At 58.5% G+C, this 56392-nt stretch carries 49 protein-coding genes (1 of these 49 running past the window's edge); 25 read left to right on the top strand and 24 right to left on the bottom strand.

The annotated features are described in order from the left end of the window. Nucleotides 1-121 precede the first annotated feature (121 nt). The 5 genes from WCS52_11435 to WCS52_11415 all read right to left on the bottom strand — a co-directional run bounded on the left by WCS52_11435 (nt 122) and on the right by WCS52_11415 (nt 2566). Nucleotides 122-334, bottom strand: a complete 213-nt coding sequence (locus WCS52_11435; GenBank protein MEI6167798.1) for a CopG family antitoxin — start codon at nt 332-334, stop codon at nt 122-124. After that, nucleotides 318-620, bottom strand: a complete 303-nt coding sequence (locus WCS52_11430; GenBank protein ID MEI6167797.1) for a BrnT family toxin — start codon at nt 618-620, stop codon at nt 318-320. The genes WCS52_11435 and WCS52_11430 overlap by 17 nt, the downstream gene beginning before the upstream one ends. A 118-nt stretch (nt 621-738) precedes the next feature. After that, entirely contained in the window at nt 739-1029 is a 291-nt protein-coding gene (locus tag WCS52_11425; GenBank protein MEI6167796.1) for a hypothetical protein, read from the bottom strand. A 550-nt stretch (nt 1030-1579) separates the two neighbouring features. Beyond that, nucleotides 1580-1960, bottom strand: coding sequence for a hypothetical protein (locus WCS52_11420; protein ID MEI6167795.1), 381 nt, complete (start codon nt 1958-1960; stop codon nt 1580-1582). A 99-nt stretch (nt 1961-2059) separates the two neighbouring features. Then, nucleotides 2060-2566 (bottom strand): hypothetical protein, encoded by a 507-nt coding sequence (locus WCS52_11415; GenBank protein ID MEI6167794.1) that lies wholly within the window; start codon nt 2564-2566, stop codon nt 2060-2062. A gap of 416 nt (nt 2567-2982) precedes the next feature. Between WCS52_11415 and WCS52_11410 the strand changes: the two genes are divergently transcribed. The 5 genes from WCS52_11410 to panB all read left to right on the top strand — a co-directional run bounded on the left by WCS52_11410 (nt 2983) and on the right by panB (nt 9311). Beyond that, entirely contained in the window at nt 2983-4242 is a 1260-nt protein-coding gene (locus WCS52_11410) for an integron integrase (protein MEI6167793.1), read from the top strand. A 396-nt stretch (nt 4243-4638) separates the two neighbouring features. Beyond that, nucleotides 4639-6036, top strand: a complete 1398-nt coding sequence (locus tag WCS52_11405; protein ID MEI6167792.1) for an MBL fold metallo-hydrolase — start codon at nt 4639-4641, stop codon at nt 6034-6036. Nucleotides 6037-6183: 147 nt separating this feature from the next. Then, nucleotides 6184-7503, top strand: coding sequence for an extracellular solute-binding protein (locus WCS52_11400; GenBank protein ID MEI6167791.1), 1320 nt, complete (start codon nt 6184-6186; stop codon nt 7501-7503). Next, complete coding sequence (locus WCS52_11395; protein ID MEI6167790.1) at nt 7500-8492, top strand: DUF481 domain-containing protein; 993 nt, start codon at nt 7500-7502, stop codon at nt 8490-8492. The genes WCS52_11400 and WCS52_11395 overlap by 4 nt, the downstream gene beginning before the upstream one ends. 24 nt (nt 8493-8516) lie before the next feature. Next, nucleotides 8517-9311 carry a 3-methyl-2-oxobutanoate hydroxymethyltransferase gene (gene panB / locus WCS52_11390; GenBank protein ID MEI6167789.1) on the top strand — a complete coding sequence of 265 codons (795 nt, stop codon included), beginning with the start codon at nt 8517-8519 and terminating at the stop codon, nt 9309-9311. Here the strand turns inward: panB and WCS52_11385 are convergent. Both WCS52_11385 and WCS52_11380 read right to left on the bottom strand, forming a co-directional pair. After that, on the bottom strand, nt 9305-10321 hold the full coding sequence (locus WCS52_11385) for a M23 family metallopeptidase (GenBank protein ID MEI6167788.1): 1017 nt from the start codon (nt 10319-10321) through the stop codon (nt 9305-9307). The two genes, panB and WCS52_11385, sit on opposite strands and share 7 nt — an antisense overlap. A 93-nt stretch (nt 10322-10414) precedes the next feature. Beyond that, the gene (locus WCS52_11380; protein MEI6167787.1) at nt 10415-10600 is read right to left on the bottom strand and encodes a hypothetical protein; all 186 of its coding nucleotides are present in this window, start codon (nt 10598-10600) and stop codon (nt 10415-10417) included. A gap of 376 nt (nt 10601-10976) precedes the next feature. On the opposite strand from WCS52_11380, the gene WCS52_11375 reads away from it, so the two are divergent. After that, nucleotides 10977-16097 carry a S8 family serine peptidase gene (locus WCS52_11375; GenBank protein MEI6167786.1) on the top strand — a complete coding sequence of 1707 codons (5121 nt, stop codon included), beginning with the start codon at nt 10977-10979 and terminating at the stop codon, nt 16095-16097. Here the strand turns inward: WCS52_11375 and WCS52_11370 are convergent. From WCS52_11370 to WCS52_11355, 4 genes are all read right to left on the bottom strand, one after another. Next, on the bottom strand, nt 16080-16541 hold the full coding sequence (locus tag WCS52_11370; GenBank protein MEI6167785.1) for an NUDIX domain-containing protein: 462 nt from the start codon (nt 16539-16541) through the stop codon (nt 16080-16082). The genes WCS52_11375 and WCS52_11370 overlap by 18 nt on opposite strands. An 80-nt stretch (nt 16542-16621) precedes the next feature. Continuing rightward, on the bottom strand, nt 16622-17917 hold the full coding sequence (locus tag WCS52_11365; GenBank protein ID MEI6167784.1) for a folylpolyglutamate synthase/dihydrofolate synthase family protein: 1296 nt from the start codon (nt 17915-17917) through the stop codon (nt 16622-16624). A 123-nt stretch (nt 17918-18040) separates the two neighbouring features. Beyond that, entirely contained in the window at nt 18041-18526 is a 486-nt protein-coding gene (locus WCS52_11360; protein ID MEI6167783.1) for a hypothetical protein, read from the bottom strand. Continuing rightward, the gene (locus WCS52_11355) at nt 18510-18890 is read right to left on the bottom strand and encodes a hypothetical protein (GenBank protein ID MEI6167782.1); all 381 of its coding nucleotides are present in this window, start codon (nt 18888-18890) and stop codon (nt 18510-18512) included. Before WCS52_11355 ends, WCS52_11360 begins: the two co-directional genes overlap by 17 nt. Before the next feature lie 116 nt (nt 18891-19006). Here WCS52_11355 and WCS52_11350 point away from each other — a divergent pair, with 116 nt between their 5' ends. Next, nucleotides 19007-19849, top strand: coding sequence for a histidinol-phosphatase HisJ family protein (locus WCS52_11350; protein ID MEI6167781.1), 843 nt, complete (start codon nt 19007-19009; stop codon nt 19847-19849). A gap of 5 nt (nt 19850-19854) precedes the next feature. Next, nucleotides 19855-20670 carry a hypothetical protein gene (locus tag WCS52_11345; GenBank protein MEI6167780.1) on the top strand — a complete coding sequence of 272 codons (816 nt, stop codon included), beginning with the start codon at nt 19855-19857 and terminating at the stop codon, nt 20668-20670. Here the strand turns inward: WCS52_11345 and WCS52_11340 are convergent. Genes WCS52_11340 through hydG form a run of 5 tightly spaced genes read right to left on the bottom strand, consistent with a single transcriptional unit; the run spans nt 20663 to nt 27783 of the window. Beyond that, on the bottom strand, nt 20663-22597 hold the full coding sequence (locus WCS52_11340; GenBank protein MEI6167779.1) for a PAS domain S-box protein: 1935 nt from the start codon (nt 22595-22597) through the stop codon (nt 20663-20665). The two genes, WCS52_11345 and WCS52_11340, sit on opposite strands and share 8 nt — an antisense overlap. A 14-nt stretch (nt 22598-22611) precedes the next feature. Then, on the bottom strand, nt 22612-23754 hold the full coding sequence (hydE, locus tag WCS52_11335; protein MEI6167778.1) for a [FeFe] hydrogenase H-cluster radical SAM maturase HydE: 1143 nt from the start codon (nt 23752-23754) through the stop codon (nt 22612-22614). Beyond that, complete coding sequence (gene hydF / locus WCS52_11330) at nt 23751-24986, bottom strand: [FeFe] hydrogenase H-cluster maturation GTPase HydF (protein MEI6167777.1); 1236 nt, start codon at nt 24984-24986, stop codon at nt 23751-23753. The genes hydE and hydF overlap by 4 nt, the downstream gene beginning before the upstream one ends. Further along, nucleotides 24983-26380: an aspartate ammonia-lyase gene (locus WCS52_11325; protein MEI6167776.1), complete on the bottom strand. Its 1398-nt coding sequence runs from the start codon at nt 26378-26380 to the stop codon at nt 24983-24985. Before WCS52_11325 ends, hydF begins: the two co-directional genes overlap by 4 nt. After that, a complete protein-coding gene (gene hydG / locus WCS52_11320) occupies nt 26380-27783 on the bottom strand; it encodes a [FeFe] hydrogenase H-cluster radical SAM maturase HydG (protein MEI6167775.1) in 1404 nt (467 codons plus the stop codon). Before hydG ends, WCS52_11325 begins: the two co-directional genes overlap by 1 nt. A gap of 291 nt (nt 27784-28074) precedes the next feature. Here hydG and WCS52_11315 point away from each other — a divergent pair, with 291 nt between their 5' ends. The 10 genes from WCS52_11315 (at nt 28075) to WCS52_11270 (ending at nt 40596) form a co-directional block, all read left to right on the top strand. Beyond that, a complete protein-coding gene (locus WCS52_11315; GenBank protein ID MEI6167774.1) occupies nt 28075-28743 on the top strand; it encodes a redox-sensing transcriptional repressor Rex in 669 nt (222 codons plus the stop codon). Further along, entirely contained in the window at nt 28740-29228 is a 489-nt protein-coding gene (nuoE, locus tag WCS52_11310; GenBank protein ID MEI6167773.1) for an NADH-quinone oxidoreductase subunit NuoE, read from the top strand. Before WCS52_11315 ends, nuoE begins: the two co-directional genes overlap by 4 nt. Then, the gene (locus tag WCS52_11305; protein MEI6167772.1) at nt 29228-31123 is read left to right on the top strand and encodes an NADH-ubiquinone oxidoreductase-F iron-sulfur binding region domain-containing protein; all 1896 of its coding nucleotides are present in this window, start codon (nt 29228-29230) and stop codon (nt 31121-31123) included. The genes nuoE and WCS52_11305 overlap by 1 nt, the downstream gene beginning before the upstream one ends. Then, nucleotides 31053-33146, top strand: coding sequence for a [FeFe] hydrogenase, group A (locus WCS52_11300; GenBank protein ID MEI6167771.1), 2094 nt, complete (start codon nt 31053-31055; stop codon nt 33144-33146). The genes WCS52_11305 and WCS52_11300 overlap by 71 nt, the downstream gene beginning before the upstream one ends. A gap of 23 nt (nt 33147-33169) precedes the next feature. Further along, nucleotides 33170-34912 (top strand): [Fe-Fe] hydrogenase large subunit C-terminal domain-containing protein, encoded by a 1743-nt coding sequence (locus WCS52_11295; GenBank protein MEI6167770.1) that lies wholly within the window; start codon nt 33170-33172, stop codon nt 34910-34912. A gap of 12 nt (nt 34913-34924) precedes the next feature. Next, nucleotides 34925-36079, top strand: a complete 1155-nt coding sequence (locus WCS52_11290; protein MEI6167769.1) for a PP2C family protein-serine/threonine phosphatase — start codon at nt 34925-34927, stop codon at nt 36077-36079. 103 nt (nt 36080-36182) lie between these two features. After that, nucleotides 36183-36686 carry a ferritin-like domain-containing protein gene (locus tag WCS52_11285; protein ID MEI6167768.1) on the top strand — a complete coding sequence of 168 codons (504 nt, stop codon included), beginning with the start codon at nt 36183-36185 and terminating at the stop codon, nt 36684-36686. 6 nt (nt 36687-36692) lie between these two features. Beyond that, on the top strand, nt 36693-38270 hold the full coding sequence (locus WCS52_11280; GenBank protein MEI6167767.1) for a glycosyltransferase family 39 protein: 1578 nt from the start codon (nt 36693-36695) through the stop codon (nt 38268-38270). Nucleotides 38271-38342: 72 nt separating this feature from the next. Then, complete coding sequence (locus tag WCS52_11275; protein ID MEI6167766.1) at nt 38343-39455, top strand: LptF/LptG family permease; 1113 nt, start codon at nt 38343-38345, stop codon at nt 39453-39455. Further along, nucleotides 39448-40596, top strand: coding sequence for a phosphatase PAP2 family protein (locus WCS52_11270; GenBank protein ID MEI6167765.1), 1149 nt, complete (start codon nt 39448-39450; stop codon nt 40594-40596). The genes WCS52_11275 and WCS52_11270 overlap by 8 nt, the downstream gene beginning before the upstream one ends. On the opposite strand, the gene bioD is transcribed toward WCS52_11270, so the two are convergent. The 5 genes from bioD to WCS52_11245 form a co-directional block, all read right to left on the bottom strand. Beyond that, nucleotides 40593-41240, bottom strand: coding sequence for a dethiobiotin synthase (bioD, locus tag WCS52_11265; GenBank protein MEI6167764.1), 648 nt, complete (start codon nt 41238-41240; stop codon nt 40593-40595). The two genes, WCS52_11270 and bioD, sit on opposite strands and share 4 nt — an antisense overlap. A 53-nt stretch (nt 41241-41293) precedes the next feature. After that, a complete protein-coding gene (locus WCS52_11260; protein MEI6167763.1) occupies nt 41294-42076 on the bottom strand; it encodes an MBL fold metallo-hydrolase in 783 nt (260 codons plus the stop codon). 91 nt (nt 42077-42167) lie between these two features. Further along, on the bottom strand, nt 42168-44726 hold the full coding sequence (locus WCS52_11255) for a sodium-translocating pyrophosphatase (GenBank protein MEI6167762.1): 2559 nt from the start codon (nt 44724-44726) through the stop codon (nt 42168-42170). 229 nt (nt 44727-44955) lie between these two features. Then, nucleotides 44956-45735, bottom strand: coding sequence for an MBL fold metallo-hydrolase (locus WCS52_11250; protein MEI6167761.1), 780 nt, complete (start codon nt 45733-45735; stop codon nt 44956-44958). 237 nt (nt 45736-45972) lie between these two features. After that, a complete protein-coding gene (locus tag WCS52_11245) occupies nt 45973-47124 on the bottom strand; it encodes an FAD-dependent oxidoreductase (protein MEI6167760.1) in 1152 nt (383 codons plus the stop codon). A 121-nt stretch (nt 47125-47245) separates the two neighbouring features. Here WCS52_11245 and WCS52_11240 point away from each other — a divergent pair, with 121 nt between their 5' ends. Beyond that, entirely contained in the window at nt 47246-47869 is a 624-nt protein-coding gene (locus WCS52_11240) for a hypothetical protein (protein ID MEI6167759.1), read from the top strand. Here the strand turns inward: WCS52_11240 and WCS52_11235 are convergent. Next, nucleotides 47833-48594, bottom strand: a complete 762-nt coding sequence (locus WCS52_11235; GenBank protein ID MEI6167758.1) for a biotin--[acetyl-CoA-carboxylase] ligase — start codon at nt 48592-48594, stop codon at nt 47833-47835. The genes WCS52_11240 and WCS52_11235 overlap by 37 nt on opposite strands. Nucleotides 48595-48782: 188 nt before the next feature. Here WCS52_11235 and WCS52_11230 point away from each other — a divergent pair, with 188 nt between their 5' ends. The 6 genes from WCS52_11230 to WCS52_11205 all read left to right on the top strand — a co-directional run bounded on the left by WCS52_11230 (nt 48783) and on the right by WCS52_11205 (nt 54931). After that, nucleotides 48783-49904, top strand: coding sequence for a tetratricopeptide repeat protein (locus WCS52_11230; GenBank protein ID MEI6167757.1), 1122 nt, complete (start codon nt 48783-48785; stop codon nt 49902-49904). A gap of 15 nt (nt 49905-49919) precedes the next feature. Next, entirely contained in the window at nt 49920-50483 is a 564-nt protein-coding gene (locus WCS52_11225) for a CvpA family protein (protein ID MEI6167756.1), read from the top strand. Then, nucleotides 50471-52312, top strand: a complete 1842-nt coding sequence (gene dnaG, locus WCS52_11220; GenBank protein ID MEI6167755.1) for a DNA primase — start codon at nt 50471-50473, stop codon at nt 52310-52312. Before WCS52_11225 ends, dnaG begins: the two co-directional genes overlap by 13 nt. A gap of 96 nt (nt 52313-52408) precedes the next feature. Continuing rightward, nucleotides 52409-53350 (top strand): D-alanine--D-alanine ligase, encoded by a 942-nt coding sequence (locus tag WCS52_11215; protein MEI6167754.1) that lies wholly within the window; start codon nt 52409-52411, stop codon nt 53348-53350. After that, a complete protein-coding gene (locus WCS52_11210; GenBank protein ID MEI6167753.1) occupies nt 53340-54212 on the top strand; it encodes an FtsQ-type POTRA domain-containing protein in 873 nt (290 codons plus the stop codon). Before WCS52_11215 ends, WCS52_11210 begins: the two co-directional genes overlap by 11 nt. Nucleotides 54213-54217: 5 nt before the next feature. After that, nucleotides 54218-54931, top strand: coding sequence for a glycosyltransferase family 2 protein (locus WCS52_11205; protein MEI6167752.1), 714 nt, complete (start codon nt 54218-54220; stop codon nt 54929-54931). Nucleotides 54932-55024: 93 nt separating this feature from the next. Here WCS52_11205 and WCS52_11200 read toward each other — a convergent pair whose 3' ends face one another. Beyond that, nucleotides 55025-55189, bottom strand: a complete 165-nt coding sequence (locus tag WCS52_11200; GenBank protein MEI6167751.1) for a DUF5989 family protein — start codon at nt 55187-55189, stop codon at nt 55025-55027. A gap of 9 nt (nt 55190-55198) precedes the next feature. Next, nucleotides 55199-56392 carry the 3' portion of a carbamoyltransferase gene (locus WCS52_11195; GenBank protein MEI6167750.1) on the bottom strand. The gene runs 636 nt beyond the window's last position, so 1194 of the gene's 1830 nt are visible here — the last part of the coding sequence; its start codon lies off the right edge, out of view; its stop codon occupies nt 55199-55201.

Here is a 56392-nt window from a genome sequence, read left to right as displayed (position 1 = left end):
ATCATTAGGCACAGGCAGAACTGTATTAGTCTTGCATTTGTTACAATGGAATATCCGCCGAATCGAGTAGCCTGCTTCTCGGGCGGCGAAGCCGTACCGAGAAGCGGGTGGTTCTGCAATTTTATGATGCCCATTTCAGTGCGAGCTTCTTGCCGGAATGAGCACATTCGCGCAGATACAAGTTAATCAGGTTTTGGTACGGCACCCCGGTTTCTTTTGCCAAAGCCTTGAAATATTCAATGACATCAGTCCCCAAACGCATGGTAACCTGTTTCCTGAAAAACTTGGCATACGGATTGCGAACCGAATCCGAAAAATCATATTCCTTTTTCATATTCCCTCCCATATTGTTTGCGTTCATTACGGGTCGCTTTGCGAGCCGAAATTATCCTAATCACCTGATCGCCCTGCCGACACACATGACACACGACCAAAATGCGAAGCGTTGAGCTGAATCCAAGGATGATGAACCGGTCTTCTTCATCCGAATGTTCAGGATCATGCTTCAGTCGGGCATTTTCATCAGCAAACACCGATGTTGCCTCTTCAAATGAGACATGGTGTTTGAGAACATTGGCCTTTGCCTTCTCCTTATCCCAGGCGAATTTAATCTCATCCATATTGATAGCGTATTTCTTATAGCATTATGATTCAAGAAGTTCTTTTCATGCAGAACGTTCACAATCTGGCTGAGGAGCGGAGCGACGATAGCCAGAATTGTGTGGTTCGAGAATCATTTCAAAGAGAGTGAATAAGCTTCGCCACTCCGTATATGACCATAAAAGGTCCCGCAATCTTAAGGGCTGTTCCGTATTTCAGCCGCATTTCATCAAGCCCACCTTTGCCTGAGATGACGCCTGCACCAATTAAATAACACAATACTCCCGCAAGGCAGGTAATCACAGTTTTCACTACCATGTAAACTTCATGGGCAGACATCCCGCATCCCTTCGCAATGGCAGCTACAGCAACTAACACAAGGATTGTAACGGCTATGCTGATCATAGTGGCGTTAAGTTTTGTTTTCATAATATCTTTCTCGAACGTCAGCCTTGATGCGATGAGGAAGCCGCGCCTGGCGCGGGTTCAGAAGTCGAGGCTTTGTTGGCGCCCTTCGCCCGTAAATCCGTTGGAGGCAACCAACAAACGCAGAGGAGGCAAACAGCGATCCCCACGCAACTTACAAGGAGGCCGTTACAGTCGTGACAAATCGCCATCGAGAGCATAGCTGCCTGAGCCGTCCCGAGCGGAGTTGTGGCAAGTACATAGAAAGCTGAACTGAGTTCATTAAACACGTATACGCTGGCCGTCATGAAGATCAACAAAGCGCAGGTGAGTATGGTTCGGGTGGTCCAAGGACTTGTCCGCCCTTGCCTCTTTCTTCGCCACGCACATATGCAAAGGTATATGCTTAGCAGAGGGCCGACAATAACGAGGACGGCCCACGCCGCAAAGACGAGTTGCGGCCACATTGGACCGCCATCGAGAACTATTTCAGTAAGCGCTTGGTCATTCCCCGAAGCGGCCTTTTCAAAAGCAGAAGCTATAATCTCGTTCGTCATGTTTCTTTACGCCAACGTTAGCGTTCAACATCCGAGTGCCCCTCCTGCGGGGCACGAGGTATTGTTGGAACGCCTTGTTCGGCTTTGATCCTATTTTCTTCTGAATTTTCGAACAATGGTTTTCTTTTCGGCGTTCGGGTTTTTCTAACTGCTACTATCGACGTCACGATCGCGACCAAAATGCCGAGAATGAAAATGTTTCGTCCCCAAACTGCTGCTGGTTGGTCGTAGGTGGCAATCTTCCAATTTCTCATGAACAAAACACACCCACCAAACGAACTCAATAAAATGACCAGAATCAGGCAAAGCAAGCCATAGGCGCGCGCACGGATTGCAGAATATATTCCCCAGTAAATTGGGAATATAATGAGGGCCATAATGAGTGCACCTGAATCCATTTATCTTTTCCTTTGGCCGAACGGCGTTTTTGAACCGCGGCGAGCGTGCGAGCCGTCGCGTTCGAAAAACTTGTTGGCGACTTGTTTCCGTGCGTCCTGCTACTTCTTCTCAGAGGAGGGGGCCTTGCTTTTCGCAACCGTCAGTTCTAGCTTCCTCTGATTCATCGTCACGATTGCCACAGGCTTGCCATCCTCGACAAGAGCAGACCCTTTTACTTCGGACCTCCGGAACTCAACGCTAGCAACTTCTTGTTCCTGCTGGTGGGGTCCAGCGAGACCGACACGCATAACTCCATTCGTCGCTAGCACATCGAATGAGAGTCTGTAACTGATCTCAACCGACCCCGCGCTGGATTTCAATGTGGCCGAGAAGGTAACCCTAGGTTCCGGGAGGCTAATACTGAACTCAGGGCCTGAACCCGTGAGGATCAAGGCCAAGGGAGCGCAGTCTAAGTAGTTCCCTTGGAGTTGTATGGTGTAGTTCTCATTCATCCCCTGGACAGCGGGAATCTTGTCGGCACCCTGCACCTTGTCCAGAGCCATGCACTGCACTGCCACACAAACACCTACTGCCACAAACACCATCATCAATCGTACCTTCGTCATACCATCTCCTTTCATTTTCTGCCGCCAACATATAGTCTGCGTCATAACAGGATTTCCGATTTCTTTTTCGGAATGGCTTCTGACGCTTCCTTTGTTGTCAGGCACCTGCCCAACTGACTAAGGATGGTAGGTGGCACCCCCATCAAGGTCAAGCCATTCTCCTAACTGCCAGTCTCTCAACCCATAACGAAAACACACCTCGCCAGCCTCCTCTTCTTAAACGGACTAAGTCGGGGCTGGATTCGTGATTTTGCGATGACGCAATTGCTCTTCTGACAGACATTATACGTCGCCATCGAAATTCCGGCGTTTAAAATGCAATAAACGACTAGTTTTGACGTTATACTAGGATATGGAGGCATTATACGTTGTGATGCCTAATGAAAGAAATCAGCATTATACGTCAAGGAGGTTGCATGCAAGCATTTGATCTCGAACCGTTTGCAAGATATATTAAAGAACGTAATTTAGCAAACGAACGCAACATCCCATTCTATGTGCAATGGGTTCAGAGGTTTCTCACGGCGAACTTGCCCGACATTGCTACCTCCGCTCGAGACCGGATTCAGGCGTTCGAAAATCTTTTATCAAAAAACCAGTCCATTCAAGATTGGCAAATCCGGCAGGCGCTCAAGGCCGTCGAGCTGTATGTGAAGGTGTTTGTGCCCTCGGCCAATAAGGAACCAATTAATACGGATGATCAAGAAAAGGCGATTTCCGAAGCTGATCGCATCTATGATCAGATGCGGGAGTTAATTCGAGTCCGCCACTATTCCTACCGAACTGAGCAAACTTACCTCGACTGGGTTCGCCGGTATATGGGTTATGCCTTGAATCGTGATTTGGATTGGCAAAAAGCTGATGCCGCCCGTGCTTTTCTCTCATCCCTGGCCACCCAACAGAACGTGGCGGCATCTACCCAGAACCAGGCTTTCTCGGCATTATTGTTTCTTCTCCGTGAAGTTTTGAAACAGGAAAACCTGGACATGAAGAGTGTCCGGGCAAAGGAAGGATCCCGGCTCCCGCTAGTATTGAGCATCGATGAAGTGCGGGAAGTCATCAAGACGGCTCATCCAGATGATCGCCTTTTACTGCAACTCGCTTATGGCGCCGGATTAAGGGTATCAGAGCTGACCCGCTTAAGGGTCAAGGATTTTGATTTCGCCAACCATTTAATCATTGTCAGGGCCGCCAAAGGGAACAAGGATCGAGGTACCTTGCTGCCCCGCAAACTGGATGAACCCCTTCATGAACAGATCAAGGAGGTGAAGCGGATACACGATCAGGACCTGGCGGCAGGACACGGCGCCGTGTACCTCCCTTTTGCCCTGGACCGGAAATATCCAATGGCCCCGAAAGAATTCGGTTGGCAGTATCTGTTTCCCGCAGGCGATCTTGCGGTCGACCCACGGAGCGGAGTGGTCCGACGCCATCATATCAGTGACCAGGTGCCACAACGGATCATGAGGGATGCCGTCAGGAAGGCCGGAATCGATAAGCCCGCCTCCATTCACTGCCTGCGCCATTCCTTTGCCACCCATATGCTTCTTAAAGGAGTCAATATCCGGGAGGTCCAGAAATACCTAGGCCATGAAAGTGTGGAAACCACCATGATCTACACCCACGTCATCCGGGGCATGGATTCGACGGCGGAGAGCCCGTTGGATGAATTGTAAAAAAAGCCGGTTCGATGAAAAAGACCCGCATATACATGCGCGCGGGCGGGGCTTCCAATAGGCGATGCCGGGGCTAAGCCAGGTATCGCAAACAGCTCCCTGAATCGTTTGCGGCTGAATCCGATCCCCAGTCCAGCTGGCTGGACTTTTCTTAAACCACTCCACACAAGCAACTTACGCTATATATTTTTCTCGCCATATTTGATTTACCAGGTTCAGAGAGTCAAAACCGGCCACTTTCAAGGCGCTTTCATTGGCCCGTATACATGTATGCGTGCGCGGGCCTTCCTGATTTGGCCGGACTGATTGTTCTGAGGAGCGTGAATATCGAATTATCCTGTAAATCCTGTCCATCCATGTTAAATATCCAACTCAGCCAAAGGAGACATCAATACTATGTTTGCAAAACTCACATTTCTCGGAGCGGCGGAAAATGTCACCGGCTCGCGCTATCTGCTGGACATCAACGGAAAGCGGCTGCTCATTGATTGCGGCATGTACCAGGAACGCGCACTGGCTGATCGCAACTGGGGCCCCTTCCCGGTCCCTCCGTCCAGCATTGACACGGTGCTCCTGACCCACGCCCATATTGACCACTGCGGACTTCTTCCCCGATTGGTCCGTGATGGGTTCAAGGGGTCCATTTTCGCGACCGGCCCGACGGCGGAGATCGCTAAAACCGTTCTGATGGATTCCGCGAAAATACAGGCTGAAGATGTGGCCTTCAAAAAGAAGCGCCATGCCAAGGAGCAGCGCCCGAACCCACGGCCCCTGGAGCCGTTGTATACCCTCGCCGATGTGGAGCAGTGTTGCTCGCATTTCTCGCCCGTCCGCTACCGGCAAGTGGTCCCCATTGCGGAGGGGATTGACGCCACCTTCACGGATGCCGGCCATATCCTGGGCTCCGCCTCCATCCAGATCAAAGCCAACGGCCGGTCGATTGTGTTCTCCGGCGATATCGGACGCTGGAACCGGCCCATCCTGGAGGACCCGGATTTCTGTCCCGCCGCCGATTATGTCGTGATGGAATCGACCTACGGTGACCGGCTCCACGAGAACACCGAACTGATCGGCGAGCGACTCTGCCAGATCCTGAAGGATACCGTCCAGCGGGGCGGGAACCTGATCATTCCCACCTTTGCCATCGAACGGGCGCAGGAAGTGCTCTATTACTTGAGCGCATTGCTCAAAGCCAAATGCATTCCCAACATCATCGCGTTTCTGGACAGCCCCATGGCCGTGACGGTGTCTAAAATCTTCGAGAAGAATATGGATATCCTGGACACCGATATGAACCGGCTGGTCCGTGACAAGGAATCCCCCTTTCACTTCCCCGGCCTGGAAATGGTGCAAACGGTTGACGCCTCCAAAGCGATCAACTCCATCAAGGGGACGGTGGTGGTCATGGCCGGCGCCGGAATGTGTACCGGGGGCCGCATCAAGCATCACCTGGCCAACAACCTCAGCCGCTCGGAAAGCACCATTTTATTTGTGGGCTACCAGGCGAACGGCACACTGGGCCGGCTGTTGCTTAACGGCGTCTCGCCCGTCCGGCTTTTTGGTCAGCCACACATCGTGAAGGCCAAACTCGAGCAAATTTCAGGATTTTCCGCACACGGGGATCGCAATGAACTCCTGCAATGGCTGTCCCGGGTAGGCGCTCCAGTACCTCGCAACATTTTCGTCACTCACGGGGAACCTGAAACGGCGCACCATTTTGCGGAAACCCTCCGCCAGGAAAAACGCCTCTCCGCCTCCGTGCCGAAATATGGCGACGTCGCTGAACTGGAGTAATCTTTTACATGTACAGAAGATGATTTTGACATAATGAACAGAATAACCAGAATGGTTGGCGACCCAAGGAACTATTTTGTATATTTTGTTTATTCTGTCTAAGAATTCGGCTTCGTTGAGGCCTAGTGAGGAAGATATAGCACCCGCATGCGCCGTTTCGCCATTATTCTATTTGTCCTGATTGCCGCCTTGCCCTTCCTGTTCATGACGGGCCGACGCAGTTCCTCCCAACCAGTCGCGGTGGCTGGCGAAACCCTTACGATCATTTCGCCCCATCGCCGGGAGGTCCGGCTGGAATATTCACGCGGGTTTACAGAATGGATGCGCACCCGGTATCAGCGGGACGTGGCGATTCAATGGTTGGATGTGGGGGGCGCCTCGAAGATCATGAAGGAACTCGAATCCCGCTTTGCCGCCTCTCCTGACCAACCCGGGGTGGACCTCCTGTTCGGCGGCGGGGTGGCCCCCTACCTCACTGCCATTCAAAAGAACTGGCTGGCCAAAACGGAATTGGATCCTGCCCTCCTGTCCGACATCCCTGCGACCTGTGCCGGCTCCCCGGTCCTGGACCCCGGCCAACGCTGGTATGGCGTCACCCTGAGCAGTTTCGGGATTCTATATAACCGCCCCCTGGTCCAACGCCTTGGGCTGCCGGTCCCCGCTTCCTGGAATGATCTCGCACGCCCGGAGTACTTTTCATGGGTAGGCTCGGGTGACCCCCGCTCCAGCGGATCGGTTCACATGTGTTATGAAATCATCCTCCAATCCTACGGCTTCGAAAAAGGCTGGCCGATCATCGCCCGGATCTGCGCCAACGTGCGGAACTTCGGCGAGGCCGGTGGAACCGTGCCCCGTGAAGTGGCAGCCGGCGATATTGCGGCCGGCATGGTGATCGACCAATATGCCCAGACGGTGATCAAGTCGGTGGGCAATGATGCGCTCGCCCTGGTCTTACCTCAAAAGGAGACCATCATCGGGCCGGATCCCATTGCCATGCTCCGGGGGGCTAAACAGCCCGGACTGGCCAAACTGTTTATGGAATTCACGCTTTCGCCGGCAGGTCAGCGGCTCCTGTATCAACCGGTCGGGGTGAACGGGCAGCAACACAACCTGTATCGCATGCCGGTGCTCAAGGCCCTTTACGCCGACGCGGATGCGCCTAAACCCAATCCCTATGATTTCCCGGCGGGCCTGGCCTATGACAATGAACTGGCGACCCGCCGCTGGAACCTCCTGAATGATCTGATGGGGGTATGGCTGATTGACGCCCATTCCGACCTGAAGGCCGCCTGGCAGCAGTGCCGGACAGGAAATCCGGTCGTCGCCGATGAACTCTGCCGCCCCCCCTTGACTGAGAAAGAGCTGGAAGCTTTGACTCCGGTCTGGAAAGATTCCCGACGTAAACAGGACGTGATGCACCAATGGTCAAACGCCGCCCAAAAGCGCTACAAAATGATACTCAAATGAGCTTTAGCCATCAGAAATTACTCGCCACCGTATTAACGGTCCTATGTCTCCACTGGTCAGGGGCAGCCCAAACGCCGCTCACCCCGGAGTCACAGTCCCCCAACGTCACCCCGGTCATCACTCCGGACACCCCCCCGGTGATCCCGCCGGTTGAAATCGCGCCCGTCATCACCAACGAAGTCCCGGTGGTGACCAATCAGGTTCCGGTCATCAAACCCAAGACGGGCGTCAAGTCAGGCACCTCCAATGTATTGAGTGCCTTCGCGTCAAGTTTTGGCAGCAGCTACAGTGTCTCCGGACGAACCCTCAAGTTCCCCGTCTCGCCCTCCATGGTGCGCAGTACCACCGACTGGCAGCGGAATCTTGATTTCGGCATGAACATGACACGCGGCAACAGCGACACCCTGCGCTATTCGCTGGGAGTCGACACCGTGAAGGAGAAGGACGCCAATACGATCCGACTCCGGGCCCACGGGGCCTATGGTGAAAGCGACGGGACCAAGGACACGGAAAATGCCGCGGCGACCTTGCGCTATGAGCGGCAATTGACCACCACCATGTATGCGCTCGGAACCCTTGACTGGGCGACCGATCCCATGGCCGAGCTGTCTTACCGCTTCACGGGCATTCTCTCACCCGGCGTTCACTTGATCCGCACCAAATCCTCCCTTCTGAATCTTGAAATCGGGGCAGGTTATGTTGAAGAAAAAAAAGACAAGAATGAAGACGGTTACGCGGCAGGACGGACGGCGATTACGGCGGAAAAACTGATGAATGACCATGTGCTGGGTTGGGTCACCGTCGAATATATCCCAAAATTGGCCGATCCCAGTGTGTCTTTCATCAACTCGGAGATCGGTCTTGCCTCCTATATCACCCGCAACCTCAGCCTGAATGTCTGCTATCAGAACCGGTACGACAGCACCCCGAGTGAGGACGTCAAGCCAAGTGACACCATTCTCTCCACCGCGTTAAGTTTGAGTTTTTGAAGCGATTCGGGTATTGAAGTAACCATGCAAACCAAATGGACCGCCGACCGGATCAAGCAGCTCAAGGGGCAAGGCAAAATCTCCTGCCTGACCGCCTATGATTTTACCACCGCAAAATATGTCGATGCGGCCGGCATTCATATGGCCCTGGTCGGCGACTCCCTGGCCAATACCATGCTCGGTCACACGACGACCCTGTCCGTTACCATGGAACAGATGCTGCATCATACAGCGGCCGTGGCGCAAGGCGTCAAAAACGCCCTGATCATTGCCGACATGCCCTTCATGTCCTATCAGATCTCGATTGAGCAAGCGCTTCAAAACGCCGGTCGTTTCCTCAAGGAAGCCGGAGCGGATGCGGTAAAGATTGAGGGCGGAGCCTTCCGCGCACAGACCGCTGCCGCGCTCGTCTCGAATGGCATCCCGGTTCTTGGCCATATCGGATTGACCCCGCAAAGTATCCGGCAGAGCGGCTACAAGGTTCAGGGCCGGCACACCTCCGAGGCGGAACGGCTGATCAACGACGCCAAAGTATTAGAGGAGTCGGGCGTATTCGGCATCGTCATTGAATGTGTGCCCGCCACCCTGGGCGCAACCATCACCAAGTCGGTGCAAGTCCCCACCATCGGCATCGGGGCCGGCCCGGATTGCGATGGGCAGGTGCTGGTTAGCCATGATCTACTGGGCCTGTCGGGAAACACCACCCCAAAGTTCGTGAAACGGTACGCCAATCTGGGCGACCAAATGATCGAGGCCTTCAAAGCGTACAAAGCCGACGTGGAATCAGGCACGTTTCCTTCAAAAGAACACTGCTACTGATATTGAAGGATCTCTAGCCAACGGGTGCCCTTTTCGCCCAATCGCCAGCGCCCGCGATCCTCCACGACCAGCCGGCACCCGTTCCGCCCCAGCACTTTGGCATCCACATTGAGGAGGGCCACTTTACCTGAACCGGCCGACTGCATCTCGTCGGACGTTGCGCTGCGTCCGGATAAAATGGCGCCATTTTCGGAACACATGATCACCAGCCCGCCCCCCTGAAACGGCGCGCCCTCCCACAGGCCGGGGTAACGCCGGAAAAAGTCCAGCGGGCGAGCCACAGGGATCAGGAGCGTGAACGCCCGCGGAACGCCGGATACAAACCCTTTAAACCCTGTTGAGGCTAACCGGTCCACACTTTTAAAAAACTCAAGGGGATTTAAAGCAAAGAGATTTTGCCCATTAAACAGGCCATGGTCCGGCGTCAATTTCTGTGCCCGGAACCACGCCCCAAACCGTTCATTCCCAATCAGCCCGACCTCAAAATGCAAATGGGCGCGAGTCAGCGGAATGGGGTTCGAAGAGGTGTTGCCGAGGGTGCCCAGAAGGCCGCCCGGCTCCACCTTCTGGCCCACCCTCAACTCAGGGGAGATCACGGCCAGGTGGGCATACAGGGTGTAAACCGTACCCAGGGAGTCCTGATGCAGCAGGACCACATAGTTCCCATAGTTCGAATTGCCGGATCTGGAATTAATGTAGCCAACCGTCCCCGCCGCCACGGCATGAACGCTGTCGAGAGGAACCCCGCGGCCCGTGCGCGCCAAAGGGGCAATATCAATCCCCTCATGAAAAGAGGGATACATGTGCGAGCCGATTTTGACGGTCCGGACTGACCCGTAGAGTGCCGACTCAACAGTTCCCGCCGCAGTGGGTTGAAACGTACCGGGAATGGCAGGATCCAGAACGGTCCGGTCCGTCGGCGTGACAATATGGCTGAACGGAGGGGCCGCATGAACCGAACCTGACAGAATAAACAGAATGCACAAAATGAGTTTGTAAATTCTGTTCATTCTGTCAGTTCCTACCTCATGCAAAATCAGGTGCATAAAAAAAACCGACAAAGCCCTTGTGAGGCGATGCCGGTTAAATGGGTAATCAACGTCTTACTTTTTGATCTTCTTCGGTGCCTTAAGCATGATCCGGACCGCGGATGCGTCCATCTTCTTGACTTTATCAGCATCCACGCCAAGACCGATCAAACGCTTGCGCTGAACTTTCTCACGACGCTTCTTGTCAGACGGCCCTTTAACAGGACGCCCCGCACGGGTATCTCCACCTTTTCCAGCCATAGTTACATCCTCTCTCTAAATACGTTGCTAATTCACCAATGAATAGGCATCAAGGGCGCACAAGATGCCGTGAAACCCCCTGCAAGTCAATATCATTCCTGCGCCGTCTCCTGTACCAAATGAACAAGCGGTACTGGCGAACTCCCTTTCGCTCAGTACCGCTCTTTCCTCAGGGGGAGAGGAATTTAAGCAGACTCTGCAAGATGAGCAATTTGCTACCAACATTTCCTGGCCGGAAGCCGGCCTTGGCTTTGCTACACCCTTCTCTCCCCACAGCGCCATTATACAAAAAACCAAACGCCGCGACAAGTCACAGCGTAACAATAATCAACATTTCTTAAAGCAATGCCGCTGCAAGTTTAGTATTATAAACAGGATGCAATATCAGTCACAGATCAAGCTGACGCGGGCCATCCTGATGACCGGTTTGCTGATGGTTGCGGGGTGGTGGTTTTTCCGTGCCATCGGGCCATCCGAAAAAACCATTCCCCTTAACACCGTTCAGTCTGCGCCGGGACTAGATCAAGCCCTTACCCCTCGGCCCGCGTCACCCCCGCTCCCGTCCGGCACTGTCACCCATTCGCCGCTACCTGGCCGCTCTATGCCGACCATTCCTTCTGCCTCCGCGCCACCTCCGGGCACGCCGGACGACCCCACTAAAGGCATGCCCGTCCTGCAACTCTCCGAAACGCCCGAGCCAGCCCACCCTGATCTGACAAAACGGGTTCGAATTGTCCGTGCCCATTTCAAATATCCACTCTGGCGAGTCGAGGAGTTGGTTGTGAAGGCCCAACCTGGAACCCCGGAAACCATCCAGTCACGCACGATCATGATCGCGGATCATGTGATGATCCGGTTGCATCCCGATGTTGACCGGATGAAACTGGAGTCCCTGGTGCAGGAGGAAGGACTGTTCATCCGCAAGGCCATGAAAATGCCCGGGTGCTACCTCATCAGTAGCCCTGACGAATCCCTCGCGGCGCTCCCCCATCTGATGACCCTCCTGGGCCGGGAAAAAGAGCTCATCCGGTATGTGGAACCGGATTATGTGGTGCGTTCCCAGCTGACCACTCCGAATGACCCCTATTACGGCCTGTTATGGGGCCTCAATAACAACTCAACCCCTGCGGCCGATATCTCCGCGCCCCAGATCTGGGATCTGACCACCGGTGACAAGCAGGTGATCATCGGCGGCATTGATACCGGCATCGATTACACGCATCCCGACCTGGTCTCCAATATCTGGCACAATGTGGCCGATCCCGTCAACGGAGTGGATGATGACGGGAACGGTTATATCGATGATACCACCGGCTGGAATTTTTCCGCTGATAACAATGACCCCATGGACGGCCAGGGTCACGGCACCCATACCGCCGGCACCATCGGCGCCACGGGCAATAACGGGATCGGAGTGGTGGGTGTCAACTGGCACTGCCAACTCATGCCCCTGAAATTCCTGGACAATACGGGGAGCGGGGTGACCTCCGACGCCACCGATGCACTGCACTATGTCGCCGATTTACGGCGGCGTGGCGTCAACATCCGGATCACCAACAACAGCTGGGGCGGCGGCGGCTACAGCACCGCGTTTCAGGAGGCTTTGCAAGAAAATGAATCGCTGGGCATTTTGTTCATGGCCGCCGCAGGTAATGCATTGCCGGGCTATCCCCCCAATAATAACGACCTGACTCCCTTCTACCCGTCCAGCTACGGAAACGCGAATGTCATCGCCATCGCCGCAACGGACTCCCAGGATGCGCTGGCCTATTTCTCATTCTATGGGGCCAGAACCGTCCACCTCGCCGCGCCCGGAAATTATATATACAGCACCCTCAACGGGGCACGGTATGGCACCATGAGTGGAACCTCCATGGCAACCCCTCATGTTTCCGGCGTGGCCGCCCTGCTATGGAGCCTCTGGCCCACGGCCCGTGCAGAAGACATCAAGGATGCCATCCTGAAGGGGGTGGACGTGATTCCCGCCCTGGCCGGAAAGACCATCACGGGGGGACGGCTGAATGCCCGGAAAGCCGCTGATGCGCTGTTCCGCATCGTCCACATCCCTGCCGGAAATGCCTTCAATACCGGAAGCGGCTACCCCATTGACTTCGAAATCGGACCTACGGTCTTGACGGATACCAACCGGATTTTCGTATTCTGGGCAGCCAATGGCTCCACCAATTTCAACACCATGACCGGAAGCCACATGAGCAACTCCTCGTACCGCGTCCTCATTCCCGAACAGGCGGAAGGCACAACGCTCAATTATTGGATTCAGGCGGCCGCCACCAACGGGATGGTCGTCCAGCTCCCCACCAATGCCCCAACCCACACCTATGGATTCGTCATTGTCCCTCCCATGAGCCTCACCGTCACCGGCCTCCCCTCACTCATTTCCCACCCCTCCCCGGATTATGGGGCACACCTGTATCCCTCAGGAAGAGTGATACAGGCCAGTGTGCCGGTTTCAACTCCTCCAACCAACGGAGTGCGTTGGGCCTGCTATGGCTGGATTGGAACAGGAAGCCTGCCTTCGAGCGGGACCAGTAATGCCGTCACGTTTACCCTGACCGCCCCCTCTACCTTGACCTGGACATGGCAGACGGAATGCGCCCTGACCCACACGTCCCTCTACACCCGCATGAACACCACCGTCTGGTGGGCTGAAGGGAGTTTGGCCACGTCACTCCCCGCCCCTGCCTCCGTCTACATCGGGGGCGTGATTCACCGGTTTTCCGGTTGGAATCTGGATGGACTCCGTCAGCCTGATGCCACCCAGCCCACGATCAATCCCCTGACGGGCATTCTGATGAATACCCCGCACCTGGTCACCTCGCTGTATATCCCGGAAGCGCTGGATAGCGATACCAATGGCCTCAGCGACTGGTGGGAGTGGCTCTACTTCGGCCGGCTCTCTTCCTCGCCCCAGGCTGATCCCGATGGCGATGGGTTCGATAATCTGAGTGAACTGATCGATCAAACCAATCCCGCTGACCCCGACTCGTTCCCCCGGCCTCCCCTTATCATGCATGTCCCGCTGGACAGCGCGCAACCGTTCCCCGCACCGTATACTGTTTCGGCCACGATCACGGATAATTGTCAGGTGGTGTCCGCCTCCCTGCTCTGGAGTCGCAATGGCGGGCTGGTCGCCAACACTTCCATGCAGGCGGGCACCAGCAATCTTTATACCGCCACCCTCCCCGCGCCCGGCACCAATGGGGACCGCTTTGTCTATTCGATCATTGCCCGGGACCGGCAGGCCGCCTCCACCAACGGACCCCACACCCTGTTCCCAAGTTATCCGGAAATCTCATCAACCCCGTCCGGCTACGAGTGCCGGTTGCTCCCCGAGACCGTGTCCAATCTGACGCTGACCGTCACCAACTCAGGCGTGGGGGCCTGGCAGGGAACCGCCTCCCTTTTATGGGGCGGGTTCAGCAATGATGTTGAAAGCGGAGCCGTAAACTGGACTCACTCGGGAGCCAATGATTTATGGTGCCTCTCGACCAATCTCTCAAAGTCCGGATCCCACGCGTGGTATTGTGGCGATCCCGTCACCCTGAGTTATACGTGGAGTATGCATGCCAAACTCGACACCACCCGCTTCTTCGTCCAACCGGGCGCCCAGTTGACCTTCTGGCAATGGCTGGATTGCGAAATTGATATGGATGCCCCCGACGAGCGCTGCTGGGATGGAGGCCTGGTAGAGATTTCAACCAATAACGGGGTTTCATTTTTTCAGATTTTCCCCCTCGGCGGGTATCCCTACCGGATTTCCGGGTGGTCGGCATCGCCCTGGCTGGACGGGACCCCTTGTTTTTCAGGGGATGGCTCCGCCTGGAGTCAACCGACGTTCGACCTTTCGCCCTTTGCCGGATGCACCGCCATGATCCGCTTCCATTTCGGTTCGGATGATAATACCCAGGCAACCGGGTGGGTCATCGATGACATTATCGTCACCCCCACAGTCCCACCCCAGTCCTGGTTGTCCCTGATCAGTAACAACCAAACCGCTGCCCCGCATCAGATTTCCGCCCTGCCCCTTGCGACCTTGAACAGCGCCGGCCTTTCAACCGGTGATCGCACCGCCGTTATTCAAGTCACCGGCAACACCATCACCAACACGATGATGTTGCTACCGGTCACACTGAAGGTCCGCTCCCCGGCCACCTTGACGTGGGCTGACGCAGCGCAAACCTCGACGAACGGGACCGGCCTGGTCACCTTGAACACCCGCCTGCGTGATGCCGATGGCGACCCCTGTTTGGCCACCTTCGAGTGGAGCACCACTCCCGGGGTATGGAGCAATACCACGCTCACCTCCGTTCAGGCCGAAGTGGGCCCGGCGTTCCTGACAGGCATCGAAGGGCTACCGCTCTCCAACCTGCTGACCCGCAGCCAGGCCGGCCTGGTCACTAATGTCATCCTCTCCACCTGGAACTCACAAGCTGCGGGGACGGCCCTGCTCTTCTCCAGTAACACCTGGGTTCGCGCCCGTACCTGGGATGGACTGTTCTGGAGCCTGTGGGTGACCAGCCAGCCGTTCATGGTCGATAATGAGGTGCCCCCCACCCCGGCGCATCTCATGTCCCTTGTCCATCAGACCAATGCCTGGTCGAAAAATCCGGTCATGAGTTTACGCTGGGATGCCACCCAGGAGCCCCGTGGCAGCGGCGTCACTCATTACGAGTATGGCACCACCACGAATCCCCCGACCCTCAGCGCTGCCAGTACCACCACCGGTCGGACCGGGTATCCGCCTCCTCTTGGTGATGGCACCCATCACTGGGCCTGGGTGCGCGCCGGGGATCAGATGGGGAATCTCAGCAGCCCGGCCTTTTATGGCCCCTGCTGGATTGACGTCACCCCTCCCTCTGCCGCCCAGGCGTCCGTCGTCCTCAGCCTGAGCCCGTTTGGCAACTATGTGATCGGGTCCAACTCAGTGACCGGAACCTGGTCCGGCTTTAACGACGGAGCCGGCTCGGGCATCCTGGGCTACTATTACGCACCGACTAACGCGGGGGGCACCACCCGAGGGACCTGGACGACCACCCCTCAGGGCTGGCTCACCAACCTGCAACTGGACCGGACGAACACCCTCTACGTCTGGGCCAAGGATCAAACCGGCTGGCTGGGGCCGGCGGCCTGCGCCGCGTTCATGGCGCTTTCGGCAAATGGCGACTGGGACCATGATGAGGTCTTGAATTGGCAGGAGGATATTTCAGGAACCGACGCCCTGCGTGCGGGAAGCGTCTTGCAACTCGGCGTGGCCGGTACCGACCCCCAGGCACCCGGCAGCTTCACCTTACGCTGGCCCGGCCTCACGAACCGGCACTACACGATTGCGTATAAAGACACACTGGCCCCCGGCGGGAGTTGGATCAACCTGCCCGGTGCCACCGCGCTTCCGGGTACGACGGGCATCATGAGCTTTACGGACACCACGATGACCCACCCGACCCGGTTCTACCGGATCTCAGTGACCGCGCCGTAAGGTACTGCCCCAGCGTGGAACGCCCGTGCCGGCTTTAATCCAACCCGAAATCAGTTTCCGCAGAGGCCAGGGCTCAAGATGATGTCGCCCCAGTCCGGACAGGGGAATCCATTTGAAGCGAATCCAATCTTCGCAGGCTTCAGGAATATGATCGGGTGATAAGGCGGGAATGGTCATGGCGAAGACGAGATTGATTTCACAATGGCGCTCCCCTTTTTGAATAAAGGTATGCTCCACCGCCCCGAGGAACTCCTTCACCCCGGCTTTAACCCCCAACTCCTCCTTGATTTCACGCGTCAAGGCCACCGCCGCCTCCTCATGCCACTCCACATGTCCGCCGGGAAGATACGTGTTGGCCGCCCCCTTGCTCTGACACACCAGCAATTTCCCCTGCTGCACACACACGCCCCGTACTAGAATTTCAATATGTTTAAAATGTTTCATAATCAATTTTTCCATATGGAGGGTTTTGCTCCGTCAAAACCACTGTAGCAGGCGGCGCCGACAGAGCGGCGCCCTCCATTTCAGATACTTTCAGTTAGAATAACCTCCCCCGCCAGAAACAACGATCCGGCGATACACACCGCCCCCTCGTTTTCCGTAGCCCAAGCCCTCGCCTGGCGCAACGCTTCTGGCAAGGAACTGGTCCCCGCTTCCCAACCCTCGGTACGGGCAATCTGCAATAATTTCACCGGGCTCGCATTACGTTCAGAGTTGATGGGAACGATCCAGCAGCGCTTGATCGACGCCCCCATGGCCTTGGCAAACCCGAGCGCATCCTTGTCATCACACATCCCCCAGATGAGCGCCACCTTCTTTTTCTTGAACAACTCCTTCAGCGTGAGCGCCAGGGCATGGGCGCCATCCGGATTGTGCGCGCCATCCAGAATGGTCGGGGGCTCCTGCGCCAGAACCTGCAGCCGGCCCGGCCAGCTGGCGGCAGCCAGACCTGAACGGATCACCTCCAGCGGCAGCTTGAGCGGACTACAGGTGGCCAGTGTCTCCAGGGTGGCAATGACCGTGGCGATATTTTCAAGCTGATGCTTACCCAAAAACTTGATTAAAACCGTCCCGTAATCCACATCCCCGCTGGTAATCGACACCTTCTGACCTGAGAGCGCCTGGGCCACCCGCCTCACGGAAACGGACTCTGTGACATCAATAAAGGGCGAACGCTTAGCCACCGCCATGGCGTGAATGACCGCCTTGGCGTCATCCGGGGTGGCCCCGCAAATGACCGGCCGGGCTGGTTTGATAATCCCGGCCTTTTCAGCGGCAATGGCCGCCAGGGTCGTCCCCAGATAGGCCGTGTGATCCAGTCCGATCCGGGTAATGACCGAGACCAGTGGCATGACGACATTGGTAGAATCCAGACGCCCGCCCATGCCGGTCTCAACGACGGCCACCTGGACAGCGGTTCGCTTGAAATGCTCAAAGGCCAGGGCGGTCGTGAATTCAAAGAAGGTCACCTCGCGGCCCGGCGTCGACACTGCCGCGGCATGCGCCTCCATCTCCTCAAACAACGCGGCCAGTTCCGGATCACTGATCTCGACGCCATTCACCTTTATCCGCTCATTGAACCGGATCAGGTGAGGCGAGGTATAAAGCCCGACGCGCAACCCTGCCTGACGCAAGACCGATTCCAGCATGGCGCAAACCGACCCCTTGCCATTGGTCCCCGCCACATGGATGGTGACAAACGCCTGATGCGGATTCCCCAGCCGGTTCAGCAAGTCAATCGTCACCTCAAGCCCCGGCTTGATGCCAAAGGTGCGCAAGGCATACAACCGTTCAAGAGATGTCGTTAAATTTCGACTCATCCATTCCTCATTCCTGATGGCGTCATTCTGGCTAAAAAGCCCGTACGCATCCAGACGCGCGGGCCTTCAGAAACGTGCTAAAGCTGTATTCATAAGCTTTAGCACCGTTTCGATCAAATTGAATTACTTGCCCGGGGTAACGGCCTTGAAGGAGTCGCCGAAGCGGATTTCATCAAAGGCTGAACTGCCGGGAGCGCCGCCCCAGATGACCAGACCCCGAAAGTTCAACTTGCGGCCCTTCTCGCTGGTGTACTCGGCGGACGGTATGACCGGCGCCTGGTTGCCCAACGGCGGATTCACAAAGAGCGATACCCCGTCTTTTTGGCCGAAGGTGAGGCGGGCCACCATGAGGACTGTCTTGCCGGGCTCGACCGGGACCTCCGTCGGAATGGCGACCCACTCCTTGTTTTCAGGGTTGCGTACCTGCAAAGACCAGAAACGGGGAGCGTCCCTCTTATCCAGACCGTTGAAGCCGAAGCGGACCGTCGCAAACTCCTGTTGATAGAACTCGCCGGTCCCGAGCGTGACCACGGCTTCATTGGTGTCATTTGTCTCCTTGCGGACGAGAAAGCTCAGCCAGACCGTCGTCCCGCTAAGCCCCACCAACACCGGCGGGAATCTCGACCCCGACGTCGCCCGACCGCTCCAGATCCGAGACTGTGATCAGGAAGCCCGTGCCGCCCAGTTCAATGGATCGCTCGACTTGCACCGTGCCGCCCACCAGCCCGGTGACCTTGATCTTGTCCGGCGTAAGGCCACTCAGGGGGCGATCAAAAAGTGCCAGGAAGCGCACCACCGGGTAGCGGGTAATCCGGGGCTGGTCAAGCGCCGGACCTATGGTACCGCTCGGACTCTTCGGCAGTCCCAGGGTGGAGGTGCCTTGGGCCATCCCACCCGTTAGTCCGGGGCAGAGGAGTCCGCAGAGAAAAGCAGGGATAAGGCGCAACGCGCAGGTATAGAGGTCGTTTTTCACAGGGAATACACCTTAGCAATAATCCTGACGCAGTTCAGCAAAGTTAATGAATTGACCCGGATCTCTTTATCCGTGACATCAGGAGAATCCATGGCTAGATTATTTCACCGAATTTTATGAGTAACACACCGCCATCATCACCTGTCATTTTATTGCCGCCGGATTACCACACGCATACCGTCCTGTGCAAGCATGCCACAGGTACGCCGCAGGAGTTCCGGCAGAAAGCTCAGGAGCTCGGACTCGCTGAATTGTGTTTTACCGATCACTGCCCGGAACCCTCCGGCTATGATCCCAAATACCGGATGGTGCTGGAAGAGATCCCGGACTATTATGACCTGGTCCGTCCCCTTCAAGATGGAGGCTCCCCAGCCGTCCTGCTGGGCTTGGAAGCTGATTTCTTCCCCGGCTGTGAATCCTTTCTCACGGGATTTCTGCCCGCCCAGCCACTGGACCTCGTGATGGGCTCCGTGCACTACATCAAGGAGTGGGGGTTCGATAATCCGGACTACCTGAAAACCTGGGCCTCGTCGGATCTCAAGGGGGTGTGGGTGGAGTATTTCAAACTCATCCGGCAACTGGTCGACACCCGCCTGTTTGATGTCATCAGCCACTTTGACCTTCCGAAAAAGTTCGGCCACCGGCTCAGGGATCGCGACATGAAAGAGCTGGTTCAACCGCTGCTGGACCACATCGCCAAAGCCGGTATGGCCTTCGAGATCAACACCTCCGGCTGGCGCCGTCAAGCCGCCGAGTGCTACCCCTCACCGCTCATTCTCAGTCTGGCCGCAGAGCGGGAGATCCCGATCACCTTCGGGTCGGATGCGCACGCTCCCGAAGAGATCGGATTCCGCTTTCCCGAAGCCCTGGCACTGGCCTTGGAAACCGGCTGCAAAACGTCCCTCTGTTTCAAGAACCGGATTCCCACCCGTGTCCCCCTATCAGGATGGAGACAATAATCCCCATGCCCCACAGTCCTGTACACTCCACGCTCGTTGTCGATGGCCACGTCCATATCTATCCGCCCTACGACTGGGCGGCTGCGATCAAGGCGCTGATTGAAAACCTAACCTCCGCCGTTTCACCGCGTGAGCGTCCAAACATCATTCCCATCGGGCTGTTGGCCGAAAGCAAGACCTGCCGCTTTTTCAACGATGTCGTTGAACGCGGGGCACCCTTGACAAAAGGTCCCCTCCAGATCGAGGCGGGCCCGGATGCCGGCAGTCTGATCATTCGTGATGCCGGGGTGGTCAAGGGCTACCTGATTGCCGGACGGCAACTGGTGACCCTTGAAAATCTGGAGGTTCTGGCACTGGGCAAAAATACGGCGATCGCGAATGGGCAACCGCTCGCCGCCACCTTACAGGCCATCTCCGGAGAGGGTGCCGTGCCGGTTCTGAGCTGGTCGCCGGGTAAATGGTTTTTCCGCCGTGGAAAATTAGTGCAATCGACGCTCACCGCCCATGCGCCGGGGAGTTTCCTGCTCGGGGATATCGGACTGCGCCCCACCCTCTGGGCACCCCACCTGATGAAAACGGCCTGCCAGCGGGGGTTCAAGATAATTGGCGGCTCAGATTCCCTGCCCCTGCCCAGTGAAGAGCGCTGGATCGGACGCAACGGTTTCCAGGTGATCGGCGCCTTTGATCCCCAACAGCCGGCGGCCAGCCTTCGCACCCTTCTCCTCGATCCCACCAGCACCTTTCTCCCGGTTGGCCGGCAGAGCTCGCTGTTCGCCTTCGCCACCCGCTGGGGCCGGAATCAGCTTAAGGCCATTATTTAGCCATCGCCAACGGAATCGTGATCGAGACCCGTGTGCCCTGGGCGAGCACGCTTGCCACATCAAATGACCCGCCAATATAGGTGAGCCGCTCCCGCAGGTGAAAGAGGCCGAACCCGCCAGAAAGAGGCGGAAAATGCGATTCACTCGCCGGAAACCCTTTTCCCTGGTCCACGACCGTCAGGCGGATCGACGTTTTATCCGGCTGATCCAACACCACGGATGCCTGCTTGACCCCGGCATGCTTGACCACATTGAACAATAATTCCCGCACCGCCTGAAACAAAAGCGTATTGAGCGAGCCCGGTATGGCCTGAGCGTCATCCCCGGTCACGTTGACCGTCAGTCCATGATGGTCTTTCATCCATTCCGCGAGCCAGCGCAACCCCGGCATGAGGCCCGCTTCAAGCAGCACCGGCGGACACAGGCTCACCGTCAGGGAGCGCGAGGCGGTCATGGCCTCCCCGAGCACCGCCAGGACCGACTTCACCCCCTGGGCGTGTTCGTCCGCTGACATCCGGGTGTCGAGCAAACTGATTTTCATGTTCGCGGCCGCTATATACTGCTGAACGTTGTCATGCAAGATGGAGGCCAGCCGTTTACGCTCCACTTCTTCGGCCTGGGTCAACTCCATGGCCAGTTTCCGGAGTTGAGCCACGCTCTGATCCAGGGCCGCATTCTTCTCGCGCAACGCATCGTCCGCCTCCCGGCGGGCGGTCACATCCTGAATGGTCCCTTGAATCCTGGAGTGTTTGAGGTCCGCCTTACCAATGGCACGAACCCATTTCCACTTCCCTTTGGCGGATATGAATTGCAGCTCAAGATCGAAGGGCTCGCCCTGCTCAATGCAACGCTGAACGGCGGCGGCAATGACCGGCCGGGCCTCATCCGCATAAAAGGAAATCCCGTTTTCCCCGGTCGGCTCAAAGGCCGGCCCGACCTCATGCAGATGATAGACCTCCTTGGTCCACGTCTGTTTTCCGGAGTGAAGATCCAGCTCCCAGCCACCCACTTTGGCCATCCGGCCCATTTCACTCAGCAACGCCTGACTCGACTGAAGTTGATGCAAGCTCTGTTTAAGGGTGGCGTTCGCGGTTTCCAATTCACGGGTACGCTCCTCCACCCGGTGTGCCAGGACCTTCGTAAAGTGCAGCAATGAGGCTTCGGTCGTTTTTCTCTCGGTAATATCACGAAAGATGCCCTGATAACTCCCATCCGGCATCATCTTGCTCCGCATTTCGATATGGACCAATGCCCCGTCGGTGTGAAACAGCTGCCGTTCCCTGATGACGATTTCACCCTTTTGCATCAGGTCAAAGCGCAAGGGATGGCTCGCCAGGCTCTCCGGAGTGAATATCGCCCCATCAATCTTTTTACCGACGAGCTCATCACGTCTCAAGCCGGTCATTTCGCACATGCGCCGGTTGGCATCCGTAATAATGCCCTCAGAAGAACCGACCAGGATGCCATCCACCGCCAGATCAATCAGTTCCCGATAGCGGGTCTCACTCTGTTGCAGGGCTTTTTCGGAGCGTTTCCGCTCGGTCACATCCTGAATGGTCCCGGTCATGATCACCGGAACGCCCGCCTCATCGAATTCAAGATCGCCACACCCATGAACCCAGCGTTCGGCCCCATCGGAGGCCCTGATAATCCGGTACTCTTTGTCGAAGCGCCGGCGTAATCCCAGAACTTCATTTTTAAAATAACTGGTTATCATCGGCCGGTCATCAGGATGAATCAGCGCCTCCCACCCGGCGTTGGTATGAGGATAGTCCGGGGTAATCCCGAAAATATCATCGAGGATAAGAGAGGAGGTGTAACACCCCGTATCAAGTTTCGTGACATACGTGCCCAGACCGGCGATGAGTTGCACCCGGTGGAGGAATTGCTCTTTTTCCCTGATGGCCTGTATAATGTCCTGAGTCATGTCCTTACCATCCGCTACGGCTTCGATGGCGAGCCCCCCTCGCCTGAGGGAGCCGTATTTTCAGTTCGGTCGCGGGCATGCCGTGAATCGCCCCATTCGTGAAACCCGATCACCCGACCGGCCCCCGTGATCCGTCTCTGCAGGCACATCTTGCATTGATCGCGATTTTCGTCAAGACACGGCTTGCCTTCGTAGAGCTGGTAATCCTTACGGAACTCGGTGGGGGTCAGCTGGGGCATGATGACATTGGCGCCATAGGTCAGGCCTTCCTCACGGCCGGTGGCTTTCATCGCCTGCAGCGCGGTCGTAGCGGCGATATTCACGTTCTTCAGCACCAGGCGCGTGACGGCAATCATATTGAGCGCCAGCTGATAAACCTCCCCGTGCCGCGCGGCCATCTCCTTTTCCTGCGCCGCCATGGGCGTCTGCTTGTGGACCAGGTAGGGCCCCATGCCGATCATGTCCACATCCAGTGAGCGGAAAAACAGCACGTCATCCGCCAGATTTTCCAGCGTTTGGCCCGGGAACCCGATCATCACGCCCGTACCCACCTGGAACCCCGTTTCGCGCAGCCATTGCAGGCATTGCACGCGCTGCTCAAAACTCTGGCCGGCGGGATGGAGTTGACGAAACAGATGCGGCGACGTGGACTCGATTCGCAACAGGTAGCGATGCGCCCCCGCCGCCTTGAAACGCGCATACGTCTCCCGCGTCTGCTCCCCCACACAAAGCGTAATTCCCAGGCCGTCGGGCTGCTGCGCCGTCCGCGTCTCCGCGCGGATCCGCCGGACCGCGGTTTCCACAAAGTCGATGAACGCCTCGTCACGCCGCTCTCCTGACTGCAGCACCAGCGACCCGTAGCCCTGCTCCGCACACCAGTGTGCGGCCTGCATCACCTCATCAAGGGTCAGGAAGAAGCGCGTAATCGCCGGGTTGCTCTTGCGGATCCCGCAGTAGTGGCAGTCGCAGACACAGATGTTCGAGAACTCCACCAGCCCGCGGAAGTGAACCGTGTTGCCCACCCAGGCGAAGCACAGCGCTTCCGCCGCCTGGCGCAGGAGTTCAACCTCGTTCGTCTCCCTGCGGCCGAGCAGGAAGGCGATCTCCTCGCGAGTGAATTCCGTCTGTCTGACCAGATCCGCCAGCGACTTCATCATCGCCCTCCCTGACTCTGCCGGAAAATGGCATGGGCCCCGGGAAAGGGGCGCAGGGCGCGCTCAAAAATCCCGAGTGAAAAGGCAATCGCCAGCCCGTAGTTGGTCATGGGAACCCCCGCCTCCTGCGCCACCAGCAGCCGGGAGAGCATCTCGCGCCGGTTCCACATGCAGGCGCCGCAATGAATGATCAGCTTGTACCGGCCCAGGTCGGCAGGAAAGTCGTGACCGCGGGTGTACTCGAACTCCAGCTTGCCGCCCACGTACTGCGTCAGCCAGCGCGGGATCTTGACGGTGCCGATATCCTCGCCGATCGGATGGTGCGAACAGGCCTCGGCGATGAGCACCGGGTCGCCGCTCTTGAGGGTGGCAATCGCCAGTGCCCCCCGCACCATCTCCTCCAGGTCCGCATGGAAGCGCGCAAACAGAATCGAAAAGGAGGTCAGCGGCACCGTCTCAGGCGTATCCGCCGCCACCTTGAGGAAGGCCTGAGAATCCGTCACCACCAGCGCCGGGGGCCGGTTCAACCGGCCCAGCGCCTCACGCAGTTCACGTTCCTTGACCACCATACAGTAGGAATCGTTATCGAGCAGATCCCGGATCGTCTGCACCTGAGGCAGAATCAGCCGCCCCTTGGGGGCCTCCTTGTCCACGGGCACCACCAGCACCGCACACTCCCCGGGGGGCACCAGGTCGCCCGCGATCTTCGGGTTGGAAATAAACGAGTCGGGCGCCGATTCCACCAGAAGCCGCCGCAACGGCGGGATCCCCTCGCCGGTGAGGGCTGAAACGGCCAGACTGCGAATGCCCTCGCCCTGCAACCGGGTCATGAGCTCCGCCGACGCCGGAGTGACATCCGCCTTGTTGAAGATGGCCAGCACCACCACGTGGTTCCGTTTGAGTTCCGCGGCCAGCGTCTGCTCATAGGACCCCCATTGAGCGCCACTGGTGATAATCAGACCCAGATCAGTGCGGGCGAGCACCTGCTTCGTCCGCTGCACCCGCAGCTCGCCCAGCAGGCCTTCATCATCCACCCCCGCAGTATCAATAAAGAGCACCGGCCCCAGGGGCAACAGCTCCATGGGCTTCTCCACCGGGTCGGTGGTGGTGCCGGCCACCGCGGACACGATGGACACCTGCTGACTCGTCAGCGCATTCAGCACACTCGATTTCCCCACATTGCGCCGACCGAAGAGGCCGATGTGCAGGCGATATCCTTTGGGAGTATTATTCATTTTGGTTTTGGATGCCCCAAACGGCAGACGGCCTCGGCTGAGATCAGTTCGGCAAAGGCCTCCGCGGTCAAAAGACCTTTTTCAACCACAAGGTCCTGCAACGACCGCTTGCTTCGGGCGGCTTCGGCAGCCAGGGCCGCCGCCCGCTCATAGCCCAACACCGGGACCAGCGCGGTCGCGGCGGCCACTGTGCCGGCCACATTCGCCCGGCATTTCTCCACACAGGCCTCCATCCCGCGAACGCAGCGCTCTTCGAATAAGGCACAGGCCCGGGTCAGCAGATCCAGGCTCTCAAGCAGGCTATCCGCCATGAGCGGCATCATCGCATTCAACTCGAGACTGCCCAGGGCCGAGGCCATGGCGATCGTGCTGTCATGGCCCAGCACCCGCAACGCGGCCTGCACCACCGCCTCAGGGATCACCGGATTCACCTTGCCTGGCATCATCGAGGACCCCGCCTGCAAGGCGGGCAGACGCACCTCACCCAGCCCGGCATCGGGTCCGCTGGAGAGCAACCTGAGATCATTGGCAATTTTGATGAGCGAGGTCGCACAGGCCTTGAGCATGCCCGAGACCTCCACCAGGACATCTGTATTCTGCGTGGCCTCCACCAGGTTTTCCGCCCGCGCGAAGCCGATCCCCGTCAACTCCCGCAGTTCATCGACCACGCGGAAGATATACTCGCGCGGTGCCCCCAGACCCGTCCCCACCGCCGTGCCGCCCAGATTGACCACGCGCAACCGTTCCTCACATTTATAGAGGCGCCAGCGATCGCGGTTGAACGCCTCGGCGTAGGCCCCCATCTCGCGACCCAACGTGATCAGCACCCCGTCCTGAAACTCTGTGCGCCCCACCTTGACCACCGCCGCAAACGCTTGCTCCTTGGCCTGGAACGCCTCCTGCAGCGACGTCACCCGGACCTCCAGCTCGCGCAGCCGCCAGATCGCGGCCAACCGCAGCGCGGTGGGAAACGTGTCGTTCGTCGACTGATGCAGGTTGAGATCATTCAGCGGTGAAATCACCTCATAGGCGCCCCGTGGGTGACCAAGCAGGTCCAGTGCCCGGTTCGCCAACACCTCATTGACGTTCATGTTGGTGGACGTCCCCGCGCCCCCCTGAAGCGCATCCACACAGATCGACTCCACCAGCCGGCCCTCCATGAGGTCACGGCAGGCGGTCTCCATGGCATCCACGCGGGCCGCATCCGGCCACATCCCCAGGCGGCGGTTGGTGCGCAGGCAGGCGAGCTTCACGGCCCCATAGGCTGCCGCCAGTGCCGGATGCACCGGCCGCCCGCTCAGGGGAAAGTTTTCCAGCGCGCGCAGGGTATGAATTCCATGCAACGCGCCGGCCGGCACCTGCCGCTCACCCAACGAATCGTGTTCGGTTCTCATCAGCAATAGACGTCCCTCTGCCCGGCCTTGACCTGCGTCAGCAGGCCTTCGGCCCGCTCTTTCGCCACCCCGGTCATGCCGCCAATGACTTGATCAATCTGCCGGAATCCCACCTCACGGGTATGCGGCGACGCGTAGTCCAGCAGATATTCCGCAAAGGTGGAAACCGCGTTGGGCCCGCAATGATCCTTGATATCACCGGGCTTGGCCATGTCCATGAAATCCGCCCCCGTTCGCCCGAGCCGGTAACAGCCGGTGCAGAAAGAGGGAATGTAGCCGAGCGACGCCACATCCGTGATCACCTCATCCAGGGAGCGGTGGTCACCTAGCGAGAACTGGCCGTTCACCTCGCCCGAGCTGTCCGTCGAATAGCCGCCCGGATCCGTCCGGCTGCCGGCGGAGATCTGCGAGATGCCCAGGGCAAACCCCTCACGCCGCATCTGCGCGTTTTCGCGGGTGGACATGATGATGCCCGTGTAAGGGACAGCCAGGCGCAGAATGGCCACGATTTTGCGGAAATCGTCATCGGATACCGCGCACGGCGGCTCGATCGACACATCCGATCCGGTGGCCGGCTCCAGTCGCGGGACACTGACCGTGTGCGGACCGACCCCGAATTCCTTTTCAAGATGGCGGATGTGCTGCAGCATGGCCAGCAGTTCGAACTTCCAGTCACACAACCCCAGCAACACCCCGATCCCCACATCATTAATGCCTGCCGTCATCGCCCGGTCAATCCCCGTCACCCGCCAGTCGAAATCCTTTTTGCGGCCCGCGACATGCATCTGACTGTAGGTCGCCCGGTGATACGTCTCCTGGAAAAGCTGATAGGTCCCGATCCGCGCGGCCTTGAGTTGCTTGAACTCGTCGACGGACAGCGGAGCCACGTTCGCATTCACCCGCCGGATCTCGCCCCGGCCGGACTTGACGCTGTAGACGGTTTCAATCGCCTTGAGCACATAGTCAAACCCCTCCTGCGGATAGGATTCGCCCGCCACCACCAGCACGCGCTTGTGGCCCTGCTCCACCAGGGCTTTGACCTCGTGCGCAATCTCCTCCTGGGTCAACGCCCGGCGTTTGATCGCCGTATTTCGGGCACGGAAGGCACAATAGAGACACTCGTTGGCGCATAAGTTCGAGATATACAGCGGAGCAAAAAGAACCAGCCGCTTCCCGTAGATGGTATCCTTGACCTGACTGGCCGTCTGAAACAGTTCATGGGCCAACTCCGGGCTCTGAATGGTCATCAGCACCGCCACGTCTGTATCGGTCAATCCCTGCGCCAGGGCGGCCTTGGCCAATACCTCGCGAACCCTTACCGCATCCTCATGCGGCATCCCCAACAACTGCCGCTCAATGGTGGCTTCGCAAATCAGTCCCTTTACCTTCTGGTTATCGTTCATAGTTCCTCATTTTTTTCGCCGCGTTCAGTACGGAACGCAATGGCGACTATATTAGTATTATTTACCCCTTATGCTCAATCTCAATCGCCCTACCCTACCTGAAATTTATAAAATGCGGCCTCCCACAAACTTGTTCGTGATTTATTTCACGATTAGATGTTGACATATCTCATAAATATGGGATATTTGCAACATAAACAACGAAATGACTTGAGTCGTTCGTGAAATTTATACTGTGAAAGTTATAACGTTAAATAAGTAACGGCTTGTAAAGAAGCAGGAGTGTCGCCAATGAAAAATCAACTATTACGAGGGGTGCCCCAGCCCACCTTACGACGGTTGGCACAGTACCATCACCGGCTGAAACAGATGGAGGCGATGGGCCGCGACACGGTCTCCTGCACGACCCTTGCGGCAGATCTGAAACTGGCGCCGACCCAGATCCGTAAGGATCTGGAATTCACCACGCTCACCGGGCAGGCGGGCGTCGGCTTTGGCCTGGGCGACCTGATTCACTCGATTGAAACGGTGCTGGGCTGGGACAACACGACGGATGCGGTACTGGCCGGGGCGGGTTCGCTGGGAACGGCCCTGCTCGGCTATGAACGCTTCACCCAGATCGGCCTGAATATCATTGCCGGTTTCGAAATTGACAGCAGCAAGGTGGGCCTCAAGATCCATGGTAAAACGATCCTGCCTCTGGACAAGTTGACCAACCTGGTCCAACGGATGAAAATCAAAATCGGCATTCTGACGGTTCCGGCGGAAGTGGCCCAGACCGTCACCAATCTCATGCTCGCGGGCGGAATCCGGGCCATCTGGAATTTCGCGCCGGTGATCCTGGAGGCCCCGGCCGACGTCGTTGTGGAAAATGTATCCCTCGCCTCCAGCTACGCGGTCCTCTCCAACCGCCTGCTGGAAGCCGCAAAAACTCAAACCAATAAGGAAAATAACCTATGACAACCCCGCATAAGAAGTTCGACAAGGTCTGTGGCATCCTGGACCGCTACGAGCGAAAGCCCGCGCAGCTGATCCCGATTCTCCAGGCCGTTCAGGAGGAGTACCGTTACCTGACCGAGGAGATGATGACCTACGTGGCCACGTCACTCGGTCTACCGCCGGCCCGCGTATACGGCGTCGCCACCTTCTACGCGCACTTCGCGCTGGAGCCCAAGGGCAAGCACGTCATCCGGTTGTGCGACGGCACCGCCTGCCATGTGAAAGGCTCCAACCCCATCCTGGAAGCCCTGTGGAAAAAATTAAACCTCTCGGAGCAGAAGAAGACCACCCCGGACATGCTGTTCACGGTGGAAACCGTTTCGTGCCTCGGCGCCTGCGGGCTGGCCCCCGTCATGGTGATCAACGAGGAAGTCTTTGGCCAGGTCACTCCGGAGAAGGCCTGCCAGCTGGTGGACGACATCCGGGCAAAGGAGAAGAAAGTTTAATGAGCACCCTCAATCTTGAACAAACCCGCGAAACCTACGAAACCGCAGCCCGCACGGTCAGCCGCCGCATCATTATCTGCGCCGGTACCGGTTGCATGGCCAATGGAGCCATGAAGGTCTACCACCGTTTTGTTGAGGCCATTGCCAAAGCCGGCATTCCGGTAACCACCGAACTCAAAGCCGAGGACCCCACTCCGGGCAAAACCCTCGTCTCGAGCAGCGGCTGCCAGGGCTTCTGCCAGATGGGCCCGCTGGTCACACTGATCCCCGATAACATCCTCTACACGCGGGTCACCCCCGCGGACGTGGATGAAATCGTCACCAGCACCCTGCTCAACAACCAGCCGGTGGAACGCCTGCTCTTCAAGGATCCGACCTCCGGCCAATTCTGCCGCGGCATGGAATCCATCCCCTTCTATACCCGCCAGAGCCGGTCGACCCTCAAGGCCTGCGGCGCACTGGATCCGGAAGATCTGCGCGAATATATCGCCCAGGGCGGCTACCTGATGGCCCAGAAGGCTTATGCTGAATTTTCAGCAAAATCACTCTGTGATGAAATCCTGCTCTCCGGCCTGCGCGGGCGGGGCGGCGGCGGCTTCCCCACCGGCCGGAAATGGGAGCTGACCCGGATCCAGCCCGGTCCGAAAAAATACGTCATCTGCAACGGGGACGAGGGTGACCCGGGCGCCTTCATGGATCGCAGCGTCATGGAGGGCAACCCCCATAGCGTCATCGAGGGCATGATGATCACCGCCCGGGCCATTGGCGCGGATGAGGGGTACGTCTATGTCCGTGCAGAATACCCGCTGGCCGTCAAGCGCATGCGCAAAGCCATTGCGGCGGCCACCCAGGCGGAACTGCTGGGCGACAATCTCTTCGGGACCGGACAGGCCTTCCGCCTGCATGTCATGGAAGGGGCCGGCGCCTTTGTCTGCGGTGAGGAAACCGCGTTGATTGCCTCCATCGAAGGCAAGCGGGGCATGCCCTCGCCCAAGCCGCCCTTCCCGGCTCAAAGCGGGTTATGGGGTAAACCGACCGTCATCAACAACGTGGAGACCCTGGCCACGGTACCGCTCGTGCTCGCCGCGGGAGCCGCGGAGTACCGGAAGCTCGGTACCGCCGGTTCACCGGGGACCAAGACCTTTGCCCTCACCGGGCATGTCGCCAACACGGGACTGATTGAGGTGCCGTTCGGCAGCACGCTACGCGAGATCATCTTCAACATCGGCGGCGGCGTCACCCACCTGGATGGCACCCCGGATCCGCAGGGGTTCAAGGCCGTGCAGATCGGGGGCCCCTCGGGCGGCTGCCTCACCCGTGACCATCTGGACCTGCCCATGGATTTCGACTCACTCAAGAGCGTGGGCGCCATGATCGGTTCCGGCGGGCTGGTGGTAATGAACCAGAAGACCTGCATGGTCCGTATCGCGCGGTTCTTCATGCAGTTCACCCAGAACGAGTCCTGCGGCAAATGTGTGCTGTGCCGTGAAGGGACGCGCCAGATGCTCGGGATGCTGGACGATATTACCGAGGGCCGGGCCGATGCCGGCACGCTCGAGTTGCTGGAGAAGCTGGCCAATGCCGTTCAGAAAGGGTCGCTCTGCGGACTGGGCAAGACCGCCCCGAGTCCCGTGCTCTCGACCCTGCGCCACTTCCGCGCCGAGTACGAAGCCCATGTGCATGGCAAAAGCTGTCCGGCCGGCGAATGCAAGGCACTCGCCCGCCCGGAGATCATTGCCGCGCTCTGCAAGGGGTGCACCGCCTGCGTCAAGAAATGCCCGGTGAACGCCATCACCGGCGAACGCAAGCAACCGCATACGATTAATGCCGAACTCTGCATCAAGTGCGGAGTCTGTGCGCAAACCTGTAAATTCAACGCCATCACGGGAGTCTGAAATCATGAATGATGCCAATACACTGACCATTGACGGACGGAAAGTCCGGATTGAAAATGAACGCAACCTGCTGGAACTGGTGCGCAAGGCCGACATCGACCTGCCCACCTTCTGTTACCACTCGGACCTGAGCGTCTACGGCGCCTGCCGTCTCTGCCTGGTGCAGGTCGAAGGCCGCGGGATCCAGCCGGCCTGTTCCACTCCGCCCGAGCCGGGCATGAAGGTGAAGACCACCACCGAGGAGATCCGCGAGATCCGCAAGATCTCCGTGGAGCTCCTGCTGGCCAACCACAACAACAGCTGTCCCACCTGTGCCAAAAGCGCGTCCTGCCAGCTCCAGAGCCTGGCCCGCCGCCTCGGTATCGAGAAGGTGCGCTTTAAACCCACCGCCCGGCTGGAACCCATCGACTGCAGTTCCCCCTCGCTGGTTCGCGAACCCTCCAAGTGCATCCTCTGCGGAGACTGCGTGCGGGTCTGTTCCGAAATCCAAGGGATCGGCGCCATCGACTTCGTGCATCGCGGCAGCAAGGCCGCCGTGGTCCCGGCCTTCGGCAAAAACCTGGAAGAGGTCGAATGCGTCAATTGCGGCCAGTGCGCCGCCATCTGCCCGACCGGTGCCTTGCGGCCCAAATCCGAGGTTGATGACGTCTGGAAGGAACTGGACAACCCGAAGAAAAAGGTGGTCGCCCAGATCGCCCCGGCCGTACGCGTGGCCATTGGCGAACTCTTCGGCAAGGAGCCCGGCATGCTGAGCACCGGCCAGATGGTGGCGGCGCTGCGCGCCATGGGCTTTGCGAAAGTGTACGACACCTCGTTCAGCGCGGATCTGACCATCGTGGAGGAGACCGAGGAGTTCCTGCGCCGCACCACCGGTGCGGCCCCCCTGCCCCTCTTCACATCCTGCTGCCCGAGCTGGGTCAAGTTTGCGGAACAATACTACCCGGACCTGCTGCCCAACCTCTCCAGCTGCCGCTCGCCCCAGCAGATGCTGGGTTCAATGGCCAAGAACAACCTGCCCGCACAGCTCGGTGTGGATCGCAAGGACCTGATTATGGTCTCGATCATGCCCTGCACGGCCAAAAAGTTCGAAGCCCGTCGCCCCGAATTCGCGGTCGACAAGGTCCCGGATGTGGATTACGTGATCACCACCCAGGAACTGGCCCACATGATCGAACAGTCGGGTATCCAGTTCGACAAGCTCGAACCGGCGTCCATGGACATGCCCATGGGCTTCAAGACCGGGGCCGGCGTGATCTTCGGCAACGCGGGCGGCGTCAGTGAAGCCGTCCTGCGGTATGCCGCGGAAAAGGTCAGTGGCGTCAAGCTGGACAATCCTGACTTCATCGAAGCACGCGGCGACGAAAGCCGTCGCGAGGTGACCGTGACCCTGGGCGGAAAGCCGCTCAAGCTCATCATCGTCAACGGACTCAAGGCCGCCCGCGCCGTGGCCGAGGAGGTCCGTGCCGGCACCAGCGATGCCAGCTTCATCGAAGTCATGGCCTGCCCCGGCGGTTGCGTGGGCGGGGCCGGACAGCCGGTCTCGCGTGACCCGCTCCACCGCCGCAAGCGGACCCGCGGTCTCTATGATGCGGACAAGATGCTGGAGTTGCACAAGTCCCAGGACAACCACCTGGTGACCCAGGCCTACGCTGACACCCTCGGCGAACCGGGCAGCCACAAGGCGCACGAATTGCTGCACACGCATTACCACAGCCGGCGGCGCATGGACACCGAAGGGGTGACGCTCAACGAGGCGGGCGATACTCCCAAGGTCAGCGTCCAGATCTGCGTGGGCACCAGTTGCTACCTGCGCGGCTCCCAGCAGTTGTTGCAGGCAGTGCTCAAACACATCGAGGATAACCAATTGAAGAGCGACGTGAACGTGGAAGCCACGTTCTGTTTCGAACACTGTGACCGCGGGCCGACGGTCAGTGTGAACGACAAGGTACTCCATAAATGCACGCTGAAAAAAGCCTGTGAGGCGATTGAAAAGGCGATGGCCGGAGCCGCGCAACCGGCCTGACCGCGTCAGACAGAAAGGATCCCATGGTCAGCACAGACAAACCCGGACAGGTCGTCTTCACCAACAAGGCACGATGTCGCGACTGCTACCGCTGTGTCCGCGTCTGTCCGGTGAAGGCCATCCGGATGAAGGAGGGACAGGCCTTTGTGGTCGACGACCTCTGCATCAATTGCGGCACCTGTATCCGCGAATGCCCGCAGGGGGCCAAGACCTTCCGCCAGGATCTGGCGCGGGCCCGCCAGCTGATGGCGGAGAAGACCGGGCACATCGCCGCGAGTGTGGCGCCGGCCTTTGCCGCCGTCTTCTCGGAATGGGAACGGCTCCGCCTGCCCTCGGCCCTGCGGAAACTGGGTTTCACGTTTGTGTCAGAAACGGCCGTAGGGGCCTTTGAGGTAGCCCGCCGCACCGCCGAACTCGCCACCCGGCATCAGGACGAGTCGCGCATCATGACGGCCTGCCCGGCCGTGGTCCGGTATGTGGAGATGTACCGCCCGCACCTGGTGGACCGGCTGCTTCCGGTGGTCTCCCCCATGATCGCCCATGCCCGCCATCTCAAAACCCGGCTGGGTGCCGCCGCGCAAGTCATTTTTATCGGGCCCTGCGTGGCCAAGAAGTTCGAGGCATCACGCCCGGAACTGGCCGGCGCGGTCGACTGCGTCCTCACCTTCCCGGAACTGCGCGATTGGCTGGCGGCGGCCGGCATTGAACTGTCACGCTGCGAGGAGAGCAATTTCGATGAACAGCCTGCGGGCGGAGCCCGGCTCTTTCCCCTGGCCGGGGGCGCCGCTCACACCGGCGGCCTTGAGACCGATGTCCTGAGCCCGCGCGTCATCACCGTCACCGGCGCCGGGGAACTCGGCGATGTCCTGGATACGATCCATGACCCCACCGCCGGCCCCTTCCTGCTGGAGCCACTCTTCTGCCATCAGGGCTGTATCAACGGGCCGGCCCTGGTGGGCGAAGCCGCGCCCGTCTTCACCCGCCGCCAGCAGCTGAGCGCCTATGCCGGCAGCCATCCGGCCAACGGCCCGCGCCCCAACCTGCCGGACGCCCAGCTGGCCACCCTCTTCACGGAAAGCCCGCGCTGGGCCCAGGAGGTACCGGAATCAGAGATCCGCCGGGTCCTCGGCCTCACCGGCAAGACCAGCCCGGAAGAGGAGCTCAATTGCGGGGCCTGCGGCTATGGGTCCTGTCGCGACAAGGCCATTGCAGTGGTCCGCGGCATGGCCGAGGTGGAAATGTGCATCCCCTATATGCGGCGCCTGGCCGAACAACGGCGCGACCGCATCATTGAGACCAGCCCCAACGGCATCATTATCGTGGATGAGCATCTGACGATTCTCAACATGAACCCGGCCTTCCGGAAATTCTTCATGTGCTCCGATGCGGTCTGCGGCAAACCGGTCTCCTATCTCATGGATCCCGAGCCGTTCGAACAGGTGTCCGCCGGCCGCGCCAGCAAACTGGAGACGGTGGTGGAACACAGCAAATACGGGCTGACCTGCCACCAGATCATCTATAGCCTGCCGGAGGACCGGCAGGTCGTGGGGATTTTCGTCAATATCACCAACAGCCGGGACAGCCAGCAGAAACTGGATGCCATGCGCGCCCAGACCGTGCGGCAGGCACAGGACCTTCTGAATCACCAGATCACCATGGCCCAGACGATGGCCAAGTTTCTCGGCGAAAGCACGGCCCATGGCGAGAAACTTGTGGAGAACCTGCGCCGGATCGCCAAGGATGCCCCGGGACCAAAGACTAAATAGGCTGAAGCCCACATGGCCAAAAGCGATATCCATATTGAAACCCAGATTGCACAGACGGCCAAGCATGCCGGGGATGTCTGCGGGGATGTGGTGTTATGTGACCGTGACGAGCATGCCACGCTGCTGCTGCTCTGTGATGGCATCGGCTCAGGCATCCGCGCCAACATTGCCGCCACCCTGTGTGCCGCCCGTCTACGCACGCTGATCCAGAACGGCTTTTCCCTGCGCCACGCCGTCTCCGAGGTGGCCACGACCATGGAGCAGGCCAAACCGGAAGCCACGACCTATTGCGCCTTTACCGCCGCCCGGATCCTGAACGACGGTAATATGACCGCCCTCTCCTACGAAATCCCCCCCCCTCTGCTGTACTCCCGACGGACGACCTCGCCCCTGCCCACCCGTTCCCTTACGGTGGGAAAGGCCCTGTTGCTGGAAACCCATTGCGTCCTGCAACCCGATGAGGCCATTATCCTGGTCAGCGACGGCATTACCCAGGCGGGGATAGGCACCCGCTTCCATCAGGCCTGGGGCGTGGAGGGCGTGGCCCGATTCCTGACCCAGCGTCAACCTGACCACGACACGCTGGAGCAACTCCCCCCCCTCATCATGCAGGAGGCGGTCCGGCTGGGGGATGGCGGCACCACGGATGACCAGACCGTTCTGCTGGCCTCGTGCCGCCCCAGCAAGACCCTCACTATTTTTACCGGCCCGCCCAGTGTGCCACACCAGGATGCCAAAGTCGTTCAACGGTTCCTTGATACGACGGGCTGGAAGGCCATCTGCGGCGGCACCACCGCACGGATCGTCTCGGATTTCACCGGCAAACCCCTGATCCTTGACCAGACGGACGAGAGTCTCATTGCCCCGCCCAGTTCCCGGCTGGAGGGCATTGACCTGCTGACCGAGGGGGCCATGACGCTCAATCAGGTCTACAACATCCTTGATGCCGATCCGGAGACATTTGATGAGGAGAGCGGCGTCACCCAGCTCTTCCACTTTATGAGGGCCGCAGACCGGATCCACTTCATCATGGGCGGCAGCCTCAACCCCGCCTTCAACCACATCAGCTTCAAACAACGCGGCGTATTACCGCGCGCCACCATCGTCCCCCTCCTCGCCGACAAGCTCCGCGCCCAAGGCAAACGCGTGGTCATCGAGCCGGTCTGAATTCGGTGCGACTGCACCATTGACGATCTTCCAAAACCGCATTACTGTTTGAGGTGTCTGGAAAAGAACAGACCACTCAAGCCATCTAAAACAGGAGAACACCATGGGTACCGCAGGAAGACAGATTGTGGGCAAGGATGTGGACAAGATCATCGCCATGCTGAACAAGCTCTATTGTGACGAGTGGCTGGCCTATTACCAGTACTGGCTCGGGGCCAAGGTCGTCAAAGGCCCCATGAAAGATGCCGTGATGGCAGAACTGATCCAGCATGCCGCGGATGAACTCCGCCACGCCGGCCTGGACGCCGACCGGATCATCCAGCTCGGGGGGACCCCCGCCCTCAGCCCGGAAGTCTGGTTGAAACTGACCCATTGCGGTTACGCCGCCCCCAAGGATCCCTACGTCAAGGTGGTCCTCGACCAGAACATCAGCGGCGAACAATGCGCCATCAAGCACTACAATGAACTGCTCAAGTTCAGCCGGGACCGCGATCCCGTGACCTACAACATGGTCCTGCAGATTCTTCAGGACGAGGTGACGCATGAGGAAGACCTGCAGAATCTCATGGAGGACATGGTGATGATGGTCAAGCGTGGTTTGAAATAGGTCCTGATGTCGATTTCAAATCACCCTTTGACACGCTGGGCTCATGGATGGGCGGGTATTCTGCTCGCCGCCATGGCCCTTTTGTTTCTTCGCACGGCTTACCTGATCTGGGTCTGTCCTTACGACCTGGTCCCCGATGAGGCACAATACTGGGATTGGTCCCGGCGCCTCGATTGGTCCTACTACAGCAAGGGCCCGGCCGTCGCCTGGCTGATTGCCGCCAGCGTCCATCTCTTCGGTATCACCGAGTGGGCGGTGCGGCTTCCAGCCGCGCTGGCCTCCTTTGCCGCCAGTCTGTTATTGGCGCGCTTCGCCTGGTCCGCCTCAGGCGGCAACCTCCGGGCCGGCTGGTTTGCCTTCCTCCTGTTCAACCTGATCCCGGTCTTCCAGGGGACCGCCCAATTCATGACCACGGACGGGCTCTACTACGTCTGCTGGATCACGGCCGCCTTCGCAGGTTGGCAGATCTCGAAAAAGCCAACAGCCTCCGCCGCCGGGTTCTTCCTGCTCGGTGCGCTGATTGGACTGGGGATGCTGTGCAAATATACCATGCTGCTGGCATTGCCCGGCATCCTGATCTACCTGTTCCGCCATGGTGTGTACTCACGGACACAGCGGGGGGCCGCCCTGCTGGCCGTCCTCGCGGGAGTGGTCCTGTTCTCCCTTCCCATCACGATCTGGAACGCCCAACGGGACTGGCCCACCCTCGCCCATCTGATCGGCGCCACCCGCCTCCCGGGCGGCGATGCCCCGGCCCACACGGGGTGGCCCTACAATCCCCTCTGGACGCTCTCCTATTTGATCTATCCGTTCGCCATTCTGGCACCCCCGGCGTCCTTCCTGCTGTTCCAGGCCCTGCGCGAAGCTTTCAAACCGCAGCACCGGCAGACGGAATTCAGAAACATCAGCTCCTATTCCCTACACACGGCCATCCCTGTTCTGGTTTTCTACCTGCTGATTTCCTCACGCACCGATGTCAAACTCAACTGGCCGGCGGCCGGATTCACTATTTTCCTGGTTCCCCTGGCCTGTTTTCTGGCCACTCAGCCTAGGCCTGATGCCCTGACCCGCAAGCTCTGGCACTGGACCGCCGGAATCGGGCTCGTAAGTCTTTTCTTTATCGCACTAGGGAAATATCCCATCGCGGCCGTCAATGGGCTCCAGCTCCCCGGCTACACCATTGACACTCGACCGATACTGAAACGCATCACCGGCTTCAAGGAGATTGCCGCCAGTGTGGAACGCGCGGCCGGCGAACTGGCCCGGGACACCGGGAAGGAACCCTTCTATATTGCCTCAACCTATGGCCAGGCGGCCCTGCTGGCCTTTTATGGCAAGGGTCATCCCCGTGTGTGCAGTGCCGACAGCTATATGGGCGGGCGGGAATCCTCTTACGACTACTTCCCTGACACGGATCTCGGGAATCCGCAGCTGCTCGGCAGGCCGGCGATCCTGCTGGGGAATGAGCGCTGGGTATGGGAGAAGGCGCTTTATTTTCAACTCATTGAACGTTCCCGTTTTTACGGCCGGGTCTTTTTTGCCTACGAGTATCGCGGGCCCTGGCGCGAACCCCATACCAAATAGCCTCCCTTCCGCGTTGACTTGAGCCCCTGTCCACCAGTATAAGAACGGAACCGTTTGAGGAGATTGCCCGACTTGCGCATTGTTTCACGATACGTTCGGAATAGTTACCTGGTCACGTTTGTGATGACCCTGCTCGTGCTGACGTTTGTCATGTGCGTCATGGTCCTTTTCCGCATTGCCGATGCCATCGCCATGGGAGGCTCTCTTTATCTGATCGGCAAGATTTTCCTGGCCGGGCTGCCATCCGCTGTCGGCTTCTCCATCCCCTTCAGTGTCATTACCGCCGCGCTTCTGACGTTCGGCAAACTCTCCGCCAACGGCGAAATCACGGCCATGAAAAGCAGTGGCATCCGGATGCTCCAAATCATGCGGCAACCTATCCTCTTTGCCCTCCTGATGTCCGCTGTCTGCCTTTACCTCAATGCCTCCCTGATCCCCGAGAGCACCCATACGCGCCGGGATACCTTGCGCCAGTTAGGCCTGGAATCCCCCCTGCAACTGATTGAAGAAGGACGGCCCATCCGCGATTTTCCAGGGATGACCTTCTACATCGGCAGCAAGCGTGATAATAAGATCGAGGACATCATCATCTATCAGGCCAAACAGAAAACCTCGCCTGCCCGCGAGATCCGGGCACGATCCGGTACCGTTTCTTCCGCCGACGACAAGAAGAGCATCCTGATTGACCTGTATGATGTGCGGATCGATCCCTTTTACGAGGACAAGCCGGGAGCGGGTACCGCCAGCCACTTCCCCTATTCGATTGATCTGTCACGGATGACAGGACAGGATACTTCCAGAAAAATAAAGCGGAAAAGCGACATGACCCTGGACGAAATCATCGAGACCCGCGGCAGTCTCATGCAGTCCTATCCAGAAATGGATGACGCCGGCCTTATCAAGCAGGACATGGCGCTCAAGGTGGAATTCAACAAACGGCTGGTCATGGCCATCTCCTGTTTTGTCTTTGTCCTTTTGGGCGCCCCGCTCGCTACCAAAACCCATCGCCAGGAAACCACCATCGGCATCGGCATCAGCCTGGGCCTGATCTTCACCTTCTATCTCTTCGTGATTGTGGCCGAAACCCTGACCAAATACCCCTGGACCCAGCCCCACTTCATATTGTGGATACCGGTCGTCCTCGCGACCAGCCTGGGCATGTACCTCATCAAGCGCTGTGATTGAGTCTTCCCCATCTCACTACCGCCGACTCTGGCTCCCCGATCTGGCGTGGATCCTCCTGTTAGCCGTTGCCGCGACCGTTCCTTTTCTCACGCCTGCACTGGATCTCAGGATCACCTCCTGGTTTTATAACCCCGCGTTCACCCACCCCTGGCCGTTTGAGTTTAACGGATTCATCAAATTCCTTTACACCTTTGGCACTTGGCCTGGCCTGGTCACCGCGCTGATAGGACTGGGGATTCTCGTCATAGCCCGGTATCGCCCCTCCCTGATGAAATGGCGCCGCCAGGCGGCATTCCTTTTTCTCACGCTGGTCATCGGCCCCGGTTTTCTGGTCAACACGGTTTTTAAAGATCATTGGGGGCGGCCCCGGCCGAAAATGATCAGCGAGTTCGGGGGGCGGATGGACTACCAGTGCTTTCATGAGAAGGGCGTGGGGGGACGCGGTAAATCGTTCCCATGTGGGCACAGCTCCATGGGGTATTACTTTGTGGTGGTTTATTTCCTGGCACGGCGCCGTAAAAAAATCATTCGATTATCGCTTCTGGCCGGCGCCATGGTCTATGGGACGCTGATTGGAATCGCCCGCATGGCGGCAGGTGCCCACTTCGCATCCGATGTCGTCTGGTCCGCCCTCTTCCCCTGTCTGGCCGCCTGGATCCTCTACTATTTTGTCCTGAAAATCCCTTTCCATGAAGACCATCCGGACACCCTGCCCTTGACCTCACGGTGGCGAACCAAATGGCTGCTCTGGTTGGCGCCGCCCCTGGCAGGGGGTGCCATTGCCGCCGTTCTTCTCGGCACTCCCGCTTTTTTGGAAATTGCCTATAATGAACCGATTCCCCCGGGAAACCTGCCGATGATTGAACTGGTGGTCGCCACTCCGGGACAGCCCTTTCCGGATTATTGCCTGGTTGAACAAAAGCCCGCCATGGCCCATCCAGACCGCATCATCATCACAGGTGAGGTACAGGGCTTTGGCTGGCCTTGGAGCCGGATCCGGCATAGTGCCAGTTGGAGCCAAACGAATGGAACACCGGTGTTACGGTTCAGCTGCATTCCCAAAGGCGGGTTCTCGGAACTGGCCGGCCACCTCACCCTCGAGATCCCCCCCGGCACAAAAGTGGTTCGCATCCAGCCTTAACGTTCATACCGGACACAGGCCAACACCTTGACCTGACCCAGCCGCTCAATCGTACGCCGGTTATCGTCCTCGATCTGGCCCCAGCGCCCCGGGCTGACCTGATTCAACACCACGCCCAACACCGAGAGTCTGGCTTCATTCAGAATCCGCAGTGAGAGCAAGGTCTGATTGATCGTGCCCAGTCCGGCCCGGGCCACCAAGAGCACCGGAAGCTGCAGGTGCCGCATCAGGTCGAGCATGGATTCCTTCGCATTCAACGGCACGAGCACGCCGCCCGCCCCCTCCACAATCACCCCGTCATAGATGCGGCTGAGCCGGAGATAGGCGCGTTCAATGTGATTCAGGGAGATCCGCTGACCGGCCAGGCGGGCGGCCAGATGAGGAGAACACGCCGGCTGGAAACAATACGGGGCCATATCGACTTTTTCAGCCGCAGACACACGCATCCCACCGGCTTTGAGAGAGGCCATTAAATCCGGAGCCATCAGCTTCCCCTTGCGCAGGCGACATCCGGTTTGTACGGGCTTCATGGGGGCCACATTCCGGCCTGCCGCCCGGAAGGCCGCCAGCAGTCCGGCCGCCACAAAGGTCTTTCCCACCCCGGTATCCGTCCCGGTTACAAATACACCATGTTGCAGATTCATGGGATGAGTATAGGAGGGAGAAAGAGGTTTTGACAGAGCAAAACCCTTGTGATTTACCAGGCCAGCGTCATGCCGTCACAGGCCAGGAAGATGCCCGGCGGTAGCGTTTCCTGCGTTTCTTCATGATCCAGGTCATGGCAAATGTGAGTGAGATAGGAGCGTTTCGCGCCGATCTTGCCCAACAAACTGAGCGCCGACGCCACGGTCAGATGGGTCGGATGGTCGACATGCCGCAACCCGTCCAGAATCATGACATCGATGCCTTTGAACGCCGCCACCGTCTCGGCGGGCATTTCCTTGCAGTCAGGGACATATCCGACTGTCCGCCCCTCCCACTCCAGTCGATAGCCATAGGTCTCGGTCCGGCCATGGAGCACGGGCAAGGCATCCACCGTCACGGGCCCCACTTGAAACCGTCCCTTTTTCTCCTGAAACACAATCTGCGGCCGGTACACACCGGGCTCGGGAACGGCCTGATCGACATAGGAGAAAATCCGCTTGAGATCGGCAATCGTCCTGGTTGACGCATACACGGGAATGCTGCTCCCCTGAAGCGTGTTAAACCTGCGGATATCATCCAACCCGAAAATATGATCGGCATGGGAATGGGTAATCAACACGGCATCGATCCGTGGCACGCGATACTCGAGCACCTGCTCCCGAAAATCCAGGGAGGTATCAATGACAACATGAAAGCCCGCCGCCTCGATGTACACACTCGAGCGCCGGCGCCGGTTGCGCAAGTCAGGCGAACGGCATACCGCGCAGTCACACCCGATCACGGGGATCCCCACCGACGTTCCTGTTCCTAAAAAGGTCACCTTCATAATGCTCATGGAACCATACCCCTGCCGTCCTTGTCAAAAAAAACAAAAACCCCCGCTACCGTCGCCGGCGCGGGGGTGAGACGTTCATCTGAACTTCAGATTATTTGTCTTCGGGGATGCGCATGCAGTAGAACGACCGGTACACGAAGACCAGCGCCACCGTGAAGATCACGGCGCCGATGGCATACTTCATGGTCGAGTTCGTCATGGCCACGGCAATTTCCGTCGCCAGCAGACCGAACAGGGTCGTGAACTTGATGATCGGGTTCATCGCCACCGACGAGGTGTCTTTGAAGGGGTCACCGACCGTATCGCCTACCACGGTGGCCGCGTGCAGATCCGTGCCCTTGGCCCGCAGATCGACTTCCACGATCTTCTTGGCGTTATCCCAGGCGCCACCGGCGTTCGCCATGAAAATGGCCTGGTACAGACCAAAGAAGGCGATGGAGATCAGGTAGCCAATGAAGAAGAACGGATTGAAGAAGGCCAGCGACAAGGCGAAACAGAAGATGGCGACGAAGATGTTGAACATCCCCTTCTGCGCGTAAATCGTGCAGATCTTCACCACTTCTTTGCTGTCCTTGATCGAAGCCGTCTCGGCGTTCAGGTTCATGTTCTCCTTGATGTACACCACTGCGCGATAGGACCCTGTCACCACCGCCTGCGTGGCCGCACCGGTAAACCAGTAGATCACCGCACCACCCATGAGGAGGCCGAGGACGATCTCGGGCTGCACCAGACTCAGGCTGGTGATCACCGAATTGACCCCGTCCGTGGTCTGGGCGGCCGTCAGCGCGAGGGTATGGTCAAAGGCCACGCCGGCCTTGTCCGCTGCCGCCTTCGCCAACTCATACGCCTTGGTCTTGCCGAGCATCAGGATGATGCCGAAGATCATGGTCGTGGCCCCGACAACGGCGGTACCGATCAACACCGGCTTGGCAGTCGCCTTGAAGGTATTGCCCGCGCCATCGTTCCGCTCCAGGTTGAGCTTGGCGTTTTCAAAGTCAGGCTTGAACCCGAACTCCTTCTCGATTTCCTTCTCAATGCCGGGGATGGACTCAATGCGGCTCAGTTCGTACACCGACTGGGCATTGTCCGACACCGGACCGAAGCTGTCGACCGCGATGGTGACCGGGCCCATGCCCAGGAACCCGAAGGCGACCAGACCGAACGCGAAGATGGGGGCCGCAAATTCCAGACCGGCCGGCATCAAGCTGGCCACTGCCGGGTGACCCGCCAACAAGGCCGCACCCAACATCAGCACCAGCATGGTCAGACCTTCCCAGAACGCCGAGAAGTTACCCGCCACAAACCCTGACAGGATGTTCAGGGAGGCGCCCCCCTGCTTGGAGGCGGTGACCACTTCCTTCACATGGATCGCGTTCGTGCTGGTGAACACCTTGGTGAACTCGGGGATCAGGGCTCCGGCAATCGTGCCGCAGGAAATGATCGTGGAAAGCACCCACCAGAGGTTCGGCTGGGCGACCTGGGTGACCACACCCGCGATCGTCTTGGGCACCGTGATGTCGCCCAACAGGAAATAGCTGGCGATGTAGGTGACGATGATACAGACAATGGAGGTCAACCACACCAACACCGTCAGGGGATGCTCCGGGTCAAATTCCTTGGCATTCTTCAACTTCGAGGTGAAGTGCATGTCGTTGGCGGTATAAGCGGCCAGGGCGGAAATGATCATCAGAATACGCATCACGAAGATCCAGACGATCATCTGGGCACAGAGCGTACCGGCCCCGAGCACCAAGGCCAGGAACGTGATCAGCGCAACCCCGGTCACCCCGTAGGTTTCAAACCCGTCAGCCGTCGGGCCAACGCTGTCGCCGGCATTGTCACCGGTACAGTCGGCAATCACACCGGGATTCTTGGGATCGTCTTCAGGAAGCTTGAACACGATCTTCATCAGGTCGGAACCGATATCCGCAATCTTGGTGAAAATACCACCGCAGATACGGAGGGCCGATGCCCCCAGGGATTCCCCGATGGCGAACCCGATAAAGCAGGGACCGCGCAACTCGGAGGGAAGGAACACCAGGATGCAGATCATGAAGAACAGTTCCACGGTGATCAACAGCATTCCCACGCTCATACCCGAGCGCATCGGAATGGCCAGAGCGTCCCAGGGGGTGCCCCGCAACGCGGCAAAGGCCGACCGGCTGTTGGCAAACGTATTGATGCGCATGCCGAACCAGGCCACCCCGTAGGAACCGAGAATACCCAGTACCGAGGCCGCCAGAATCAACATCACACTTCCCCACTGCATCTTCTGCAGAACCAGGAAATAGTAAATCATACAGACGCCAATCAGCGCCCAGAGGATCGCCAGGAATTTTCCCTGCTGGGCCAGATAGCTCTTGCAGGTTTCCCAGATGATCGCCGACACGTCGCTCATCGACTTGTGTACCGGCAGTTTCTCTGTTTTGACGTATTGGATCAACCCGAAGCCCAAGCCGAGAAAACAGACGCCGATCCCGATCAACATCAGGCTCGTTCCGGAAATGCCGCCCAATGCGGAAAAGTGAACTGCTCCCAGATCAGGAAGATTCAGGTCAGCTTCGCTGGCCATTGCCGCGCCTGCCCCGAATCCAAAGACCGCCAACGCCACACACAAACGTACCCACCACTGTGAACGCAACCTATTCATGAACTTACTGAACCTTTCTAGTATGTTACCTCTACCGGACCCTTGACACCTGTTCCACGGCATAGTCCACCCTATAAAGGGAGTATGGAATACACCTTGAAGAACGAAATTAAAAAACGTCTGAATATTTACGCCTGAACGGCATAATACGCAAGAAGATATTGTTATTTTCTTAACACTATAATTTTCGCGCCTAATTAATTATCGCATGCGAAAGATAAAACCCATTTCATTCCTCCCACAGCTCGCTCACCCGATCAGAAGGTGCCACCACCACGCGAACGTGGGAATGCCCCTTTTCCTTCAATGCGGCCGTAACCGTTTGCAAGGCGAGTTCAGGTGAATTACATTCCGAACTCAGGTGGGCGAGAAACACGGCTTTAAGATGAGGCCCTGCGATTTCCGTCAGCAATTCGGCCGCATGCTGGTTGGAGAGATGACCCTGCCGCCCGCTAATCCGTTGTTTGAGATGCCAGGGACGATCCGCATCCTTCAGCATCTGCTCGTCGTGATTGGACTCCACCACGAGCACATTACACGCCCGCAGCCGCTCCCGAATCAAGCCGGTGACCATGCCCATGTCGGTGACCACCCCCACGCGGGTTTCGTCACAGCGAACGATAAAGCCCACCGGATCATAGGCATCGTGAGGGACCGAGAAGGGATCAATCGAGAGGTCCCCAATTTTAAAATTGGCGCCTGTTGAAAAAACATTCCAAAGCAATTTTTTGCCAGCCCCGACCCGGGCCTCGATCCCTTCAATCGTGGCGTGGTTGGCGAATAGCTGGACCTTTCCGCCACGATGCAACACCGCCAGACCTGAGGTGTGATCGCTATGTTCATGAGTCACACAGATGGCATGAATGGACTCCACGGAGGTTCCACATTCAGCCAGACGCAACCCGGTGGCGCGCCCGCTCAATCCGGCATCAATTAAAATGGCCGTTGATCCGGATGCCACATAAGTGCAATTTCCGCCACTTCCGCTTCCCAGTACACATACTCTCATTGTGCTTTTCACGATATTTGATACCGTGCCCCGATGTCATTAGAAAAAAAATCATGCTGGTCGTGCCAGTATTGCCAATTGGGCGGCAACGTTTTTCCCTGCGGCTGCAAATGGTTCATGGAACACGGAAAAAGCACCGATGTCAAAGATGTTCCCAGCGCCATCGTCGACGTCGGATGCAAACTCTGGAAGCCCAAACCTTCCCCGTAACCCCTCCCGCCTCTTACATCTCACGTCTTACGTCTTCTTCGCCTTCTTCACTTCGGCGGCATACGAATCGAAGCCTTCCCGTGTCCCGATCATCTGCACGCCAACGGGAACCCCGTCTTTCACGACCAATGCCCGGATCAGCGTTTCGGTGGAGCCATCCAGGATCTGTTCTTCCGAACCGGCGCAGGACACCTCGCCAATGGCATAGATTTCAAAATTCTTGGAACGGAATGTCAGGGGAATGGTTTCAGGTTTATACGGTTGTCCCGCCCGACCCTGTAAGGCCGCCATCAGGTTGAGGGCCGCTAACTTTCCCTGGGCCGACGCCTCTTTCATGGAACAGCGGGTGACGCCTTCAAACTGAATCATATCGCCAGCCCCATAACAATGCAGGAACGGACACCGCAGGGTCTCATCTACTAACACGCCCCGCTCGCAGGCGAGTCCGGCCGCGATCGCGAGGGTTTTATCCGGTCTGGCCCCGATGGACACCAGACACACCTCCGCTTCCAGGGGCGCCCCGTTATCCAACCCCAGAGTCACCGAAGCGGCTCCCGGCTTGGCAGAGGCAATGCCGTGTCCCAGTAACACGCGGATCCCGCGTTCCTCCAGGCCGCGCAACAGGGCTGATGACGCGCGGGCGCCGAATTGGGCAGGCATCAACCGGTTCATCAACTCGACAATGGTCACGGACATTCCCGCCTCCACCCCGTGCAACGCCGCCTCGATCCCGAGAATCCCACCCCCGACCACCACCAGCCGCTTGCCCGGTCCTAGACGGCCGCGAATCGCCTCGGCATGCGGCACATTCCATAGAGGCCAGATAAAGCCGCCCCCGTCTTTTACAAACGGAGGTAATACCGGGATACTGCCAATGGCGATGACGAGCCCGTCAAACGATTCCACGCCCTGCGCCGTGGACACACGGAAGTTCAGGGGATCGAGTCCGGAGATTTCTGTCGCGAGCCTCAGTTCGATTTTTTGCTGGGCATACCAGTCCAGCGGCTTGATTTGAATGGCCGGGAAATCAGCCTGACCAAACGCCAGGGCCACCAGTCGTGGACGGTAATAAGGGACCACGCGTTCATTGGAGAAGAGCGTAACGTCCGCGCCGCTCTCACGCGCTGCCTTGGCCGCCTCCACCCCTGCATGTCCTGCCCCGATAATTCCGATCTTCATTCGCATCCTGCTCCTTAATGGGGGGTGACTATGCAACGACTTGCCCCGAAAGGCAATATTTCTGAGGAACTCAAGGAGGTTGAGCCTTGAAATCCGACAAGAAACTGGCTAAAAATGAGGTATGAGCGATAAGAGCCAAGTACTTATCAGCGGAAAAAAAGTGGGCGAGACGGCCATCGTCCAGCTACGCCTACATGATCTCAGTCAGCTTTTCAATCTAATGGATCCATCGCCGTTCATTGACAAGGATCTGGACGCCGACGCCGAAGCGTTCATCGAAGGTTGGGCGTTGGAATTCCCCGTCAATATGCCCATCACCCTGGTCGTACATCTGGGGCAACCGCCGGTCCTGGGCGGGCCCGACCCGCGCCGGTTCACCGAGCTTGCGGTCCGGAATTTCTTCCACAGCAAGGCGGATACCACCCGGCGTGAACTGCGGCAACTTATGAAAACCGGCCAGATCAGCCTGATCATCGGCGTGGCATTCATGGCCTTATGCCTGACCTTGAGCAAGGGCCTCGGGCGGGAATTCCCCTTCTCCACCACCGCGGAATGGTTGAGGGAAGGCCTGGCGGTGGGATGCTGGGTCGCGATGTGGAAACCCATCGACATCTATCTGTACGGCTGGTGGCCCGTCCTGCGACGTCTGCGGGTTTACCGGAAAATGAGCCGCCTGCGCGTGGAGTTGAAAATCAAGGAGCCACCGGCTCAGAGTGCCACAACCTCCCCGGCCCAAACGGTTTGAATCGTCCCGTCCGGGAGGCGTAGCTGCAACTCACCCTCTTCACCAAATCCGGCCAGGGTGCCGTGAAGGCGGCGTTCCCCATCACGGACCGCCAAAGGCGTATGAAGGCCGCCGCACCCTTGCATCCACCGCTCCCGCAACCCGGAAAATCCATTCCGGTCCCAGCAGGCAAGCCAGGGGGGCAGATGGGTGGCAAGCAGAACGGCCAGGACCTCCTCGACATTCCATACCCGGCCCGTTTCATTCCTCAGGGAGGTGGCCGGCTGGTCGATCAAAGCCAGTTCACTGGCCGTCATGTTGATATTGAGCCCGACCCCGATCACCACCCCCTCCGCCCCGGCCCGCTCCGCCAGCAGGCCGGCGATCTTACAGCCCTTGACCTGGATGTCATTAGGCCACTTGAGATTGGAGTGAACCTGAAAGGTCTGAAGCATCTCGTCGACGGCAATGGCCATGGCCATGGTCAGGGAGGGCAGTCGCCCCGGCTCTGCCCCGGTCCGGTGAAATAATGAGAAGAGCAGATTGCCGCTGGATGAGGAAATCCACTTCCGCTCCAACCGTCCCCGGCCCGCGGACTGGGTCCTCGCCGCCCAGACGGTCCCCGAGGGTAGCGCCGGGATCAGGTCGACCTGATCCAGCAAACGGGTATTGGTCGAGTCTAGCTGATCAAACCACTGCACCAGAAACGGGCCGTACATTTTATCCTGTTGTACCGGGTCTTGCACTTGAGTCATCCTTATCGGGTTCTTGTCTTTATACTATTTCCCGTTCCATGGGGAGTTTTTTGGCAGGGTAGACGCTACATTTGCATTTCCGGCTCTCTCTAAATCTCCGCGCCTCCGCGGTCAAGTTTTCTCGTTATTGCCATCCCGCAGGGGCATGGTATAGTCCTGACAAAGCACGGAATTCAGACATGAAAAAGCACATCTTCAATTCACTCACGGGCGCGGTTCTGGTCATCCTGTTCCTGACCGGCTGCGGGCATGACCCCGTGGCCTCCGCCATTAAAGCCATTGAGCAGGGCCATCTTCAAAAAGCCGAGCAACTCCTGGTTCAGGCCTTGCAGGAAGATCCTTCCAATCTCAATGCACTCATCAACCTCAGTATCGTGCAGCTGAAAAACGGGCAGCAGGACCAGGCCCTGGCGGGCTTCCTCCAAGTAGGGGAACAAATGCCAGATGATGCGCGACCACTGGAATATGCGGCCAGTATTCACATGGAGAACAGCCGCTGGCCCGAAGCGGCCGCCCTGCTGACCGAGGCACTCCGGCGTAGTCCCCGCTCCCCCAGTGTCCAGACCGCCATCGCCCTCGTCGAATTAAATACCCTGGGCGCCCCGGCCGCCCAGGACCGGTTAATGAAGCTGATCGGGGACATGCCCACCTATGCGCCCGCCCTGTTTAATCTGGGCGTGATCAACCGGGACTGGCTTAAGAACCAGAATGAATCGAAAAAATATTTCCAGCGCTATCTGGCCCTCGAGAAAAACGATTCCCACACCGTCATTGCGCGAGTGGTCATGACCGAAAAAATGCGCAAACCCGCCCCCTCCGCGGCCCTTCCCCGGAATCCACAAGTGGCGGCCGAAGCCTTTTCCCAGGGAGTCCGTCATCATCAGGCGCGCAATTACGATAAGGCCATCGAGGCCTACCAGCGCGCCCTTCAAAACGATCCCACCCTGGTACGCGCCCATTACAATCTGGGGCTGCTCCTCCGTGACAAACGGGATCTGGCGCAAGCCCGCATTGAATTTGAAGCGGCGCTGGCCGTTACGCCCGAAATGTCCGACGCCCGCTACATGCTGGCGCTTGTCATGATTGATCAGGGGCTGGAAACGGAGGCGGCCCGGCAACTCACGACCTTGACCCAAAAGGCGCCGCGCCACGCCGAAGCGCATCTGGCACTCGGGCTCCTCTACAAAAAAGACCCCGCAAAAAAGGAACTTGCACGCAAAGAGTTCAATACCTACCTCAAGCTGGATCCGAACGGAACCTCCGCCAAGGAAATCCGGAACTGGCTGAAATACCTTCAATAGCACGGAGGCTGTATTATGCAAAACCTAGGCTTCACCATTGCAGATGTGATCGGGATTGGCGTCATCCTGATTGGCGTCATCATGGGATTCCGACAGGGCCTCTCAGGGCAGATGGCGATGGTCCTCTCCGTCCTGTCCGTCACGGCGGCCCTGGTCAACGGGTTCACCCCGACCCGTGACTGGCTGGTCTCCCAGTTTGCCATGCCGGCGGAACTGGCCCGGCTGGCCACCCTGATCCTGCTCGTCGTGATTCCCATCCTCACCGTCATGATGCTCTACGCGTTCCTTCGCTACATGCTCAAAATCACCTTTACCACCTGGATCGACCGGCTTGGCGGCGCCATTGCCGGCGGATTAACCACGGCCGGACTCGTCCTGCTGGTTTTTGTGATTTTCAATGTCCTTCCTGAGGACCATCGTCCGGTAGCGATCGGCCAACAATCATGGATCGCCCGCGAAGTGCTTGGCGCCGAAAACGAGCTCATCAAGAAGCTCACCTCGCGGGTGGAAACCGGCGAGGGGATCATTCAAAAAGCCCGTCAGGAACGCGCCGGCAAGCGCGAGAAATGGGAAGAATAACCGTTCCCATGGCCGGCCTCATCTCTAAATCCGTGTTGGACGATATCCGCTTCCGCTGCGATATTGTCGATGTCATTGACGCCTATCTCACCCTGCCGCAGAAGGGGAACATCATCAAGGCCCTCTGCCCCTTCCACAAGGAGAAGACCCCCTCCTTCAACGTCAACCGGCAACGCCAGATCTTCCATTGTTTCGGCTGTGGCGCAGGCGGCGATGTGTTCAAGTTTGTGATGCTTTACGAGCATGTCGACTTCATTGGCGCCATCAAGATCCTGGCCGAAAAAGCCGGCATTCCCCTTCAGTTCGAAAAGGGCTCGGAACCCTCCGCAGACAAGGAAATCCTGCTGACCATCCATGAAGAAGCCGCGGCGCTTTTCCACCGGCAGTTGTTGCAGAACCCTGATGCCCTGATCGCCCGGGAGTATCTGAACAAACGGCAGCTCACGACGGAAGTCATTGAAGACTTCATGATCGGCTACGCCCCGGATTCCTGGGACTTTCTCCTGCAGTGGGCGCTCAAAAAGGGCCATGCGCTTCAGAAACTGGATCTCGCCGGCCTGCTCATCCGGCGGGAGGAGGATCGCGGCTCCCAGCCCTACTACGACCGGTTCCGGGGCCGGATCATGTTTCCCATCCGCAATGAGCAGGGCCGGATTGTGGCCTTCAGCGGACGCACGCTGTTGCAAGACCCGAAGGCCGCCAAATATGTCAACAGCCCGGAAACCCCGTTATTCCGGAAAAGCCATATCCTCTATGCCCTTGACCGCGCGCGCCGGGAAATCGTTGAAACCCGCGAGGCGATTATCTGTGAAGGCCAGATTGATGTGATCCGCTGCCATCAGGCGGGATTCAAAACCGCGGTGGCCGCCCAGGGCACCGCCTTCACAGAGGATCACGCGCGCATGCTGAAGCGGTACGCCGATGGCGTGGTACTGGTGTTTGACTCTGATGATGCCGGACGCAACGCCGCGCTCAAGGCGTCTGCCGTCTTCATGCAGATGGGACTGGCCGTGAGGGTGGCCAGCCTGCCGCAGGGCGAGGATCCGGATTCGCTCATTTTGAAGCAGGGGGCGCCCGCCTTCGCCAAAGCCCTCTCCCAGGCGGTCCCTGCCATCGACTTCCAACTGAACCTGTTGTTGAGCCAGGAGGACATCCGCTCCGAAGTGGGAATGATGAAGGTCAGCCGGGCGGCCCTGGCCACGATCAGCCAGAGCCCCAACGCCATCCAGCGCGACGTCCTGGTCCAGACCGTGGCTCGGCGGCTGGGCGTTTCCGCGGATGCCCTGAATGTCGAACTCCGGCACCTCCGGCGAAATGCCCCGCCCCCTGCCCCCGACACCGGCACCCAGCCTGCCCCCGTCCAGCGGCCGGTCAGCGAAGTACTGCTGGCGGAACATCTTGGCACCAATCCGGACCTGGTCACCATCATGGAACTCTTTCTCCCCTTCACCATGATCACCGACCCCACCTGCCGCGCCTTTCTCGAGGTGCTGCGGGATAGTTCACGGGAAGGCGTGGATGTCATGCAACTGCTCACGGAACGGGACGATGCGGATCGCAACCTGTCCACCTTTGCCGCCCAGGTCCTGAGCGCCCCCCACAAGGCAGGACTGGAAGGAAATGACCGCCAGGCCGTTGAAGGCCTGATCCTGGGAATGTGGCGCACTGAACTGCAGACCCGGCGTATCCAGGTAGAACAACAGCTTCACGCCGCCACGGATGACCCGGCCCGCGACGAACTTTCAGCGCAATGGGCTCAACTCACCACCGATATCAACCGTTTAAAGCGCTGGGATACCGGCGAGGCCGTTCTAAAACTCTATATTTAACCCCGCCCGCCCCCAAGCTCCCCTCATAATTTTCTTGTGACAAGCGGCGCCAGCCGTTATTTAATAAACCGTCAATTTTTAGTTTCAGGATAAACCGTGAAAGCAAAACCCGGACAATTTAAAAAAGTCGCCGTCCTCAAGGGCGGGCCCTCTTCGGAACGCAGCATTTCCCTGAAGTCCGGAACCGCGGTGGCCGGTGGCCTGCGGGCCGCAGGCTATGACGTGATTGAAGTGGATGTCACAGGCCGGTCCCTGGAGCTTCCTGAGCCCGTCGACGCCGTATTTGTCGCCCTGCATGGCGAGTTTGGCGAGGATGGCCAGATCCAGGCACTCCTCGAGGCCCGACACCTCCCCTACACCGGCTCCGGCCCGAATGCCAGCCGGATCTCTTTTGACAAGCGGCTAAGCAAAGCGGTGTTCGTACAGGCCGGTATTCCGACCGCGCCTTACGAGACCCTTGGCCCGGCCGGACACCTCACCCTCCCCCTGCCGATTGTGGTCAAGCCGCCCTGTCAGGGCTCAACCATTGGAATCTTTAAAGTCAGCCGCCCGGAGGAATGGGCCGCCGCGTTTCGTGAATCGCTCCGGTATGACGGCGAAATTATCGCTGAAGCCTTTATTCCGGGGCGTGAATTGACGGTCGGCATCGTGGGCCAGACCGCCCTGCCCGCCATCGAAATTCTGGCACCGGACGGCTGGTACGATTTCGACGCCAAATACAGCAAGGGCCATTCCCGGCATCTCTGCCCGGCCCCCCTGGATCAGGAGATAGCGGACCGAGCCCGGGCGATTGCCCTCCATACCTTTAACGCGCTCGGTTGCCGGGGCTTGGGTCGGGTGGACTTCCGGCTGACCGAATCCGGCGAATTGTTCGTATTGGAACTCAATAATATTCCCGGCTTCACGGAAACCAGCCTGCTCCCGGAGGCGGCGCTCGCGGCGGGAATCGGATTCCCTGAGCTCTGCCGGCAGATTATGGAAATGGCCACGCTGGAATCGAAGGTCTCACCGCCTGTGGGAGGACGCCATGTGGTTTAAGCAGAAGGATGGGGCGGATTCGGATAAAGGGCGCCGTGGCGATTCCTCGAAAATCAATACCCGGCGCGACCAGCGGTTGAACGACAAAAAACCGCCCCTGCCGAAAATCGTCTGGATTCCACTGGCAGGCGTCATTGCCATTGGCATGGGGGCCCTGCTGACCTGGAAACTCGGGGCCGTGCTGTTCTGGGAAAACCCGAAATATACGATTCAAAAGCTTGAGATTCATATTGAGGGCCCTACGATCTCCCCGGCGCATGTCCGGGAGTATATGCGCATTGGCGAAGGGACCAACCTGTTTTCCTCAAATCTGTATTCCCTGCGTTCCGATTTCCTGCGCAAGGCCCCCATCGCCAAATCGGTCAAACTCCAACGCCATCTCCCCGACACGTTGATCATTGAGGTCGTCGAGCGGATCCCGCTTGCCCGGTTGGGCCGCTGGGGCACGCTAGCCGTGGACCGCGAGGGGTGCGTGTTCAATCTCCGGGCGGGCGGCCGCGATTATCCCGTGATCACCGGCTCCGAGGCAGGCCTCAAGCCCGGCGCCCGCGTCGACCAATCGGCCATGAATGCGATTGAAATCATCGATCTCTGTAACCGGTCGAAATTGGGAGAGCAGATTAAAATTGCCACCCTTGACGTGAGCACCAAAGACTATCTCGAGATGCACCTGACGGCGGGCGAAAAGATCAAAGTCGGGTGGGAAAACATGGATCAGAATCTTCCCGATCTCCGGCAAAAGGTCGAACACAAACTGGTCACCCTGGCCAGCGCGTTGCGCGCCTCCGAGGAACGCGGCCGCCGCCTGGTGAATCTGGATCTCACTTTTTCCGACCAGTACATCCCTGCACAGGAGTATTAACCCCTATGAACGTTTCCATTGTGGCTCCGGTCTATAACGAACAGGACAATGTGTTGCCCCTTGCCGGAGAACTGCACAAACTCCACAGCGTGATTCCCAATCTCGAAGTCCTGCTGGTCGATGACGGCAGTCGCGATGAGACCTGGGCCCGCATTCTGGAAGCGCAAACCCGCTTCTCAACGGTCCGGGGCATTCACTACGACCAGAACCGCGGCCAGAGTCATGCGATGCTTGTCGGGCTCCAGATGGCGGCCGGCGACATTCTGGTGACCATTGACGGGGATCTTCAGAATAATCCGGCCGATATCCCCCGCATGCTCGAGGAACTCAACGGTTATGACTCGGTGTGCGGGTTCCGGGCCAAGCGCAAGGACACCTGGGCCCGGCGGGTGGGCTCACGCCTCGCCAATCGCGTCCGCAACTGGGCGACCCATGATGGCATCCGTGACACGGGCTGCAGCCTCAAGGTGTTCCGCAAGGCCTGCGTCAGCGACCTGCCGCATGTGGAAGGGGTACACCGCTTCATGCCTGCCTATTTCAAACTCAATGGCCGGAAAATCAAGGAAGTCGCCGTGGATCACCGCGCACGGACCATGGGGGCCTCGAAGTATACCAACATGAAGCGATTGCCCCGGACGATTTTCGACCTGTTCGGCTTTGTCTGGTACCGGAAACGCTACCTGCTCCAGCTGGATGCCAGCTTGATTAAGCGGTCGTGAGCCCCCGGCGCCGACAGAGCGGCGCCCTCCATTAAAAGAATTTCACGTTCCTGAATGGAGGGTTTTGCTCTGTCAAAACCTGTTTTATCAGACTTAGAACAGCGTATAGATGAACGGTGCCACGGCCTGGCCGGCGACGATAAAGATTCCCAGCAGGAGGAGAACCAGAACCACCGGGATGATCCACCAGGCCTTGTTATGCCAGGCAAAATCCCCAAACTCCTTAAGCAACCGTCCCAGATGTTTTAAAAAGCGCATGGGTATTCCTTAATCTAATGCGTATTCCGTCCGCCAATTGGCCTTGTCCTGCCAGGGCGGTTGTTCTTTTTTCGACAATATAAATGAGCCCAGGACCAGATAATCCATCTCGGTCCGCATGAAACAGCGATAGGCATCCTCCGGGGTCGACACAATCGGCTCACCCCGGACATTGAATGAGGTATTGATGATCACCCCGTACCCGGTCTGTTGGTCGAAGGCCTTGATAATGGCGTAATACCCGGCATTACTCTCCGGCGACACCGTCTGCACCCGGGCCGAATAATCCACATGCGTAATGGCGGGAATATCCGACCGCACCTGATTGATGCGATCCCGGATCGAAAGCCGGCCGGCCTCCTCCAGACCTTTGCAACGCGCTTTTTGGACCTGTGCCACCAGCAACATATAAGGAGACGGCCGGTCCAACTCGAAGTAGTCACTCACCCGTTCCGCCAGACAGGCCGGAGCAAAGGGCCGGAACGATTCCCGGTATTTGATCTTCAGGTTCATCACCGACTGCATTTTCTGTGAACGGGCATCCCCGATAATCGAGCGCGCCCCCAACGCACGGGGCCCGAATTCCATCCGCCCCTGAACCAGTCCAATGACATTTTCCGCGGCAATGAGCCGGGCAATCTCAGCCGCCCAGGGCTGACGCTCGAACTTGTGGCCGGGATAGTGATTCGCCTTGAGAAAGGCGTCCACGGCCGCATCCTCAATGTCCGGCCCCAGGAGCGAGCCCTTCATGAAGTCATGCACATTGTCCGCCTGACGTGGGTGCTGCTTGACCTGGTAAGCCACCATGAGGGCCGCCCCCAAGGCGCCCCCGGCATCCCCGGCCGCTGGCTGAATCCAGATGTCCTTGAAAATACCTTCCCGCAGAAGTCGGCCATTGGCCACGCAGTTCAGCGCCACCCCGCCCGCCATACACAAATAATCCGCCCCTGTGATCTTCTTGGCGTGACGCGCCATGCGGATCACAATTTCCTCGGTCACGACCTGAATGGAACGGGCAATGTCCATTTCACGCTGGGTGATTTCGCTCTCGGAGGAGCGGGCCGGCCCGCCAAAGAGCCCGGCAAAGGCGTCATTGGTCATGGTGAGCCCATCGACAAACCCGAAATACTTCAAATTCAGCCGGAAGGAGCCGTCGTCACGCATATCCAGGAGATTGTCCCAGATGACATCCACATACTTCGG

The organism is bacterium, assembly GCA_037128595.1.
In the GTDB taxonomy this organism is placed as follows: domain Bacteria; phylum Verrucomicrobiota; class Kiritimatiellia; order CAIKKV01; family CAITUY01; genus JAABPW01.
The sequence above is the reverse complement of the archived record's forward strand: the minus strand, read 5'-3'. Positions and strand labels throughout refer to the sequence as shown.

Coding starts and splice junctions, on each gene's coding strand:
- WCS52_11435 (MEI6167798.1), bottom strand. CDS start 334: ATGAAAAAGGAATATGATTTTTCGGATTCGGTTCGCAATCCGTATGCC.
- WCS52_11430 (MEI6167797.1), bottom strand. CDS start 620: ATGGATGAGATTAAATTCGCCTGGGATAAGGAGAAGGCAAAGGCCAAT.
- WCS52_11425 (MEI6167796.1), bottom strand. CDS start 1,029: ATGAAAACAAAACTTAACGCCACTATGATCAGCATAGCCGTTACAATC.
- WCS52_11420 (MEI6167795.1), bottom strand. CDS start 1,960: ATGGATTCAGGTGCACTCATTATGGCCCTCATTATATTCCCAATTTAC.
- WCS52_11415 (MEI6167794.1), bottom strand. CDS start 2,566: ATGACGAAGGTACGATTGATGATGGTGTTTGTGGCAGTAGGTGTTTGT.
- WCS52_11410 (MEI6167793.1), top strand. CDS start 2,983: ATGCAAGCATTTGATCTCGAACCGTTTGCAAGATATATTAAAGAACGT.
- WCS52_11405 (MEI6167792.1), top strand. CDS start 4,639: ATGTTTGCAAAACTCACATTTCTCGGAGCGGCGGAAAATGTCACCGGC.
- WCS52_11400 (MEI6167791.1), top strand. CDS start 6,184: ATGCGCCGTTTCGCCATTATTCTATTTGTCCTGATTGCCGCCTTGCCC.
- WCS52_11395 (MEI6167790.1), top strand. CDS start 7,500: ATGAGCTTTAGCCATCAGAAATTACTCGCCACCGTATTAACGGTCCTA.
- panB (MEI6167789.1), top strand. CDS start 8,517: ATGCAAACCAAATGGACCGCCGACCGGATCAAGCAGCTCAAGGGGCAA.
- WCS52_11385 (MEI6167788.1), bottom strand. CDS start 10,321: ATGAACAGAATTTACAAACTCATTTTGTGCATTCTGTTTATTCTGTCA.
- WCS52_11380 (MEI6167787.1), bottom strand. CDS start 10,600: ATGGCTGGAAAAGGTGGAGATACCCGTGCGGGGCGTCCTGTTAAAGGG.
- WCS52_11375 (MEI6167786.1), top strand. CDS start 10,977: ATGCAATATCAGTCACAGATCAAGCTGACGCGGGCCATCCTGATGACC.
- WCS52_11370 (MEI6167785.1), bottom strand. CDS start 16,541: ATGAAACATTTTAAACATATTGAAATTCTAGTACGGGGCGTGTGTGTG.
- WCS52_11365 (MEI6167784.1), bottom strand. CDS start 17,917: ATGAGTCGAAATTTAACGACATCTCTTGAACGGTTGTATGCCTTGCGC.
- WCS52_11350 (MEI6167781.1), top strand. CDS start 19,007: ATGAGTAACACACCGCCATCATCACCTGTCATTTTATTGCCGCCGGAT.
- WCS52_11345 (MEI6167780.1), top strand. CDS start 19,855: ATGCCCCACAGTCCTGTACACTCCACGCTCGTTGTCGATGGCCACGTC.
- WCS52_11340 (MEI6167779.1), bottom strand. CDS start 22,597: ATGACTCAGGACATTATACAGGCCATCAGGGAAAAAGAGCAATTCCTC.
- hydE (MEI6167778.1), bottom strand. CDS start 23,754: ATGATGAAGTCGCTGGCGGATCTGGTCAGACAGACGGAATTCACTCGC.
- hydF (MEI6167777.1), bottom strand. CDS start 24,986: ATGAATAATACTCCCAAAGGATATCGCCTGCACATCGGCCTCTTCGGT.
- WCS52_11325 (MEI6167776.1), bottom strand. CDS start 26,380: ATGAGAACCGAACACGATTCGTTGGGTGAGCGGCAGGTGCCGGCCGGC.
- hydG (MEI6167775.1), bottom strand. CDS start 27,783: ATGAACGATAACCAGAAGGTAAAGGGACTGATTTGCGAAGCCACCATT.
- WCS52_11315 (MEI6167774.1), top strand. CDS start 28,075: ATGAAAAATCAACTATTACGAGGGGTGCCCCAGCCCACCTTACGACGG.
- nuoE (MEI6167773.1), top strand. CDS start 28,740: ATGACAACCCCGCATAAGAAGTTCGACAAGGTCTGTGGCATCCTGGAC.
- WCS52_11305 (MEI6167772.1), top strand. CDS start 29,228: ATGAGCACCCTCAATCTTGAACAAACCCGCGAAACCTACGAAACCGCA.
- WCS52_11300 (MEI6167771.1), top strand. CDS start 31,053: ATGCCGAACTCTGCATCAAGTGCGGAGTCTGTGCGCAAACCTGTAAAT.
- WCS52_11295 (MEI6167770.1), top strand. CDS start 33,170: ATGGTCAGCACAGACAAACCCGGACAGGTCGTCTTCACCAACAAGGCA.
- WCS52_11290 (MEI6167769.1), top strand. CDS start 34,925: ATGGCCAAAAGCGATATCCATATTGAAACCCAGATTGCACAGACGGCC.
- WCS52_11285 (MEI6167768.1), top strand. CDS start 36,183: ATGGGTACCGCAGGAAGACAGATTGTGGGCAAGGATGTGGACAAGATC.
- WCS52_11280 (MEI6167767.1), top strand. CDS start 36,693: ATGTCGATTTCAAATCACCCTTTGACACGCTGGGCTCATGGATGGGCG.
- bioD (MEI6167764.1), bottom strand. CDS start 41,240: ATGAATCTGCAACATGGTGTATTTGTAACCGGGACGGATACCGGGGTG.
- WCS52_11260 (MEI6167763.1), bottom strand. CDS start 42,076: ATGAGCATTATGAAGGTGACCTTTTTAGGAACAGGAACGTCGGTGGGG.
- WCS52_11255 (MEI6167762.1), bottom strand. CDS start 44,726: ATGAATAGGTTGCGTTCACAGTGGTGGGTACGTTTGTGTGTGGCGTTG.
- WCS52_11250 (MEI6167761.1), bottom strand. CDS start 45,735: ATGAGAGTATGTGTACTGGGAAGCGGAAGTGGCGGAAATTGCACTTAT.
- WCS52_11245 (MEI6167760.1), bottom strand. CDS start 47,124: ATGAAGATCGGAATTATCGGGGCAGGACATGCAGGGGTGGAGGCGGCC.
- WCS52_11240 (MEI6167759.1), top strand. CDS start 47,246: ATGAGCGATAAGAGCCAAGTACTTATCAGCGGAAAAAAAGTGGGCGAG.
- WCS52_11230 (MEI6167757.1), top strand. CDS start 48,783: ATGAAAAAGCACATCTTCAATTCACTCACGGGCGCGGTTCTGGTCATC.
- WCS52_11225 (MEI6167756.1), top strand. CDS start 49,920: ATGCAAAACCTAGGCTTCACCATTGCAGATGTGATCGGGATTGGCGTC.
- dnaG (MEI6167755.1), top strand. CDS start 50,471: ATGGGAAGAATAACCGTTCCCATGGCCGGCCTCATCTCTAAATCCGTG.
- WCS52_11210 (MEI6167753.1), top strand. CDS start 53,340: ATGTGGTTTAAGCAGAAGGATGGGGCGGATTCGGATAAAGGGCGCCGT.
- WCS52_11205 (MEI6167752.1), top strand. CDS start 54,218: ATGAACGTTTCCATTGTGGCTCCGGTCTATAACGAACAGGACAATGTG.
- WCS52_11200 (MEI6167751.1), bottom strand. CDS start 55,189: ATGCGCTTTTTAAAACATCTGGGACGGTTGCTTAAGGAGTTTGGGGAT.